Here is a 56408-nt window from a genome sequence, read left to right as displayed (position 1 = left end):
TAACGCCATTTCTGGAGACGGCGGCAAGCGAGAGCTTCAAGGGCGTGAACGATCTCATCTTCGCGCCGTCGGGTAATCTTTACTTCACCGATCAGGGCCAGACCGGGATGCACGATCCCACGGGCCGGGTCTGGAAGCTCGCGCCCGACGGCCGGCTCACCTGCCTGATCAACACGATCCCGAGTCCGAACGGCATCGTCGTCGACCACGAGGAGAGCTTTCTGCTGGTGGCTGTGACACGGGCCAACCAGGTCTGGCGCGTGCCACTGCCGGCCAGTGGCCTGACGACGAAGGTCGGCATATTCTCGCACCTGCACGGCGGTCCCGGCGGCCCCGACGGCTTGGCGCTGGACAGCGGCGGCAACCTGCTGGTCTGCCACACCGGCTTCGGCTCCGTGTGGCGGCTGTCCCCCCTGGCCGAGCCGCTTGACCGCATCGTTTCCTGCGCGGGCGTGGGCACGACTAATCTTGCGTTCGGCGGACCGGAACGAAAGAGCCTTTTCATTACCGAGAGCCGCACGGGAACACTGCTCCGCGCCGAACTCGAAACGCCGGGCATGCCGCTGTTCTCGCACGCCGACTAGGTCAGCGCCCGGCTCGCGATCAGTTCGGTATGCATCGGAGCAGGTGGCCGCATATCGCAAACGCGCGGCAGCCTGTCTCTCTCCAGGCCTCCCGGACACCGTAACCGGCGGCCAGCACTCCACTTTTCCAGGGGAGCGCCTCCGATCGGCGACGCAAGCGCTTCGCTGTAACTTCTATAAAATGAAACGGCGTTTCATTATAAATTGCAACGTCGTTCTATTTTTGCTATGGCGCGTCATGGCCGGGAAACATCGGCCGGTCTCGGAGGGAACAATGGCAAGTGTCTCTGCCGCGTCGGTCGGCGCCGGCTTCACACCCGAGCAGGAGAAAATCCTCTCGAAGTTGCTGTGGCGGATCGTGCCGTTCCTGCTGCTCTGCTACATCGTCGCTTATCTCGATCGGGTGAACGTCGGCATCGCCAGCCTGACGATGAACCGCGATCTCGGCATCTCGCCTTATGAATTCGGCTGGAGCGCGGGGCTGTTCTTCTTCGGCTATTTCCTCGCAGAAGTGCCGAGCAACCTTGCCTTGCAGGCGATCGGCGCCCGTAAGTGGATCGCGCGCATCCTGATCACCTGGGGCCTGATCTCGGCCGCAACGGCATTCGTGGTCGGTCCCGTCAGCTTCGGCGTCATGCGCTTCCTGCTCGGCCTCGGCGAAGCCGGCTTCACGCCGGGCGTATTCCTCTATTTTACATACTGGTTTCCGGCGCGCGTCCGGGGTACGGCGACCGCGGCGTTCCTGCTCGGCATTCCGATCGCGAACATCGTGGGCGCCCCGATCTCGAGTTCGCTGCTGACGCTCGACGGCTTGGCCGGCTTGCATGGTTGGCAGTGGCTTCTGATCCTGGAAGGCCTGCCGGCGACGCTCCTTGGCTTCGTGTGCTTCTTCACGCTCACCGACAAGCCCGAGCAGGCCAAGTGGCTGAGCCCCGAGGAGCGGAGCTGGCTCGCGGAGGTGCTGGCGGCGGAGCGTCAGGCCATCGCCGCCAAGCACTTATCGCGGCTCAAGGACGCCTTCGTCAATTGGCGGGTCCTTGTCTGCGCCGCCGTCAACTTCTGCGCCATCATCGGCTCCGTCGGGCTTGGCCTGTGGATGCCGCAAATCATCAAGGGCCTCGGCTTCAGTGTCGTTGCCGTCGGCTTTATCGCGGCAATTCCCTACATCTGCGGCGCCGTCACGATGATGCTGTGGGCTCGCCTGTCGGACAGGGGCGGAGAACGAAGCTGGTTCGTGGCATCCGCGCTGCTCGTGGGCGCAGCGTCACTGATTGTCTGCGGCTATGCGACATCGTCCGCGCTGATCTCGATCGTCGCGCTCTGCGGCGCCGTGATCGGGATCATGTGTTACCAGTCCACTTTCTGGCCGATCCCGTCGAGCTTCCTCACCGGCAGCGCTGCCGCCGGCGGCCTCGCGATGATCGTCTCAATCGGCAATCTCGGCGGCTTCGTTGGTCCCTATCTCATCGGCATGATCCGGCAGTCGACCGACAGCTTCTCATGGGCCCTGATCTCGGTGGCCGCATTTCTCACCTTGGCCGCCATCCTGATCCGCGTGGTTGGTGCCAGTCTCCAGCGACCGGGTGGGGCGACTGACCGCCACACCGGCCCGATCGCAAGCCTCTCGAAAGGAATCTGAAGATGAGCGAAAAGCAGCAATTCCGCCTCGGTCTGGTCGGCTATGGCGAGATCGGCAGCACGTTGGGAAAAGGGCTGCGCGAGGCGGGACTGCAGCAGATCTTCTGCTACGACAAATACGCCTTCGACGGTCCATACGCCGACTTGATCCAGAGCCGCGCCAAGGCGGCAGGCGTCACGCTGGTCAAGTCCAACAAGGAATTGGCCGATACCGCGGAGCTGATCTTCAGCGTCACGCCGGGCTCGGCGTCGCTCGAGAGCGCGGATGCGTTTGCACCCGTGCTCGATGGCCGCCACACCTTCCTCGACTTCGCCTCCGCCACTCCGAAGGTGAAGTACGGCGTGGCCGAGCGGCTTGCCAGGACGGGCGCCACGCTCGGTGACGGCTCCATCATGGGGACGCCCAAGCACGGCTATTCGATGCACATGATGTCGAGTGGTCCCGCCGGGCAGCGCGTCGTCGATCTGCTCGTGCCCTGGGGCATGAGCATCGCATTCGCGGGCGAGAAGCTCGGCACGGCTTCGGGCATCAAGATCCTTCGCTCCGTCCTGATCAAGGGCATCGAGGCGCTGATCGACGAGACGCTGTTGGCGGCCCGGTCCTACGGTCTGGACGAAACCGTATTGGCCTCGGCGTCGAAGACGCTCACGCGTCCGTTCATGGACACCGTCGAGAGCCTGACGCCCTCCGGCGTCATCCATGCCAAGCGGCGCACCGAAGAGGTCGAGATGGCCGCCGAGGCGGTCGCGGATGCCGGGATCGAGCCGCTGATGGCGCGCGCCACGGCGGCGCGGCTTCGCTGGAAGGACAGCCTGGGTCTGAAGGAGCATTTCAAGGGCGTCGTTCCCGAAAACTACAAGATCGCCATCGACGCGATCGTGGCCAAGACGCAGGCCGGGGCGAAGGCGGCCGAATAAGGCCAAGCCCGCCGAAGACAACAGGGAGAGAAACGTGACGGCCGCCCGAACGGAAATCGACCAGATCGAAAAGGTGACGATGCGCAGGGTTATCCTGCGCCTCGTGCCGTTCCTGATGATCTGCTACTTCTTCGCGTTGCTCGACCGCGTCAACGTCGGCTTCGCAGCGCTACAGATGAACAAGGATCTGGGGCTGACGCCGGCGATGTTCGGCTTCGCCGCCAGCCTGTTCTTCGTCTCCTACTTCCTGGTCGAGGTGCCCAGTAACCTCGCTCTGCAAAAGGTCGGCGCCCGGCGCTGGATCGCGCGCATCATGATCACCTGGGGATTGGTGACCGCGTGCATGGCGTTCGTCGTCGGGCCGTACTCGCTCTATGCGATGCGCTTCATTCTCGGCGCGGCCGAGGCCGGCTTCTTTCCCGGCGCCATCCTCTATCTGACCTATTGGCTGCCGTCGCAGTATCGGGCACGCATCCTGGCGACGTTCACGGTTTCGATTCCGCTCGCCACGTTCCTGGGCTCGCCGCTTTCGGTCGGCCTGCTTGAACTCGACGGCGCGCTCGGTCTGCGCGGCTGGCAGTGGCTGTTCATCCTGGAAGGGCTGCCGACGGTTCTGCTGGGTCTTGCGTGCCTGTTCGTCCTGACCGACAAGCCCGCGCAGGCGTCCTGGCTGACCCTGGAACAGCGGGAATGGCTGACCCGGCGCATGGAGGCGGAGGCCGCCGCGCGCAAGCCGGTCGGGCATCTCACGCTGTGGCAGCTCGCCACCAACAAGCATTTTCTTGTCATGGCCCTGGTCTGCTCCGGCGCCTCCGCCACGGGCAGCGTGCTGTCGGTCTGGCAACCGCAGTTGCTGAAGTCGTTCGGCCTCTCCAACCTGCAGACCGGCTTTGTCAATGCGATCCCGTACGGCATCGCGACCGTGCTCATGGTGCTGTGGGGCCGCCATTCGGACAGGACGGGCGAGCGCCGCTGGCACACGGCGATCCCGCTCTTGTTCGCAGCAGGTGGTTTTGCGGCACTGGGCATGACCGGGACCGCGGTTGCACCGACCATCGTCATGGTGACGTTCTGCCTGGTCGGCGCATATGCCTTCAAGGGACCGTTCTGGGCACTTTCGGCAAGCTGGCTTTCGGCGAGCACGCTCGCGGCGGGGCTCGCCGGGATCAACGCGATTTCCAACCTGATCGGCGGCGGCCTGATGGTGAACGTCGTCGGAGTTGTCAAGGAGCGGACAGGCAGCTTCGTGCTCGGGATGTTGCCGCTTGCGCTGCTGTGTGCCGTGGCCGCAGCCTGCGTCCTTGTGCTTGGACGCAACGTCGCGCGCGCGGCGGAAATGGCGGCGGTGAAGCCATGAGCGCACGCAGCAAAGGACCGCAGCGCTTCATCACGCGACGCGGCGTTGTCATGGGCATGCTGGCTTGCAGCACAGGCGCTTTGGCTGTCGGCGCGTTGGCTGCCGGGGTGGAGCAGGCGGTGCCCAACAGCACCGGGTCGGCGGCGCCACGCCTGGATGCGCCGGCGGGCGCGTGTGACTGTCATCATCATATCTATGACGGGCGTTTTCCCGTCTCGCCGCATTGGCGCCAGGGCTTTCCGCCGGGCGCGACGGTCGCCGACTATCGGCTGCTGCAGCGGCGGCTCGGCACCACGAGGAGCGTGGTGGTCCAGCCGTCGACATATGGGATCGACAACCGGTGTCTTGTGGACGCGCTGGGCCAGCTGGGCGCCTCGTCGCGAGGGGTTGCCGTCGTTGACACGGATGTCAAGGATGCGGAGCTGCAGGCGCTTGCCGATGCCGGCGTCCGTGCCATCCGCGTCAATTTCGTTTCTCCGCAGACCTGGGGCACGACGACACCGCAGATGCTGACCACGCTCGCAGCGCGGGTGAGTCCGCTCGGCTGGCACGTGCAGATCCTGATGACGGGCGATCAGATCGCCACCCATGAGAGCGTGATCCGGTCGCTTCCCACCAGGGTGGTCATCGACCACCTCGGCCGTATCCCTCAGCCGGAGGGCGTCAAGCATTCGGCATTCGCCGCGATACGCCGCATGCTGGATGGCGGCCGCACCTGGGTGAAGGTGACCGAGCCCTATGAGGACAGCAAGCTCGGGCCGCCCTATGCCGACTCCGGCGAGGTTGCGCGTGCCTACGTGCACGCAGCGCCGGAGCGCATCCTGTGGGGCACGGACTGGCCGCATCCCACCCAGCGCGGGACCAAGCCGGATGATGCCCTGCTGGTCGATCTCCTCGCGGACTGGGCGCCGGACGAACGTACGCGCCGGCGCATCCTGGTCGAAAATCCTGCCGAGCTGTTCGGCTTTTAGCCATTAGACGATAGGCGTCTCAGTCGATGCCTTCGCACTTCAACTGGCGCAATTGCCTGTCCACCCAGGAGGCATCGTGCGTGCCGGCCTCGATGTTGGCGATCTGCTTCTGCTCAGCCTCGAACTTCGCCGTCGCGGCCTTGAACACCGCGCCGGTCTGATCGAACGGCACGCAGAGCAGGCCGTCGTCGTCGCCAATGATGAGGTCACCCGGCTCGATCACCATCCCGTCGATCGCGATCGGCACATTGATCTCACCAGGCCCGTTCTTGTAGGGGCCGCGGTGCGTGACTCCGGCCGCGAAAACCGGGAGCTTTTGGCCGCGAATATGACCGGCGTCGCGGATCGCGCCGTTGATGACCACGCCGGCCACCCCTCGCTTGGCCATTTGCATCAGCATCATCTCGCCGATGATTGCGTTGGTCAGATCGCCGCCGGCATCGACCACGATGATGTCGCCGGGCTCGGCGAGCGCGATCGCCTTGTGCACCATCAGATTGTCACCGGGAGGTGCCTTCACTGTCAACGCGGGGCCTGCGAGCCCGCCACCCTGGTGCATGGGACGAAGCCGGGCGCCGGCTGCCGTCAGGCGGGACATGCTGTCGCTCACATTCGCGACGGGCAGGCGGGCAAAGCCTGCGACGACGTCTTCGCCGACCTTTCGTTTCCGCGGCAAAACTCGAAATCCGGCAGACATCGGTGTTCCTCCACTCGAAGGCGACTATATTTTAGAACGACGTTTCATTATCAGAAAGACGGGCGTTGACGCAAGGCGATCCACCTCGCGTCAGACCCCCTATGCTCGCGGTCGAACATGGCGCGGGACGCCTCTGCGGCGCCGCGGCAGGTTGCCGACAGAGCGGCAGCGAAACGAAAGTCCGATAATCCGTTGACGTATTGGTGGGCTGCTAGCGGCTCTTACCTTGGTATTGGAGAGGTCATCAGCTCAACATCACCGCACGCCCGTGCCCTTGCAACGCTGGCACTTCACCACCTTGTCGCCCTTCTTGAGCAAACCTTTGCCTTCACAGTTTTTGCATTTCTGCTTCTTCTTGATGTTCGGGCCTTTTTCACTGGTCATGAAATTCTCCTGCCGCGAGAGAGCGGTCTTGTCCGGTAGCTCAGCGGAACAGCCGAGCGTCGCCGGGTCAACCCCGAACGGTCATCTATGCCGGCTTCGGCACCACCAGCACCGGAATGCTTCCGTCCACCAGGACCTCGGATGTCTGGCTGCCCAAAAACAGCTTTCTGAGGCCGCGTCGTCCATGAGAGGCCATGACGATCAGATCGCAGCCCCTGGACTTCGCCGTTTCAATGATAGCAGTCGCCGGGTGCGCATTCGGAACGTGCAAAAATTCTGCAGGCGCACCGATCTGCTCCGACATGGCGCGGGCGTCATCAAGCACTTTGCCCGCACGGGCCTTGCAGGCCGCGTTAAAGCTGTCAATCTCGTCCCGCGTCGGAATCCATCCCGAGTCGTGTCCGCCCCCATAGTCAACCGGCATCGCTTCCGTCACGGTGATGATTGTCAACCTGGCGTTCAAGGCCTTCGCCAAGGCAATGCCATGCTCAACGCCTCTTCTCGCGACGTCCGATCCATCCGTGCTCAAGAGAATGTTGGCGTACATTCAGTGGCTCCCTTGCTCGTCGAACAAAGTGATGCCCGGCTAATATGGTCCGATACGCGCCGCGGGTCCATTGCCGCGGTGACAACCAATACGGGTCGTGCGTTAGATTCATGAGCCTTCGAACCCGCGAAGCGGCGGGAGCCCACGGTTTGCCTCTCGTTCTCCGCGCGGCTGCGCCACGCGTAGCCCGCAGGGTTCAGATACCCGCCTTCGCCCTTTGGGCTTCGGCGCGGCAGCCTCACTCGATTCGCCTTGGATGTGTGGCGCTGGCTCGCCGAGCCGAAGCTCGCGAAGCGAGCGAAGGCTGGTGGGCCCGGCAGGACTCGAACCTGCAACCAGACCGTTATGAGCGGCGGGATATGGTGCAGCTTCATTGATCTTGCTGTGCCGTTGTTCGGGTTGGATCGCGTTCGTTGCATTTTGGCGCGGTCGTTTCTGGTGCGAAACTGGTGCGGTGCGCGTGGTGGTTGGTGGGAACGGCGATTGCGTCGATCTCCGTAAGCGAGCAGCAAGACCTGCGTCGCGGTACGGAGCGCTGTCGACCTCGCCTTGCGGACAAGGGAAAGCGACCCCGCATCAACCATCTGCAACGCCGGCTCACGGCCGTTCTTGTGGCAGAGGTGGTTAGCTACCTGTCGGCGCAGCCCCAGATCACGCGTCCCGCCTCAATTCAATGTCGGCGCCACTGCTCGCCATTTTTTGTGATGCGACAGGTAGGCTTGGGTGCTAAATTGTTCTTCAGGCGTCTATTTGGAAGTCTCGGCAAGCGGTACTCACAGTCCGGCTCGAGGCGGTGCGATGCCCAAGATCCTGCTGGTCGAAGACAACGAGATGAACCGCGATATGCTCTCGCGACGCCTCGTGCGCGGTGGGTACGAGGTCATCATTGCCGAGGACGGAGCGCGCGGCGTCGCGATCGCGACGAGCGACAGGCCAGATCTCATTTTGATGGACATGAGCCTACCGGTGATCGACGGTTGGGAGGCGACGCGCCAGATCAAGGCGACGCCCGAACTGCGCAAGATCCCTATCATCGCGCTCACGGCGCACGCCATGGCGACCGACCGGGACAAGGCCCTCAAGGCCGGCTGTGACGACTACGACACAAAACCGATCGAGCTGCAGAGGCTGTTGGGCAAGATCGAGACGCTGCTCGCAGCTACGGGACAATGGAGGAGCTAGAAATTCCGGACAGATGACGAGCTAGCTTCACGGCTTCAGGAGGTTGTCGTCGCCATATTGCGGCCGGCGTAAGAACACACAAAATGGCCGCTCGCCGCGCTCCAGATGGGATGGACTCTGGCCAGGCGGTGGGTGCAGTCCTGCGAATTTCATCGCCGGCACCGGCGATCAGCTACCCTGCTCAGGCGGACGTCCTGACTGGGGCAGAGGCCCGATCGGGGCGGAGAGTTTGTCTTTGTGATGGAGACGACTCATGAAAACAGCGCAGTACGAGTGGTCCAAAAGTGACGGGTGGCGGCCGAATTTGCCAACTGGCGAAGTCGGACGTCAGAGTGTCGTGTTCGTTTTCGGTGCCAGGTCGTTGGTGCAGGCAGGCAGCCTCGTGGGCGAGTTGCGCGACCACTTCAAAGGGGCCGCCATGCTTGGTTGCTCGACTTCCGGCGAGATTCTCGGCGACGTGGTCGTCGACGACTCTGTGAGTGCCACCCTTGTCGACTTCGAACATACGCGACTGCGGTTCGCCTCCGCTACGATTGGTGACGCAAAGGCAAGCTACAACGTCGGAAAGGAGCTCGCGCAGCAGTTGAACGACGCCTCGTTGCGCCACGTGTTCGTGCTTTCGGACGGCTTGCACGTCAATGGCTCCGACCTGGCGCGCGGTCTCGCGAGCGGCGTCTCGGAAGGCGTGTCGATCACTGGCGGCCTTTCCGGAGATGGAACCAACTTCGCCGAGACTTGGGTCATTGCCGACGGTGGCGCTGGCCCTCAGCGCGTGGCGGCGGTCGGTCTGTATGGCGACGATTTGCGCATTGGCTACGGATCGATGGGCGGCTGGCAGGCATTTGGGCCCCTGCGCACCATCACACGGGCCGAAGGCAACATCCTCTATGAGCTGGATGAGCGTTCGGCGCTCGATCTCTATAAATCGTACCTGGGCCCCCACGCCGACCAGTTGCCAAGCTCTGCCTTGCTTTTTCCCATCCTGGTTACCGAGGCAAAGGGCGGCCAGGGCGTCGTCCGAACCGTCCTGTCTGTGGACGAGCAGAAAAAGTCAATGACGTTCGCGGGCGACATCCCACAGGGCGGAACGGCGCAGTTGATGAAGACCAATGTCGACGATCTGGTCGACGGCGCGACCGCTGCCGCCAACGCCAGTCTCAGCGGGCTCGGCGGCAGGCGACCGGACCTTGCAATTCTGGTGAGCTGCGTCGGTCGTAAGCTCGTGATGAAGCAGCGCACCGAGGAAGAAATCGAAGCAATTCGAAATGTCTTCGGGGCGGATGCGAAGATTTCCGGGTTCTACTCGTACGGCGAGCTTTGCCCCTTCATGCATGGCGGCGACTGCCGCCTTCACAATCAAACCATGACAATTACAACTTTCGCCGAGGACTGAACGGTCACAGGGCACAGATGCACAGGCTGCTACGACGCCAGCTCAGAAAGCACCTCGGTATGGAGGGCGAAGTACCGGCTGCGTTGCAGTCTTTCGTGGCGGCCGTCGATTCCGCATACACCGATTTCGATAGCGATCGGGCGATGGTCGAGCGCTCGCAAGAGCTGAGCTCGAAGGAGCTGTCGGAGGCACGCGACAAGGCAACAGAGGCGCAGCGCCGGTTGGTCGACGCGATCGAGAGCATCTCCGAGGGTTTCTCGCTCTACGATGCCGACGACAAGCTGGTTATATACAACCGGCGGTACCGGGACATGCACGGCACCGCCAGCATCAATGTCGTGAATCAGGGCGTATCGTTCGAGACAATCCTCCGCAACGCGACCGCGAGCGGCGAGATCCGCGACGCGGAGGGGCGCGTCGAAGCCTGGATCGAGCAACGCCTCGCTCAGCATCGCGATCCCAAGGGCACGCATGTGCAACGCCGCTCCGACGGGCGCTGGATCCAGATCAACGAGCGCAAAACCGACGACGGCGGCACCGTGGCGACCTACACCGACATCACCGACGTGAAGAAGGCGGAGCAGGCGATCCAAGAGAGCGAACAGCGGCTGCGCGTCATCGCCGAGGCCGCGCCTATGGCGGTGGCGATCGTAACCTTTGATGACGGAATCATCCGGTATGCCAATCGGCGCTTCAGCGAGATGTTCGAGCTCGAAGGTTCGTCTGCCCTGGGCCTGCAAGCGAAAACCCTCTACGCAGACCCGCAACATCGCGAGCGCTTCATCGGCGCGCTCACCGAGCACGGCCATGTGGAGGGCATGGAGATGCTGCTCAAGCGGGTTGGAGGCGAGGAGTTCTGGGCGCTCATAGCTTCTCAGCGCGTCGAGTTCGAAGGGCGCCCGGCGATGATCAACGGCCTCGCCGACATCAGCGACCGCAAGCGCATGGAAGGCGAGCTGCACAAGGCGATCTGGGCGAGCGAGCAGGCGACACGCGCGAAGTCGGACTTCGTAGCCAACATGAGTCATGAACTGCGCACACCCTTGAACGCGATCATCGGTTACAGTGAGATCCTGTTCGAGGACGCCCAGAGCGCCGGCCGCGAATCGGAGATGGCGGACCTGCGCAAGATTCAGGATGCCGGCAAGCATCTGCTCGGCCTGATCGACAACATCCTCGATCTTTCCAAGATCGAGGCTGGCAAGATGACGCTCTATCTCGAGACCTTCGAGCTCCGCCCCATGATCGATAGCGTCGCGGCGACCGTCACCCCGCTGGCCAAGAAGACCGGCAACGCTCTGGTGGCGAACTGTGCTGACGAGATCGGCACGATCCACAGCGATCTGACCAAGGTGCGGCAGACCCTGTTCAACCTTCTCAGCAATGCCTGCAAGTTCACGCGAAACGGGACGATAACGCTGACCGCGCTGCGTGACACGAATGCGGCTGGCGAATGGATCGAGTTCCAGGTGCGCGATACCGGCATCGGCATGACGCCAGATCAGCAGGCCAAGGTGTTCGAGGCCTTTACTCAGGCGGACGACTCGACGACCCGCGTCTATGGTGGTACGGGGCTGGGCCTCGCCATCACCAAGAGCTTCTGCCGGCTGATGGGTGGCGACGTGACGCTGACGAGCGAAGCCGGCAAGGGGACGGCGTTTGTAGTTCGTCTGCCGGCGGTAACACGCGCTGCATCGGACACTACAGTCTCGGCGGCAGACAAGCGTTCCGAGGGGCCGCAGGCTGCCGAGCCCGAGCATGCGCCGATCGTTCTCGTGGTCGACGATGATCCCAATGCGCGTGAGCTGCTACGCCGACACCTGCAGCGCGGCGGTTACGCCGTTCGCCTGGCTGCCAATGGCGAGGAGGCGATGCAACTCGCCCGCACGCTGCACCCCGATGTCGTCACGCTCGACGCTCTGATGCCGCAGATGGATGGCTGGGCCGTGCTCAGCGCCATGAAAGAAGATGCGGTACTCGCGGAAATTCCTGTGATCATGGTCACGATCGTCGACAACCAGGGCATTGGCTTCTCGCTCGGTGCCGCCGATTACCTGGTCAAGCCGATTGATCGCGACAGACTGGTCAGCGCGGTGGAAAAGTGCTGCCCAAGGGGCGCGCCGCGACACGTGCTGATAGTCGAGGATGACGCGTCGGCCAGCGAGCTGATGGGGCGCGCCTTGCGGCAGATCGATTGCATGGTGACGCAAGCAGAGAATGGTCGGATTGGTCTTGAGCGTTTGAATGAGGCTTCACCCGATGCAATTCTGCTCGATCTGATGATGCCGGAGATGGACGGGTTCGAGTTCATCGCACGGGTGCGAGCCGAGTCCCGCTGGCGGAGCATCCCGGTCATCGTCGTCACCGCAAAGACGCTGACCGTTGAGGATCGCTCGCGCCTCAACGGCCAGGTACAGCATTTGGTGCACAAGGGCGAATACAGCGGCAAGGCCGTGCTGGCGGCGCTTGACGAGCTGCTACCCCTGCACGCCCGGCGCGCGCGCGCGGATCGGCCATGAGTATCATTGACACCGACAGCGCGCGCGCTTGGCGCATTCAGCTTGCCCATCTTCGCCAGGAACTGCAGTCCCCGGTCAACGCCTTGCTCGGCTACGCAGAGATCCTGCACGAAGAGGCGTCCCGGAACGGGCGCTTGGACATCCTCCCCGATATGAACCGTATCCTCGGCGCAGCCCGGGATCTCGCCGGCAAGGTCGACCGGCTGATGGACGGCGATCGCGCCAAGAGCCCGCCCGGCTCAGCGGCCACCACGCAAGAACAGGATCTTCGTCACGAGCTGCGCACGCCGCTCAACGCGATCAAGGGCTATGGTGAGATGCTGCGCGAGGATGCAGCCAGTTTCTCAAGCGACTCCCTGAGGGCGGATTTCGATCGCCTGCTGGCTGCGGCCACCGACCTGTTGCTGCGCCTCGATCGCATCGTGCGATTCTCGGTTGATGTCGAGGAGACGAGCTTGGCTCCCGATCAGACCGGCGCGGTCATGGTTAGCGACCTGATGCGCAGCCTCGGGCCGGTCCGGCAGTATGCTGCCACCGAAACCGGTTCTATTCTCGTCGTGGACGATATCGAGGCCAATCGCGACCTCCTGTCGCGCCGACTGACCCGCGACGGCCATCGCGTCTCTTCGGTGGCCGGCGGCCAGCAGGCGCTGCAGGCGCTCGCCAACGATGAGTTCGACCTCGTCCTGCTCGATTTGATGATGCCCGATATCAACGGGCTTGATGTGCTGGTGCGCATGAAGGCGGATGAGCGGCTGCGCCGCATTCCGGTGATCATGATCACGGCCTTGGCGGAGACCGAGAGCGCCGTCCGCTGCATCGAGGCCGGGGCCGAGGACTATCTGCCGAAGCCGTTTGATCCGATCCTGCTGCGCGCGCGGATCAATGCTTGCTTGCACAAGAAGCGCTGGCGCGACCGCGAGCAGAAGTATCTTCGCCGCATCGAGGAGGAGACCGCCAAGTTTGAGCGGCTGCTGCTGACAATCCTGCCAAGACAGGTGATTGGCCGTCTGAACCACGGCGAAGCCATGATTGCCGACCGCTTCGAGGGTGTGAGCGTTCTGTTCGCCGATCTGGTGGGCTTCACCGAGCATTCGTCACGGGTCACGCCTGCAGCGATGGTCGAGTACTTGAACCGGTTGTTCTCGGAATTCGACGCGCTTGCCCGTGAGCTCGGTGTCGAGAAGATCAAGACCATCGGCGACGCCTACATGGCCGTCGCCGGTTTGCCTGATCCGAACCCCGATGCGATCGCAGCGATCGCGAAAATGGCACTTGGCATGATCGATCGGCTGGGACGCGTCAACAGCCATTTCGGCTGGCCGTTGCAAATCCGGATCGGCATACATTCGGGCCCCGTGGTTGCCGGCATCATCGGCGCACACCGCTTCATCTACGACGTGTGGGGCGATACCGTAAATGTCGCCAGCCGGCTCGAGGCCTACTCTCTGCCCAATCGAATCCATGTGTCCCGGGATATCGCCCGCCACCTCGTCGGTCGCTTCGCGCTGGAGCCACGCGGCAGCATTGACGTGAAGGGCAAGGGCAAATTGGAGACTTTTTTCTTGAGCCGGATTTAGGCTCGGCGTGGCTGCGCCACGCGTAGTCCGACGAAGGGCGAAGCGTGGTGGGCCCGGCAGGACTCGAACCTGCAACCAGACCGTTATGAGCGGCCGGCTCTAACCATTGAGCTACAGGCCCCGCCGCGAGACGGCCGCGGGAACGCGCGGCCGGCAACGGTGCGCGGTTCGTTTACAAGGCTGGAGGCGAGGGTGCAATGCCGGCCCTGGCCGATGGAAACGCCGGCGCAGCAATGCCTGCGAGTTCTAAAATACCGAAATTGGCGATGATGCCCTTATAATCCTGTTTTGCCCGACGGGTCAAACCAGCCCCGCCTAGGCTCGTTTTCCTGGATTTTGTAACCCTTTGTGATCGCTTGATCTTTCTACTGTGCATGGGGTTGTTTTCGATGTTTCGATGGGAGGGGCTTTCCTGGGGCCCCTCCAATGTCTTGCCGGCGAGCTGCAAGCTCGCCGCAGATCGCCGTCTAATCCACCGAAACCCCGGCGAACTCCACCACCTTGCGCCACTTCTCGGTCTCGTCCGCGACCAGCTTGCCGAACTCGGCGGGTGTCATCGGCTTGGGGATGCCGCCGGTCTCGGCGAGGCGGGCGACCAGCTTGGGGTCCTTCAGCGCTTCGCCGACGGCCTTGTTGATGATCTCGACCACGTCGGGCGGCGTGCCCTTCGGCGCGGAGATGCCGTAGAAGCCGACCGATTCGAATCCCGGCACGGTCTCGGCGATCGCGGGCACGTCGGGCACGATCGGCCAACGCTGCGGCGAGGTCACGCCGAGCGCGCGGACATTGCCGCCCTTGGCCTGCTCCAGCGCGGACGGCAGATTGTCGAAGATCAGCTGCACCTTGTTGGAGATGATGTCTGGGAAGGCGATCGCCGAGCCGCGATAGGGCACGTGCACCATGTCGCACTTGGTCATCACCTTGAACAGCTCGGCCGACATGTGCACCGAGGTGCCGTTGCCGGACGAGGCAAACGAGATCTTGCCGGGATTGGCCTTGCAGTAGTCGATGAACTCCTGAACCGTCTTCACCGGCATCGCGTTGGAGACCACCAGCATGTTGGTGAGCTGCATGATGCTCGCGACCGGCACGGTGTCGCGCAGGAAGTCGTAAGGCAGCTTCTTGTAGAGCGAGGTCGAGATCGCGTTGTTGGGCGCGACGAACAGCAGCGTGTAGCCGTCGGGGGCTGCGTTGATCGCGGCGGCGGCGGCGATGTTGCCGCCGGAGCCGGCGCGGTTCTCGACGATGAATTGCTGGCCGAGATGGTCCGACAGCCACTGCGCCATGATCCGCGCCACGATGTCGACCGGGCCGCCGGCGGCGAAGCCGATCATCCAGTGCACGGGGCGGTCGGGATATGCGGCGGAGGCAGGAGGTGCGGCGCTGAAAAGACTTAAGAGAAAAACTAGCCCGAAAACATAGTTACGCAAAATTCGCAACATGACGCCTCCCATTGCATTATTGTCGTTGGGCTGCATGCTTTCACAAAATCGGGCCGCTGCCTACATCGTCGCAAGTCGGTGTTGACGCAGGTCCGCCGGGAACGACCATGAGATTCGCGATCATCCTTCTCGCCGCGGCGCTGCTCTTAAGCCCCGCTGCTGCTCAAACCGGAGGCACGGCCATTCCGACCACGACACTCAGCCTCGGCACCGCAACGCCCGGCGGCGGCTTCCCGCTCTACGGCAACGCCTTCGCGGAGGTGATGAACGCGGCCGATCCGCAAATCACCATCGCACCCCGCAACACCAAGGGCAGCAACGAGAACATTCCGCTGTTGGAGAAGGGCGAGCTCGATCTCGCCTTGGTCGCGGGCGAGCCGGCCTACGAGGCCTTCGCCGGCATCGGCCGTGCGAAGGTGCGGCTGAAGATTCTCACCGCGATCTATTCCAACCCCGGCATGTTCGTGGTGCGGGCCGACAGCCCCTACAAGACCATTCGCGATCTCGTTGGCCAGCCTGTTGCGTTCGGCGCCAAGGGCTCGGGCCTGCCGATCCTCGCGCGCTACGTGCTCGATGGCCTCGGGCTGAGGCAGGACGAGGATTTTAAGGCCGTCTATCTCGACCGCGCCGGCGACGGCCCTGCGATGGTCGAGGACGGACGCGTCGCAGCGCTCTGGGGCGCCGGCATCGGCTGGCCCGGCTTTGCCGCGGTGGCATCGAGCGCATCAGGCGCGCGCTTCATCGCGCCCAGCGAGGAAGAGGTCACGCGCATCCGCGCCAGGCATTCGTTCCTGAAGCCGATGATCGTGCCGGCCGGCAGCTACCCGAAGCAGGCCGAGCCGATCGCCTCGCTCGGTTCGTGGAGTTTTGTCCTCACGCGCGAGGATTTGCCCGACGATGTCGCCTACCGGCTGGCGAAGACGCTGCATGGCGTGGAGGCGACGTTCTGCAAGAAGCTCGCGCAGGCCTGCGAGACGACCGCGGCGAACACCGTCGCGGCCGCGCCGAAGCCGGAGCTGATTCATCCGGGCGTGATGAAGTACTTCCGTGAGATCGGCGTGGTGAAATGACGGTCGCTCCCTAAGCGGCCGTCATTCCGGGGCGCGCAAAGCGCGAACCCGGAATCTCGAGATTCCCAGGTGCGCAATTGCGCACCGTAGTTCGGTGCTTTGCACCGCCCCGGAATGACGATCGCTTTAAGCGATCGTCACTTCTTCACCATCGCACACGCCGGGTCCGGCGGCCCGAACGCCTTGTCGCCCGAGATGGTCGTGAGGATCTTGTAATAGTCCCACGGGTATTTGCTCTCTTCCGGCGTCTTCACCTGCACCAGCCAGAGATCGTGCACCATCAGATTATCCTCGCGCAGTTTGCCGTTGCGGGCGAAGAAATCCTCGATCGGCTTTTCCCGCATCTTCGCGGCGACCTTGAGCGGATCGTCGGTGCCGGTCTCCTTGATGGCGTTGAGATAGTGCATCACGCTCGAATAGACGCCGGCCTGCCACATCGACGGCATCTTGTTCATCTTGGCGAAATAGCGCTTCGACCATTCGCGCGTCTTGTCGTCCATGTCCCAGTAGAACGAGGTGGTCAGCAACAGGCCTTGCGCCGCCTGCAGGCCGAGGCCGTGGATGTCGGTGATCAGCGCCAGCAGCGCCGCCATCTGCTGGCCGCCCTTGAACACGCCGAACTCCGAGCCGGTCTTGATCTCGTTCATGTTGTTGGGGGGACCGGCCGCAATGCCGATGATCTTGGCCTTGGAGGCCTGCGCCTGCAGCACGAACGAGGAGAGATCGGGCGTTGCCAGCGGCGGCTTCACCGAGCCCAGCACCTTGCCGCCATTGGCGGTGACGACGCTGGAGGCGTCGCGCTCCAGCGAATGGCCGAAGGCGTAGTCGTCGGTGATGAAGAACCAGCTGTCGCCGCCGCGCTTGACCACCGCATCCGCGGTGCCGACCGCGAGCGCGCGGGTGTCGAACACCCACTGGATCGCGTAAGGAGAGCAGAACTTGCCGTGGAAATCGGCGGTGCCGGTGGAGTGGGTGATGAACAGCCGCTTCTTCTCGTTGGCGATGTTCTGCACCGCAAGCCCGACCGCCGAGACCGGCACGTCGACGATCAGGTCGACCTGGTCGACGTCGTACCAGCGCCGCGCGATGGCGCCGCCGATATCGGCCTTGAGCTGGTGGTCGCCGATCACGATGCTGATCGGCTTGCCGAGCACGGTGCCGCCGAAATCGTCGATCGCCATCTGCGCCGCCGTCACCGAGCCCTGGCCGGTCGGCGCGGAAGCGGGACCGTTCATGTCGGTCAGCACGCCGATCTTGACGACGTTGTCGGAAACCTGCGCCATTGCGGCGCCCGGCAGCAGGGCTGCCGCCAAGAACGTCGCTGCAAAGCCGGCCGCGACCGGCAGTCCAAATCTTGCTGGATTCACGCTTGTCCTCCCCTGATCCGGCTCGTTGGCCGGTGTTGCCCGGGTATGCCCGGCTGAATTGGTTTCTTTTGCAACTATTTGGGGGCGGGCGTCAATGTCAGGCCGCGAAGCGGATCTGCCCCGCTGGCGAGGGGTCGTAGCCGGTCAGCTCCTCGGCGCGCTGGCGCAGCCGTCTTTCGCTCAGGAACCGGATCAGGGCCTGCATGGTGGGGCGGAAATAGCTGCGCTGTCGCATCGCCAGATCGAGATTTTCCCAGACCAGCGGCACGAAATCGAGGCCGGCCGAGCGCGCCGCCGCGCGTGTCGCCACCCCGCAATCGGCCTGGCCGGCGCGGACCATTTCGGCAAGATCCGGCCCGGTGAGGGCCGGCGTCTCCACCCGGCGCAAATCGCGGGTGGTGGCGTCGGCGCGCTTCAGGAGCACGTCGAGCAGCATCTGCGCGCCTGTGCCCTGTTGTCGCATCGCCATCCTGGCGCCGAGCGCGAGCACGTCGGCGAGACCGCGCAATCGCTTCGGATTGCCCGGCGGCAGCACGAGACCCTGCTCGCGGCGCGCGAATGCGACCAGCAGCGCGTCATGCAGGTCCGGAGCGTCTCGCAGCGCCGTCACATTGGCGTCGGAGGCAAGATTGCCGGAGGCATCCAGGCTGTGGAAGTGCACTGCGACAGCCGTCACCTCGTCGCGCTGCAGGCGCTCGAGCCCGCGCGCGCTTCCCTCGCTCATCGATCCCAGGCCGGAGCCGGATTCGCGCAGGCTCCAGTCCAGGAGCTCGTCCTGGCTCCCGCCCACGACGGGTGGCGGCTCCGTGGCCAGCATGCCCGCAGGGCGCGCCAGTCCGGACAGCACCCAGAGATCGAGTTCGTGCCGCGGGAAGAGCCACTTCCCGGTCACCTTGCTACAGGGGATCGCGCCGGTGGTGACGAGTTCGTAGAGCTTGCGTTCGCCAAGTCGGAGATAGTCAGCGGCTTCACTGGTCGTCAGGAATTCCATCCTGCATTCCTATGCAAATTCTTGCTTCTTTTTGGACTTTCGTCGCAGGTGGAATTCTGCAGTTCATTTTCGGTCCGCGGGAACCATGCCCGATCATCTCGTTGCTTTGCAACACATCCGCGGTCGCCTCTTCCGCTTTGGTGAACGATCCTGAAGCGCTCACATGGTGCGGGCCTTGCTGTCGCGCGCGCGATTGCAATCGGCTGCAATTGCCGGAATTTCCCGAACGGTAGCGCGCGAGGGGCAAATGCGTCACGAGTGCGGCGCAATCGATCCTCATGATCGTGGCCGTATCCAATGGGAACCAGCTCATGGCCTTTCGCCGCCTGTCCGTTGCACTCGCGCTTCTCTGCGGCCTGACCGCGGACATCGCAGCGTCGTTCGCGGAGGACCGCGCCATCGTCCTGGCCTCCACCACAGCGACGCAGGATTCGGGCCTGCTCGATCATCTGCTGCCGATTTTCCGTGACAAGACCGGCATCGACGTGAGGGTGATCGCGCAGCGCGCCGACGAGGTGCTCAACGAGGCGCGCAAGGGCGATGCGGACGTCGTGCTGATGCATGCGCGGCCACAGGAGGAAAAGTTCGTCGCCGACGGCTTTGCCGTGAAGCGCTTCGACGTGATGTACAACGACTACGTGCTGATCGGGCCGAAGAGCGATCCTGCCGGCGTGAAGGGCAAGGACATCGCGACCGCACTCAAGGCGATCGAGGCCAAGGGCGCGCCGTTCGTGACGCGCGGCGATCGCTCCGGCACCCACGCCGCGGAGCTCGCGCTCTGGATCGTCGCCGGCATCGACATCGCCGCTGCCAAAGGCGCCTGGTACCGCGAGGCCAGGGAGGGCATGGGCGCGGCGCTCGAAGCTGCGCGTGCCGCAAATGCCTATGTGCTGTCGGACCGCGGCAGCTGGATCGCCTTCAGGGAGCGCGGCGATCTCGACATCATCGTCGAAGGCGACAAGCGGCTGCTCAACCAATACGGCGTGATGCTGGTCAACCCCGAGAAGTTTCCGAGCGTGAAGAAGGAGCTGGGGCAGACCTTCATCGACTGGCTGATCTCGCCGGACGGGCAGGCGGCGATCGCCGGCTACAGGGTCGACGGGCAGCAGCTGTTCTTTCCGAATGCGGACAAGTCGGCCGGCTGACATCTGCATCTCCGGCGGTTGCCAAACGCAGCGTTGCATGGTCCATCATGGCGCATGACCCAGCGCCTGCCGCCATCGCTGACGCCGCTCGACACCGCGCTTGCCGCGTTGCTGCGAGACGTTGAACCGATCACACCTGTTGCGTTGCCGCTGACTGAAGCGATCGGCTGTATCGCGGCGGACGCTCCGCTGCTTGCGGCCTATCCGCCGCACGACATTGCCGGCATGGACGGGTGGGCGTTGCACGCCAATGATCTCGTCGGTGCGTCCGCCTATTCGCCGTCGCATCTGGCGACGGCGCCGGCCTGGGTCGATGCCGGCGACGCGATGCCGGCGGGATGCGACTGTGTGCTCGATGCCGACGCCGTCGAAATATCTGGACCGCTTGCGCAGGTGCTGGCGGAGGGCGTGCCGGGGCAGGGCGTCCGCCGCGCCGGAAGCGACATCGCCGTTCGCACGCTTGCCGGCACAGAAGGATATCCGGTCGGTCCGGCCGCGCTGATGCTCGCCGGCGTCGCGGCGGTGGACAGGCTGAGCGTGCGGCGACCGCGGCTGCGCATCGTCAATGTGCCTGATACGACGACGACGGCGCATATGATTGCCGGGATCGCGCGCGCCGCGGGACTGGATGTGCAGGCGTTCGAGGCCGCCGCGCGCGATGACGCATCGATTGCGGATGCGCTCGATGCTTCCTCTTGCGACCTGCTGCTGATTGTCGGCGGCAGCGGCGTCGGCCGCCGGGATGCCGCTGTCGCGGCGCTGGCCCGGCGCGGTGACGTGATCGCCCATGGCATTGCGCTTCAGCCCGGCCGCACCGCCGCGGTCGGGCGGCTCGAAAAAGTTCCCGTCGTTGCCTTGCCCGGCTCGCCGGATCATGCGCTCGCAGCCTGGCTCGCGCTGGTGCTTCCGCTCGTCGATCGTTTGTCGGCACGGCAGCAGCGCCGGCAGGTGACACGGCCGCTCGCGCGCAAGATCGCATCCAGTGTCGGCATTGCCGAAATCGCACTGCTGGCCGAGGACCATCATGCCTGGATGCCGCTTGCGGTGGGGGAGTGGCCGTTCCAGGCCATTGCCCGTGCGGATGCATGGATGATCATTCCAGCCAGCCACGAGGGATTTGCAGCGGGCGCATCCGTCGATGCCTATCTGATGCGGGAGTGATATGGGTTCCGGCATGACGATGATCCCGCAATCGCAAGACCGCAGCGCGCTCGAACAGGAGCAGTTCCTCAAGATCCTCTCGCGTGAGGAGGCGATGGCTCGTTTCGAGGCGGCGCTGTTTCCCCGCGCGATTCCGAGCGAAACGCGCAAGCTTGCCGATACGCTCGGCACGGCGCTCGCCGAAGACGTCACCGCCCCGATCGACGTCCCGCCGTTCGACCGTTCCAATGTCGACGGCTTTGCCGTCCGCTCCGCGGACCTCGCCGCGGCCGGCGAAGGTGCGCCTGTTCGCCTTGCGTTGAACGGCGAGACCATCCACTGCGGCACCGCGCCGAGGATGCAAGTTGCCACGGGCACCGCAACGCCGATCGCCACCGGCGGCCCGCTGCCGCGCGGCGCCGACGCTGTCGTCATGGTCGAGCACACCCAGCCGGCCGGCCCGGATGCGATCGATATCCGCCGAGCCGCGTCTCCCGGGCAGTTCGTCTCCTATGCGGGCTCCGACATTGCGCGCGGCGAAGCCCTGCTGCGCGCCGGCACGCTCGTCGGCTCACGCGAGATCGGCATGCTGGCGGCCTGCGGCATCGCCGAGGTGGCCGTCGCGCGCAAGCCGCGGGTCGCCGTGATCTCGACCGGCGACGAACTGGTTCAGCCCGGCGAGGTGCTCGCGCCCGCGGAGATCTACGACACCAACGGCGCGATCGTCGCGGCCGCGATCGACGAGAATGGCGGCGAGGCAATCTTCCTTGGCGCCATTCCCGACGACGAAGCGAAGCTCGAATCCGCCATGCGCCGCGCGCTGGCGGACGCCGACATGCTGGTGCTCTCCGGCGGCACGTCGAAAGGCGCGGGCGACCTGTCCCACCGCATCATCAGCCGGCTCGGCCAGCCCGGCGTCGTCGCGCATGGCGTGGCGCTCAAGCCCGGCAAGCCGCTGTGCCTCGCGGTCTGCGACGGCAAGCCGGTCGTGATCCTGCCGGGCTTTCCGACCTCGGCGATGTTCACCTTCCACGACATGATCGTGCCGGTGCTGCGCAGGATGGCCGGCCTGCCGCCGCGCTCCGATGCCAAGGTCAGCGCGACCGTGCCGGTGCGCATTGCCTCCGAGCTCGGCCGCACCGAATTCGTCATGGTCTCGCTGGTCGAGGGCAGGGGCGGCTTGATCGCCTATCCCTCCGGCAAGGGCTCCGGTGCGATCACCTCCTTCGCGCAGGCCGACGGCTTCCTGCGCATCGATGCGCTCGCCGATCAGATGCCCGCGGGGACCGAGGCCGAGGTGACGCTGTTCACGCCGCATGTGCGCGTGCCGGATCTCGTCATCGTCGGCAGCCATTGCACCGGCCTCGACCTCGTCACCGCACAGCTCGCGCATGCGGGCCTCACAGTGCGCTCGATCGCGGTCGGCAGCCTCGGCGGGCTTGCGGCAGCCAAAAGGGGCGAGTGCGATCTCGCGCCGATCCATCTGTTCGACGACAGAAGCGAGACCTACAACACGCCTTATTTGGTCGAAGGGCTCGAGCTCGTGCCGGGCTGGCGGCGGATGCAGGGCATCGTGTTCCGCAAGGGCGACAAGCGCTTCGAGGGCCTCAGCGCAAAGGACGCCGTTGCCGCCGCGCTCACGGATCCCGCCTGCATCATGGTCAACCGCAACCAGGGCGCCGGCACGCGTATCCTGATCGACCGGCTGCTCGGCGGTGCGCGCCCCGAAGGCTATTGGAACCAGCCGCGCTCGCACAACGCCGTTGCCGCCGCCGTCGCGCAGCAACGCGCCGACTGGGGCATGACCATTGCGCCGGTCGCCCATGCGGTCGGTCTCGGTTTCATTCCGCTCGCGGAAGAGCATTATGACTTTGCGTTGGTGACGGCGCGCAAGCAGCGTCCGGCGGTACAGGCCTTTCTCGACGCACTCGGCTCGGGCGAGGCACGTACGGCACTGGAGCGAGCGGGCTTCCGGCCGGCGTAGACGATAGACGACGACGGGGCGTTCAAGCCGTGCGACAGGTTGGGGGACGCGATGGCAAGGCCGCTTTCGGTTGCGATCGTCGGTGCCGGCATGGGCGGGCTTGCGACCGCCGCGGCGCTCCGGCGCGTCGGCATCAATGTGATGGTCTACGAGCAGGCCTCCCAATTCGCCCGCATTGGCGCCGGCATCCAGATCGGCTGCAATGCCATGAAGGTGTTGCGCGCGCTGGGGCCGGAGGCGCGGATGCGCGAGGCTAAGCCGCGTCATCCAGCGCCGCGAGCCGCTCGGCCTCGGCGATGTCCTCGACCGTATTGGCGTTGAAGAACGGATCGAGCGGCTCGGCCGGCCACGTCACCGTCGCGAGCGGATAGCGCGCGGTCCAGCGGTCGATCTTGCGCAGGTCCTCGACGACGAGGGCGTGGCGCAATTCGTCGCGCAAGGCCACGCGCCACAGCCCGATCACCGGATGCGTCTGGTCGCCCGATGCGGCGACCGCGAGCTGCGCGCTCTCCCGCTCACGGGCTTCATGCAGGCGCGCGACGAGATCGCGCGGCAGGAACGGGCAGTCGCCGGCGGCACTGAGCACCCATTCGATCTCCGGCCGATTCGCCGCGGTCCAGTCGAGCGCGGCGAGGATGCCGGCGAGCGGGCCGGGAAAGCCGGGCACGTCGTCGGCGATCACCTGCAAACCGAACGCGGCGAAGCGGGCGGGATCGCCGTTCGCATTGAGGATCAGCCCGCTGCACTGGGGCGAAAGGCGTGCGATCACGCGCTCCAGGATGGTGCGTCCGCCGATGGTGCGCATCGGCTTGTCGCCGCCGCCCATGCGTCGCGCGAGACCGCCGGCGAGCAGCACGCCTTGCGTCGGAATTCTAGTCGTCACCACCTTCACCCTTGCGCTTGTGCTTGGCCGACTCCTCCTCGACATAAGCAAGGTTCTGGTCGTAGACGATCCGTTCCTCGCCCGCGAGCGCGATGAAACGCTTGCCGCGGGTGCGGCCGATCAGCGTCAGGCCCACCTGTCTTGCGAGATCGACGCCCCACGCGGTGAAGCCGGAGCGCGACACCAGGATCGGAATGCCCATGCGTACCGTCTTGATCACCATCTCCGAGGTGAGACGTCCCGTGGTGTAGAGGATCTTGTCGCCGGCATCGACGCCGTGGCGGTACATCCAGCCCGCGATCTTGTCCACGGCGTTGTGGCGGCCGACGTCCTCGGTGTAGCAGAGCGGCTCGCCCTCCTTGCACAGTACGCAGCCATGGATCGCACCGGCCTCCAGATACAGCGAGGGCATGGTGTTGATGGTCTGCGTCATCTGGTAGAGCCATGAGGTGCGCAGCTCCGCCTTTGGCAGCGCGACGCTCTCGACCGCTTCCAGCAGATCGCCGAAGGCGGTGCCCTGCGCGCAGCCCGAGGTTTGCGTGCGCTTCTTCAGCTTGGCCTCGAAATTGGTGTGATGCGAGGTGCGCACGACCACGACCTGGAGGTCGTCGTCGTATTCGACCTCGGTCACCGCGTCATTATATTTCAGCATGTTCTGGTTGAGCAGATAGCCCAGCGCCAGATATTCCGGATAGTCGCCGATCGTCATCATGGTGACGATCTCCTGGGAATTCAGGTAGAGCGTCAGCGGCCGCTCCATCGGCACCTTGATCTCGACTCTGGCGCCGGTCTGGTCGGTCCCGGTCACGCTCTGGGTCAGGCGCGGGTCATCCGGGTTGGGGACGATCAGGGGCACCGGGGCTTTGTCGATCTTCATCATGGCCACGACGTTAGCATGACATTCGGGTCAAGCCGATATAAGCATGCTGGCGGAAAGCGAAAATGCTGCCTCGCCGTCATTGCGCGCGGCGAAGCAATCCAGAACTATACCGCGGTGGCAGTCTGGATTGCTTCGCTACGCTCGCAATGACGGGGAGAGGCCGGCGGTTCCATCGGCAGGCGTGTCGTTGGCGGAGACGGATCGGTTATGAAAGTCATCGGCCTTGCAGGCTGGAGCGGTGCGGGCAAGACCACGCTGTTGACGCGGCTGATCCCGTATTTCAGCGCGCAAGGCCTGCGCGTCTCCGTCATCAAGCATGCGCATCACCAGTTCGACGTCGACGTGCCCGGCAAGGATTCCTGGCGCCATCGCGAGGCGGGCGCGGCCGAGGTGCTGGTTGCCTCGTCAAATCGCTGGGCTCTGATGCACGAGTTGCGCGGCGCGGCGGAACCGCGGCTGCCGGAACTCCTGAGCAAGCTTTCCGCGGTCGATCTCGTCGTGGTCGAGGGTTTCAAGCGCGAGCCGCACCGCAAGATCGAAGTCCATCGTGCCGGCAACGGCAAACCGTTGCTGTTTCCCGACGATCCCGGAATTGCCGGGATCGCGACCGACGCCCCGATTGACACCCGGCTGCCGACCGTCCATCTCGACGATATCCCGGCCGCGGCGTCGCTGCTGTTGCGTGTGGCGATGCCGGTCGAGGAAGCGGTCGCGAAAAGCGCTGCTATGCGCTGACGAGGCACCATGGCGCAACTGTCTGACGATTGCTTTGCCTTTGGCGGACCGATGATGTCGGTCGACGAGGCCGTTGGCCTGATCACGACGCGCGTCAACGCGATTGCCGATCTCGAGACCGTGGCGCTGGTCGATGCGGATGGTCGCGTGCTGGCCCGAGACATCGCCGCGCCCCTGCCGCTGCCACCCTTCACCAACTCCGCCGTCGACGGCTATGCCGTGCGCGACGCCGATCTTCCGGACAGCGCGGAACGGGCGTTTCCGCTCGATGGCCGCATCCAGGCCGGCGGCCTTGCTCACGCGCCGATCAGGCCCGGCCACACCGCGCGCATCTTCACGGGTGCGCCGATGCCGCCGGATGCCGGGACCGTCTTCATGCAGGAGGATGTCCGCATCGATGACGCCGCCAGGATCGTGCTGCCGCCAGGGCTGAAGCCGGGCGCCAATGTCCGCCCTGCCGGCGAGGACATTCCCCAGGGGCACGTCGCGCTGCGCGCCGGCCAGCGGCTGCGGCCACAGCATGTCGCGCTCGCCGCGGCGTTCGGCCTGACGAGGGTCGACGTCGTCAGGCGCATCCGCGTTGCGGTGTTCTCGACCGGCGACGAGCTGGCGTCGCCGGGCGAGCCGCGCGCCGCCTCGCAGTTGTTCGACTCCAACCGCTTCATGCTGATGGCGATGCTGCGCCGGCTCGGCTGCGAGGTCAGCGATCTCGGCATCCTGCGTGACGAGCGGACTTCCCTCGCGAATGGCTTGAAGCAGGTTGCAGGCAGCCACGACCTGATTCTCACCACCGGCGGCGTCTCGACCGGCGAGGAGGATCACGTCAAGGCGGCGGTCGAGAGCATCGGCTCGCTGGTGCTGTGGCGGATGGCGATCAAGCCCGGCCGGCCCGTGGCAATGGGCATCATCGGCGGCACGCCGCTGATCGGCCTGCCCGGCAATCCCGTCGCGAGTTTCGTCACCTTCGTCCATGTGGTGCGGCCGACGGTGCTGGCGCTGATGGGTGGTTTGCCGGAGCCGCTGTTGCCGATCCCGGTGCGTGCGGCGTTCACCTACAAGAAGAAGATCGGCCGCCGCGAATATGTTCGTGTCTCGTTGCGGAGGGGACAGGATGGCGCGCTGGAGGCAATCAAGTTCCCGCGCGAAGGCGCCGGGCTGTTGTCGTCGCTGGTCGAGACCGACGGCCTCGTCGAGCTCGGCGAGGACATCACGCGTGTCGAGCCAGGGCAGGGCGTGGGGTTCCTGTCCTATGCCGATCTGCTCTGACCGGTTGCGTTGACGCCATTGATCGGTCCCGCCATGTTGCGCCCATGACCAGAACCACGCTCGATCTCACCGGGCTGAAATGCCCGCTGCCCGCCCTGAAGACACGCAAGGCGCTCAAACCGTTGCAGCCGGGCGATCAGCTCGAGGTGTACTGCACCGATCCGCTGTCGGTGATCGACATTCCGAATCTGATTCGCGAGACCGGCGACACGGTGGAGATCACCGAGCGCAACGACGCGCGCATCGTGTTCTTGATAGAAAAGGCAAATGGTCCGATAGGCAACACCAATGGTGCGCTGCGTTCCTGACGCGTTACCGCGTTGATACCGACCTTTTGTCTATCGACATCGATCATGGCTTCTGCCCAAATTGACTTTCTCCGTGCGGGCGCGGAGGTTGAGTGTTGTCTGCGATACGCGGATCAACGGGCCAAACACGAAGCCTGCACGTGGTATCGGGCATAGAGCCCCGCTCGAGGGGTTAACTTTTCGGAGGTGCGTGACCGATCCTGGCGCGCGCCGGATGATGATGCGGGGCAGCGGGGACAGCTGGCTGCACCGTGAATGGCTGAGGATCAGGATCTTAGCGGCAGGCTGCTCAGAAGGGCGGCTTAGGGGAGGACTGTATGTCTACTATTGAGAGCGCTGGAACGATATCGGGCGCTGGCTCTGGCTTTCTTGATCGTGAGCGGACGATTGCGACCGCCGGCTTCAATCGCTGGCTGGTGCCGCCTGCGGCGCTGTGCATCCATTTGTGCATCGGCATGGCCTACGGCTTCTCGGTGTTCTGGCTGCCACTGTCGCGCGCGATCGGGTTGAACGCGCCGAAGGCGTGCCCCGACATCTCGCTGTTCCAGGAGTTGTTCTCCACCACCTGCGACTGGAAAGTCGCGAGCCTGGGCTGGATGTACACGCTGTTCTTCGTGCTGCTCGGCGTTTCGGCCGCGATCTGGGGCGGCTGGCTCGAGCGGGTCGGTCCGCGCAAGGCCGGCTTCGTTGCCGCGTTGTGCTGGTGCGGCGGCCTGTTTCTCGGCGCGATCGGCATCTACACCCACCAACTCTGGTTGATGTGGCTGGGCTCGGGCGTGATCGGCGGCATCGGTCTCGGCCTTGGCTATATCTCACCGGTGTCGACGCTGGTGAAGTGGTTCCCCGACCGCCGCGGCATGGCGACCGGCATGGCCATCATGGGCTTCGGCGGCGGCGCCATGATCGGCGCGCCGCTGGCGAACCTCTTGATGAACTACTTCAAGACCCCGACTTCGGTCGGCGTCTGGGAGACCTTCGTCGCGATGGGCGTCATCTACTTCGTGTTCATGATGATCGGCGCGTTCCGTTATCGCTTGCCGCCGCCCGGCTGGCAGCCCGAAGGCTGGACCCCGCCGTCCAAGGCCAACGCGATGATCTCGAAGAACAACGTTCATCTCAATGACGCACACAAGACGCCGCAGTTCTGGCTGATCTGGTGGGTGCTCTGCCTGAACGTGTCGGCGGGTATCGGCGTGATCGGCATGGCCTCGCCCATGCTGCAGGAGATCTTCGCCGGCAAGCTGATCGGCCTGCCGGACGTCGGCTTCAACGCGCTCGATGCCGGGCAGAAGGCGCAGATCGCCGCGATCGCCGCGGGCTTCGCCGGATTGCTGTCGCTGTTCAACATCGGCGGCCGCTTCTTCTGGGCATCGCTGTCGGACAAGATCGGACGCAAGAACACCTACTACACCTTCTTCATCCTCGGCATCGTGCTCTATGCACTGGCGCCGACCTTTGCGGCGATGGGCTCGAAGCTGCTCTTCGTGCTCGGCTTCGGCATCATCCTGTCGATGTATGGCGGGGGCTTTGCGACCGTGCCGGCCTATCTCGCCGACATGTTCGGCACGCAGTTCGTGGGCGCCATCCACGGCCGGCTGCTGACGGCATGGTCCACCGCGGGCATCATCGGCCCCGTCGTGGTCAACTACATCCGCGAGTTCCAGCTCGCGGCGGGCGTGCCGCGCGATCAGCTCTACAACACCACCATGTACATCCTGTGCGCGATGCTGATCGCGGGCCTGATCTGCAACTACCTGATCAAGCCGGTCGATCCGAAGTGGCACATGAAGGAGGCCGATGTCGCCAAGTTGCAGGCGGCGAGCGCCAGCGCCGCCGCAGCCGGACCGCACGGCTCTTACGGCATCGGGTTTGGCGGGCTTGACGCCAAGGCGGCGCTGTTCTGGGCCTTCGTCGGCATTCCCCTGCTCTGGGGTGTGTGGAAGACGCTGGAGAGCGCGGTCAAGATATTCTGATCGCCATCAAGACAGCCGCGGGATGCTCATCATCGGTGTCCCGCGGCGTTCGCCTTTCAGACATCATCAAGACTGGTACTTAGGGGATTTAAATGCTTCGCACCCGAATTTGCCTTGCGGCCGTGTTGCTGGTCGCTGGCCTTCATGCCGCGTCCGCGCAAACCGCGGCGGCGCCTGCCACCACGGCACCGGCCGCGACGACGGAGGCCAAGCCGGGCAAGATCAAGCTCACCATGCAGAAGCTGAAGGACATGAAGGCGAAGTGGTCCGCCAACAAGCCGAAGCTCAAGGCCTGCCGCGCCGACGTGAAGTCCAAGGGCCTCGCCGGCGACGATCGCTGGTTCTACATCGAGGAGTGCATGAACAAGACCTGAGGTCGGGTTCCACCAACAGTTCGAGGCAAGGGGCGTGGGGCTTGTTGGCCCCGTGCCCTTAAATGCTTATCGGAATGGATGAATTCTCTTGGCATCTGGTATGCCAACGGCTAGACTTGGACGTGTTTTAAAGAAGGTTTACGAGACTCATCGATGAGCCATGACGTGCACGAGGTCCGCTCGTTCGAACATCCGGGCGAGGGGCGGAAGCGAGCCAAGGCCACGCCCAAGGGGCGGCAGGTCGATCCCACCGCCGCACACGAGATCGAGCAGCTGCTCGGCGATCGCCCGCGGCGGCGCGACCTCCTGATCGAATATCTCCACCTGATCCAGGACAAATATCACCAGATCTCGGCGGCGCATCTTGCGGCCCTCGCCGACGAGATGAAGCTCGCCTTCGCCGAGGTGTTCGAGACCGCGACCTTCTACGCGCATTTCGACATCGTGAAGGAAGGTGAGCCTGATATCGCGCCGCTGACGATCCGCGTCTGCGATTCGTTGACCTGTGAGATGCTCGGCGGTGGGCAGCTGTTGCAGGATCTCCAGCGCAGCGCCGGTCCCGGCATCCGCGTCGTACGCGCGCCCTGTGTCGGATTGTGCGACGCGGCCCCGGTCGCGGAAGTCGGCCATCATTTCGTGCATCAGGCTACGGCCGCCGAGGTGCTGGCCACGGCAGCGCGCGGCGACGTTCACGCGCACATTCCTGCTTATGTCGACTACGACGCCTATGTGCAGGACGGCGGATACAAGCTGCTGGAGCGGCTGCGCTCCGGGGCGGTCAGCAAGGACGATATCCTCAGGCTTCTCGAGGATTCCAGCCTGCGTGGTCTCGGCGGCGCGGGCTTCCCGACGGGACGCAAATGGCGCGCGGTGCTTGGCGAGGCCGGCCCGCGGCTGATGGCGGTCAACGGCGACGAGGGCGAGCCGGGCACCTTCAAGGACCGCGTCTACCTCAACAACGACCCGCACCGCTTCCTCGAGGGCACCCTGATCGGTGCGCATATCGTTGAGGCGTCCGACGTCTACATCTACATCCGCGACGAATATCCGGCCGCACGCGAGATCCTGGAGCGCGAGATCGCAAAGCTGCCGCCGGGCGGCCCGACGCTGCATATGCGCCGCGGCGCCGGCGCCTATATCTGCGGCGAGGAATCTTCGCTGCTCGAGAGCATCGAGGGCAAGCGCGGCCTGCCCCGGCACAAGCCGCCTTATCCGTTCCAGGTCGGCCTGTTCGGACTGCCGACGCTGATCAACAACGTCGAGACGCTGTGGTGGGTGCGCGACATCGTCGAGAAGGGCGCCGACTGGTGGAAGGGCCACGGCCGCCACGAACGTCATGGCCTGCGCAGCTTCTCGGTCTCCGGCCGCGTGAAAAATCCCGGCATGAAGCTCGCGCCATCAGGCATCACCGTGCGCGAGTTGATCGACGAATATTGCGGCGGCATGGCCGACGGCCACACCTTCTACGCCTACCTGCCGGGCGGCGCCTCGGGCGGCATCCTGCCGGCGTCGATGGACGACATCCCGCTCGATTTCGGCACGCTGGAGAAATACGGCTGCTTCATCGGCTCGGCCGCGATCGTGATCCTGTCGCAGAAGGACAGCGTGCGAGCAGCGGCCCTGAACCTGATGAAATTCTTCGAGGACGAGAGCTGCGGCCAGTGCACGCCGTGCCGCGTTGGAACCCAGAAGGCGGCGCTGCTGATGCAGAAGCCGGTCTGGAACCGCGCGTTGCTGGAAGAATTGAGCCAGGCGATGCGCGATGCCTCGATCTGCGGGCTCGGACAGGCGGCATCGAATCCGCTTACCACCGTGATCAAGTATTTCCCTGACGAGTTCAAGGAAGCGGCCGAATGACGAAGATTACGTTCGAGCTCGACGGCAAGCAGGTCGAGGCCAGTCCCGGCGAGACTATCTGGCAAGTCGCAAAACGCCAGGGCCGCGAGATCCCGCATCTCTGCTACTCGCCGGCGCCCGACTATCGTCCCGACGGCAATTGCCGCGCCTGCATGGTCGAGATCGAGGGCGAGCGCGTTCTGGCGGCGTCCTGCAAGCGCACGCCGTCGGTCGGCATGAAGGTGAAGACCGAGTCCGCGCGTGCGGTTTCCGCGCAGAAGATGGTGATGGAGCTGCTCGTCGCCGACCAGCCGGCGCGCGAAACCTCGCACGATCCGGACTCGAAGTTCTGGCACTGGGCCGAGACCACCGGCGTCACCGAGAGCCGCTTTCCCGCCGCCGAGCGCTGGGCGACCGACGCGAGCCATCCGGCGATGCGCGTCAATCTCGATGCCTGTATCCAGTGCGGCCTGTGCGTGCGCGCCTGCCGCGAGGTCCAGGTCAACGACGTCATCGGCATGGCCTACCGCAGCCATGGCTCGAAGATCGTGTTCGACTTCGACGATCCCATGGGCGAGTCCACCTGCGTCGCCTGCGGCGAATGCGTGCAGGCCTGCCCGACCGGCGCGTTGATGCCGGCCGTGATGCTCGACGAGAACCAGACCCGCGTGACTTACGCAGACAAGAAGGTCGATTCGCTCTGCCCGTTCTGCGGCGTCGGCTGCCAGGTGACCTACGAGGTCAAGGACGAGAAGGTGATCTATGCCGAGGGCCGTGATGGCCCTGCCAATCACAACCGCCTCTGTGTGAAGGGCCGCTTCGGCTTCGACTACATCCACCATCCGCACCGCCTGACCAAGCCGCTGGTGCGGCTGCCCAATGCGAAGAAGGATGCCAACGACCAGGTCGATCCGGCCAATCCGTTCACGCATTTCCGCGAAGCGAGCTGGGAAGAGGCGCTCGACATCGCTGCCAAGGGTCTCGTCAAGATCCGCGACACGAACGGCGTGAAGGCGCTCGCCGGCTTCGGTTCGGCCAAGGGCTCGAACGAAGAGGCCTATCTGTTCCAGAAGCTGGTGCGCACCGGTTTCGGCTCCAACAATGTCGACCACTGCACCCGGCTGTGCCACGCCTCGTCGGTGGCGGCGCTGTTCGAAGGTCTCAGCTCGGGCGCCGTGTCGGCGCCGTTCTCCGCGGCGATGGACGCCGAGGTCATCATCGTGATCGGCGCCAACCCGACCGTGAACCATCCGGTCGCCGCGACCTTCATCAAGAACGCGGTCAAGCAGAACGGCGCCAAGCTGTTCGTGATGGACCCGCGCCGGCAGACGCTGTCGCGCCATGCGACCAAGCATCTGCAGTTCAAGCCCGGCTCCGACGTCGCCATGCTGAACGCGATGATCAACACGATCATCACTGAAGGCCTGACCGACGACCAGTACATCGCCGGCTACACCGAGGGTTTTGAGGACCTCAAGGAGAAGATCAAGGAATTCACGCCGGAGAAGATGGAGGCGATCTGCGGCGTCCCGGCGCAAACGCTGCGCGAGGTTGCACGCACCTATGCGCGGGCAAAATCGTCGATCATCTTCTGGGGCATGGGCATCAGCCAGCACGTCCACGGCACCGACAATGCGCGCTGCCTGATCGCGCTCGCGCTGATCACCGGCCAGGTCGGCCGCCCCGGCACCGGCCTGCATCCGCTGCGCGGCCAGAACAACGTGCAGGGCGCCTCCGATGCCGGCCTGATCCCGATGTTCCTGCCGGATTACCAGCCGGTCGGCCGCGACGACTTGCGCGGGGCCTTCGAGAAGCTGTGGCAGCAGGATCTCGATCCCGTGCGCGGCCTCACGGTGGTCGAGATCATGAACGCGATCCATGCCGGCGAGATCAAGGGCATGTATATCGAGGGCGAAAACCCCGCGATGTCGGACCCCGATCTCCAGCACGCGCGCCACGCGCTCGCCATGCTCGACCATCTCGTGGTGCAGGACCTCTTCGTGACCGAGACCGCGTTCCACGCCGACGTGATCCTGCCGGCCTCGGCCTTCGCCGAGAAGGAGGGCTCCTTCACCAACACCGATCGCCGCGTGCAGCTCGCGCGCCAGGTGATCAAGCCGCCGGGCGATGCGCGGCAGGATCTCTGGATCATCCAGGAGATCGGCAAGCGCATGGGCCTGCCGTGGAATTACGCCGGCGCCGGCGATGTCTACACCGAGATGGCAGAGCTCATGCCGTCGCTCAAGAACATCAGCTGGGAACGGCTGGTGCGCGAAGGTGCCGTCACCTATCCGGCGGACGATCCGAACAAGCCGGGCAACGAAATCATCTTCACCACGGGCTTCCCGACCGCGAGCGGCCGCGGCAAGATCGTGCCCGCGAAGGTCATCCCGCCGGATGAATTGCCCGACGCCGAATATCCGATGGTGCTCTCGACCGGCCGCGTGCTGGAGCATTGGCACACCGGCTCGATGACCCGCCGCGCCCAGGTGCTCGACCAGATCGAGCCGGAGGCGGTCGCCTTCATGGGCCCGAAGGACATGCACAAGAAGCAGCTCGCGCCTGGCGATTTCATTCGCCTGGAGACCCGCCGGGGCGCCGTCGAGGTCAAGGTCCGCTCCGACCGCGACGTTCCGGAGAACATGGTGTTCATGCCGTTCTGCTACGCGGAGGCAGCGGCGAACCTCCTGACCAACCCGGCGCTCGATCCGTTCGGCAAGATCCCGGAATTCAAGTTCTGCGCGGCCAGAGCCGAACGCGTGGAGATGCGGGACGCTGCGGAGTAAGGGCGGCGGCGTTCGTTGGGCGGCGCGATATCCACCCAACACTCCGATGTCGTCCTGGCGAAAGCCAGGACCCATACCGCGGAATCTATCGAGCGCGGACGGTGGCAATACCGAACGACAAGTCTTCGCCAAACCGCTCCCTGGGGTAATGAGTCCTGGCTTTCGCCAGGACGACCCGGGGAGAGTTTGCGCCGTACTCGTCGCTTCGCTCCCAGCAATGACGGTGGTAAATGTGACCCATGTCCAAAGTCACTCCCGCCACACGCGCGCTCGCGGCCGCCGATGTAGCCTTCACCGTCCACGCTTACGACTATGATCCCGATGCGGAGAGCATCGGGCTCCAGGCGGCGTCGGCCCTCGGTGAGAATCCGGCGCGCGTGTTGAAGACGCTGATGGCGCTCGTCGACGGCAAGCCGGTCTGCGTGATCGTGCCGTCCGACCAGGAGGTCTCGATGAAGAAGCTCGCCGCCGCCGTGAGCGGAAAGTCGGCGCAGATGATGAAGCCGCTGGAGGCGGAGCGCGTCACTGGCTTCAAGGTCGGCGGCATCAGCCCGTTCGGGCAGCGCAAGCCCGTGCGCACGGTGATCGAGCAGAGCGCGCTCGCGCATGACTACGTCTATCTCAATGGCGGCCAGCGCGGCTTGCAGGTGCGGCTCAAGCCCGCCGACGTCCGGGATGTCTCGAAGGCGGTCGCCGCGGATGTGCTGGCGTGAGCGCAGCGCTCTACTGCTTCTGCAACAATTTGAGCCGGCAGCGCAGCGCCTCGCGGATGTGTGCGCGCGCAAGCTGTTCGGCCCTGTCGCCGTCGCGTGCGGCGATGGCGTCGATGATGGCCTGGTGCTCGCCGTGGCTGGTCGTGGGGCGTCCCGTCACCGTGAAGGTGGTCGGGCCGAGCAGGGCGATCCAGTCCTGCAGTTCGCGGGAGGCGTTGTCGAGATAGCGGTTGCGCGCGGCGCGGCAGATCGCCTCGTGGAAGGCGCGGTTGAGCCGCGCCATCTCGATCGCGTCGGTCGCGGGCGCCTCGACGAAGGTCTGCTCGATGTCCCGGAGCGCGTCGATTTCGGTCGCCGAGGCGTGCTCGGCGGCGAGGCGCGCGGCGGCGCCTTCCATGATCTCGCGCATGGCGTAGAGCTCGAGCACCTCGGAGATATCGAGGTTGCGGACGATCAGGCCGCGGCCGCCGGCGGGCTCGACGAAGCCGCGCGCCGCGAGGCGGCCCAGCGCTTCGCGAACCGGCGTGCGACTGACCTTCAGCCGCTGCGCCACTTCCTCCTCGCGCAGGCGATCGCCCGCGCGGTAGCTGCCGGCCTGGAGCGCCTCGCAGAGTGAGCGGAACACCGCTTCGCCCAGCGCGACGCCCGCGCCGCGCGCGATCGATCCTGCCTTTGCCGGGCGTCTCGTCATGCATCCTCGAAGCGAAAAGCGCATCCTGCCCATGCAGAGATGCGGCTTGCGCAGCTTCTGTATATCTTTGTATACAAAAGTACGCAATGGCAGACCGGTTGACCGAGGCCGCCGGCGGGCAGAATGTCTCCAACTTCGTCGCATCGGGCAGACGGCATGAGCAGCAAATACGACGTGCTGGTGATCGGAGGCGGCAACGCGGCGCTGTGTGCGGCGATCGCGGCGCGTCGTGGCGGCGCCTCGGTGCTCGTGCTTGAAGGCGCGCCAAAATTCTATCGCGGCGGCAACACCCGCCACACCCGCAACATGCGCTGCGCCCATGACGCTGCCACCGAAATCCTCACCGGCCCCTACACCGAGGAGGAATTCTGGAAGGATCTGCTGCTGGTCACCGGCGGGCGGACCGACGAGGAACTTGCGCGCCACATGATCCGGGAGTCCAAGGACATCCTGAACTGGATCGTGGAGCAGGGCGTGCGCTGGCAGCCCTCGCTCGGCGGCACGCTGAGCCTCGGCCGCACCAACTCCTTCTTTCTCGGCGGCGGCCGCGCGATGCTGAATGCGCTCTACCTCACCGCCGAGCGGCTCGGCGTCGATGTCGAATACGATGCCGAGGTCACGGACCTCGTGATCGAGGACGGCATGTTCCTGGCCGCCCGCCTCAAGCGGCCGATCAAGGGCGAGACCGAGATCCGCGCGACGTCTCTGGTCGCCGCGGCCGGCGGGTTCGAGGCCAACATCGAATGGCTGAAGCAGTATTGGGGCGAGGCGGCTGACAACTTCCTGATCCGCGGCACGCCCTATAACCGCGGCTCGATCCTGAAAATGCTGCTCGACAAGGGCGTGCAGGAGGTCGGCGATCCCACCCAGTGCCACGCGGTGGCGATCGACGCCCGCGCGCCGAAATTCGACGGCGGCATCATCACGCGTCATGACTCGGTCGTGTTCGGCATCGTCGTCAACAAGCACGCCCAGCGCTTCTATGACGAGGGCGAGGACATCTGGCCGAAGCGCTATGCGATCTGGGGCCGGCTGGTCGCGGCGCAGCCCGATCAGATTGCCTATATCATCTTCGATTCCACCGTCGTTACCTCGTTCATGCCGACGCTGTTCCCGCCGATCGCCGGGCAGACCGTCGCGGAGCTTGCCAGCAAGCTCGAGCTCGATCCGGCCGCGCTGGAAAAGACCATCACCGAGTTCAACGCCGCGGTGAGGCCCGGCACGTTCGACCACACTATCCTGGACGACTGCCGCACGGAGGGCATCACGCCGCAGAAGACGCATTGGGCGCGGCGGATCGAGACGCCGCCCTATCTCGCCTATCCGGTGCGGCCCGGCATCACCTTCACCTATCTCGGCACGCGCGTGACCAAGGAAGCGCGGATGCTGATGGCTGACGGCAAGCCATCAGGCAACATGTTCGCGGCCGGCGAGATCATGGCCGGCAACGTGCTCGGCAAGGGCTATGCGGCGGGCATTGGCATGACCATCGGCAGCGTGTTCGGGCGGATCGCAGGGCGGGAAGCGGCACGTCATGCGAAGAACTAGGACCAAGAAGATAAGGTGATGGGAGAAACCATGTCGCGTATTGTCATTGCCTCGATCATGGCGCTGCTGATCGTCGGCCACGCCCGCGCCGCTGAGCCGATCACCCTGCGCGACATGGGGTCGTTCCATGTCGGCGGGCGTCTTGTCGAAATCTCCGGCAAGCCGGTGAAGGAGGTCGTGTTCGCGCCTGGCGGCGTGCCGGCCAAGGTCGATCCCAATGGCACGTATCAGGTCGAGCAGATGTACGTGCAGTATTTCCTGCCGGCCAACGAGGAGGGGGCTTATCCGCTGCTGATGTGGCACGGCGGCGGACTGACCGGCGTCACCTACGAAACCACGCCTGACGGACGCGAAGGCTGGCTGAATTATTTTCTGCGCAAGGGATGGGCGGTCTACAATTCCGACGCGGTGGAGCGCGGGCGCGCAGGCTGGGCGCAATATCCTGATATCTTCAAGAGCGAGCCTGTCTTCCTCACCACGGCCAATCCGTTCGAGCGTTTCCGTATCGGTGATGGGCCAAACTCCTACGATCCCGATCCCGCCAAGCGAAAGGTGCTGCCGGGCAACCAGTTTCCGGTCGAGGGCTACCAGAATTTCGTCAAGCAGAACGTACCGCGCTGGACCACGACCGATGATGCGACCATCGCCGCCTATATCGCCGAGCTCGATCGCGTCGGCCCCTCGGTGATCCTGTTCCACAGCCAAGCCGGCAGCTTCGGCTTCAAGGTGGCGCAAGCCCGGCCTGACAAGGTCAAGGCGCTGATTGCGATCGAGCCGGCCGGCATCGGTGATCCCGCGAGGGCGGATGTGCTGAAGAACATTCCGACCCTCATCATCTACGGCGACTATATCGAGCGCGATTCGCGCTGGCCCAAGATCCGCGCCAACGGCATCGCCTTTGCGGACGCCATCAAGGCGGCCGGGGGCAGCGTCGACATCGTCGACCTCCCACAGGCTGGCATCAAGGGCAATTCGCATATGGTGATGATGGACAAGAACAACCTCGAGGTCGCGGCCCTGATCCAGAAATGGCTCGAGGGCAAAGGCCTGACGAAGTAGAGCCATGCACGGAACCCAAATTCTGGACGAAGCCGACCGCCTGATGACGGTCTGCAATTCCTGCCGCTACTGCGAGGGTCTTTGCGCGGTATTTCCCGCCATGGAGATGCGCCGCGCCTTCTCCGACGGCGATCTCAACTATCTCGCCAACCTCTGCCATTCCTGCGGCGCCTGCTACGTCGATTGCCAGTTCTCGCCGCCGCACGAATTCGACGTCAACGTCCCGAAGACGCTCGCGGTCGCGCGCGCGGAGTCTTATGCGGCCTACGCCTGGCCGCAGGCGCTGTCCGGCGCCTTCGCGCGCAATGGTCTCTTGATCAGCATCGTCGCTGCGCTCAGCATGGGCGCCTTTATCTTCGGCTTTGCTGCGCTGAACGATCGCAGCGTGCTGTTCGGTGTCCATACCGGGCCGGGCGCGTTCTACAGACTGATGCCGCACAACGCGATGGCTGCGTTGTTCAGCGCGGCACTCCTCTATGCCATCCTTGCACTTGTCATGAGCGTGCGTGCCTTCTGGCGCGATATCGGCACGCCGATCGGCGGCAGAGCGGACGGCGGCTCGATTGTCCAGGCGATCCGCGATGCCGGCGAGCTGCGCTATCTCCATGGCGGCGGCGTCGGCTGCTACAACGAGGACGACAAGCCGACCGACCGGCGCAAGCTCTATCACCATCTGACATTCTACGGCTTCCTGCTGTGCTTTGCCGCGACGTCCGTCGCCACGCTGTATCACTATCTCCTCGGACGCGAGGCGCCGTATCCGTGGTGGGATCTGCCCGTCGTGCTCGGCGCGCTCGGCGGCATCGGCCTCATCGTCGGGCCGATCGGCCTGTACGTCGCGAAATTGCGCAGGGCGCCGGAACTGCTGGACGAGAACAGCTACGGCATGGATGTCGGCTTCATCGCCATGCTGTTCCTGACCGGTCTCACCGGCATGCTGCTTCTGCTCCTGCGCGAGACCGCGGCCATGGGGCCGCTATTGGCGCTGCATCTCGGCGCGGTGTTTGCGCTGTTCATCACCATGCCCTACGGCAAGTTCGTGCACGGCATCTATCGCTTCGCCGCGCTGGTTCGCTATGCACAGGAACGGCGGACAGCGCCGTGACCCGTTACCTCGGCCGAAAATGGCCGTTGCGCAGAAAAGCGATCGTCTGCGCGATCGCGACGGCGTGACGTGGCAGCCCGGTGTGGGACGCCTTCACGACGACATGGTCGGTCATGCCGGCCAGCATCGTGCTCTGCACCGACACCCGTCCGTCATTGGGCTTCGGCAGAACGAAGAGACCGGCGACAGGATCGATGAAGCGGTTTCCGGCGATCACACCGACCGGATAGTCGATGGCGGGGAAGGCATTCGGCGCGGTCGCGGGCGTGGTGGTGAGCTCGAGGCCGGCTGGCCCGTAGAATGCGCGGTAGGGCAGAAATCCCTGCAGGAGATCAGCGACCTCGCTGCCGCTGTTCGGCGTGCCCAGCATCACGACGCGGGCAAGCCGGGCGGGGCGGTGTCTTGCGATGTAGGCGCGCGCGACGAGGCCGCCCATCGAATGTGCGACGAAATGCAGCGGCGCCTCGACTTCGGCGAAACGGGCGATCGCCGGATGAATGTCGTCTACGATGGCCGCGATCGGCTTGCTGCGGCTGGAATAGTCGATGTTAAGCGTCGTGAACCCGCTCGCCCGGAGCGCCCGCTCCAGCCTAGTCAGGGATGCCGAGGTGCGCGCGATGCCATGAAGCAGAACCACTCCCGGACATCGCGCGTCGCCTGATTGAGGCGCCTCGTGCATCTGGATTACGCCACCTCGCGCTCCGGCGCGGATGCCTGCTCGCGGGCCATCGTCGTTGCCGTGACATAGTCGGTCTTGCCGGTGCCGAGCAGCGGTACCTTGTCGACCACCATGATCGCGGCGGGCACTGTCAGCTCGGACGCGCCGATCGCCTTGGCTTGGCTCTGCATCGCGCTGCGATCGGCGGTCTTCTCCGTCGTCAGCAGCACGATGCGCTCGCCCTTGCGCTGGTCGGGGATCGACACGGCGACCGAGCCGGCCTGCGGCCACAGCGTCGCCGCGATGCTTTCGACTGCCGACAGCGAGACCATCTCGCCTGCGATCTTGGCAAAGCGCTTGGCGCGGCCCTTGATGGTGATGAAGCCGGCCGGGTCGATGGCGACGATGTCGCCGGTGTCGTGCCAGCCTTCCGCGAGCACTTCGAGCACGCCGGGATTTTCGGCCCTGAGGTAACCGAGCATCACGTTCGGTCCGCGCACGGAGAGGCGGCCGCCGTTCTCGATGCCGGGGACCGGATCGAGGCGGCTTTCCATCAGCGGCGACAGGCGGCCGACGGTGCCGGGGCGGTTGGCCATCGGCGTGTTCATCGCCAGTACCGGCGCCGTCTCGGTGACGCCATAGCCCTCGAGGATGCGGATGCCGTAGCGCTCCATGAACACCTGCCGGGTGCGGTCCTTGACCGCCTCGGCGCCGGCGATCACGAGACGCAGGGTGCGGAAGTCGTAAGCATGCGCCGAGCGCGCGTAGCCGGTGAGGAACGTGTCGGTGCCGAACAGGATGGTGGCGCCGGTCTGGTAGATCAGCTCGGGCACGATCCTATAGTGCAGCGGGGACGGGTACATGTAGATCGGAATGCCCGCGAGCAGCGGCATCATCATCCCGCCTGTCAGCCCGAAGGAGTGGAACACCGGCAGCACGTTGAACACCTTGTCATTGGCGTTGGCATCGACCCGCGCCAGCGCCTGCGCCGCGTTGGCGAGGATGTTGCGGTGGGACAGCACCACGCCTTTGGGCGTGCCTTCCGAGCCCGACGTGAACAGAACGACGGCAGGATCGTTGGCCTGGCGGGTGACCCGCGGCGCTGTACCTGCGAGCAGGCCCTTGATCTTGTCGGCCACACCGATCGAGGCGCGGACATCTTCGAGATAGACAATTCGGGCCTCCGCGGAGATCGCGGCCATCAGCTTGTCGAGCTTGCCCTTCTCGATGAAGGCCTTCGAGGTCAACACGGTCTTGACCTGCGCGGCCTTCATGGCGGCGAGGACGTTGACCGGGCCGGCGGAGAAGTTGAGCATCGCCGGGACCCGGCCGATGTTTTGCAGCGCCATGAAGACGACGGCGACGCCCGCGGAGTTCGGCAGCAGCACGCCGACATTCTCGCCGACCGCCGTGCCGACCTCGAGCTTCCGGCTCAGGACCTGCGCGCCGAGGATCAGCTTGCGATAGGTCAGCTTGGTGCCGAGCGCGTCCTCGACGATGACCTTGCCGGTGTCGCGGTCGCGATAGGCGTGTCCGAGCGCTTCGAACAGCGAGTGATCGAGCATGGCGTTCTTGACCAGAGCGTCGATCATCACGTCCTGGAGCGCTGCACCCGCGGCGTTGCGGCGTGCCTTGCCCTTCAGCGCCGGATCGACCGGAAGCTTGACCGGCGGCAGGATCGTGACCGTCACCCGCGGAAACCACGAGCGCTTGATCTGGCTGCTGTTGAGGTAGCTGAGATGCGAGCGCTGCGCGCCTTCGATGCGGACGGGCACGACCACGGCGTCGGCCTTGTCCGCGATCATCGCGGTGCCGTCATAAACCTTCATCAGCGAGCCGGAGACGGTGATGCGTCCTTCCGGAAAGATGACCACCGGCTCGCCGGCGGCAACCAGCTTGATCAGGTCGCGCGCGGCCAGCGGCTTGGTCGGGTCCATGGTGTAATGCTTCACCACCCGCAGGAACGGCTTGGCCCACCAGGCCTTGGCGATGCCGGTATCGACCGCGAAACTCGCGTCGATCGGCAGCACGGCGTGCAGCAGCGGGCCGTCGATCAGGCTGACATGGTTCGGCGCGATCAGCATGCGCGTGCCGGATGGCGGCAGGTTCTCGAGGCCGCGGATCTCGGTGCGGAACAGTGCGCGGAACAGCAACCCGCCGAAATCGCGCACGCCTTCCTTGCCCCATTTCGTCAGCACGAACCACACCGCGCCGAAGCTGGCGACGCCAAGGCCGAAGAAGATCCAGCCGACATGGAGGCCTGCGGCCTGCAGCAGCGCGACGAACAGCGAGCCGACCACCATGAAGGCAGCCTGTAGCACATTGCCGGCCGCGATGATGCGGGCGCGCTCGGAGGGGACCGACCAGGCCTGGACTGCGGCGAAGGAGGGGACGACGAACAGGCCGCCGCCGAATGCGAAGGCGACGAAGTCGATCAGCATGCGCAGGCCCGCGAACGAGGTTGCGAAGTCGAGCGCGGTGATGTCGTGACCCTTGGTGGTCACGCCAATGGCCCAGGCGAGATCGAGGCCGGCAAACCCCATGATGATGGCGCCGATCGGCACCAGGGCGAGGTTCGGGCGAACGTGGCTCAGTTGTGCCGCGAACAGCGAGCCGATGGCGATGCCGATCGCGAAGATCGCAAGACACAGCGTCACCACGCCTTCGGTGCCGCCGACGACCTCCTTGACCAGCGCCGGCAGCAGCGACAGCACGATGGCGCCGACCAGCCAGAACCAGGAGACGATCACGGTCCCGTCCCACAGACGGTGGTCGGCGTGCAGCGTCTTCAGTAAGCCGAGCGTCGAGGTCCAGGGATTGGCATCGACGGGCAGATCGGGCGCGGAGGGCGTGGTCTGCGGAATGCGGGAAGCGAAAGCCCAGGACAGCAGAGCCAGCACCACCACGGCGGATGCGACCCAGCCCATATGGGCGGAGCCGGCCACGAACTGGCCGCCGGCGACGGTGCCGAGCAGGATGGCCATGAAGGTCGCGCCTTCGACCAGCGCATTGCCGGTCGCGAGCTCGCCGAGCTCGAGCTGGTCCGGCAGCATGGAATATTTCACGGGGCCGAACAGGGCGGCGATGATGCCGAACAGCGCGAGCGCTGCGAACAGCAGCGGCACCGAGTGCAGGAAGAAGCCGGCGGCGGCAAAGCCCGCGGCGAAGATCTCGGTGAATTTGAGTCGCCTTGCGACGACGGATTTGACGTATTTGTCGGCGAGCTGTCCGCCGAGCCCGGACAGGATGAAATAGGGGAAGATGAAGACGGCGCCTGCCACCGTCACCAGCGCGTCGCCGTGGCCGGTCGCGGCACTGTAAAGCAGGATGATGACGAGTGCGTTCTTGAGCACGTTGTCATTGAGCGCCGAGAAGAACTGCGCCCAGAACAGCGGCGCGAAGCGGCGTGACGACATCAATTCCCTGATCATGACTAGTCCTGTTTTGGAAAGGCAGCCTGAGGTTGCTTCGTGGGCGGTGAAAGCGTCACGACCGGAAGGGAATGGGACGAACGATTGCAGAGTGACGATGGTCGTCGGCCTGCTCTGTCCCCTCGATCCCTCCGATCCTGTTGGTCTCCAAATGGTCTCGTTAGGTTCGCAAATTTCCGGTTGCGGCCGCGTCGGCTTTGGGCGGAAGGGCCGCGCTGACCCGGATATGCGACGGGCCGTGAGCAAAAACTGAACCGCACCGGTAAGGCCCGCGACATCGGCCGCGAATGTCGGAAAATGGTAAGTCCTTCATTGCGGCCTTTTCTTGCATTCGAACCGCTTCGCGGCGGGTGCCTCAGGTGAGGTGAGCGAGGTGGCGAAAGGGGGAGAAGCGACCAAGCAGGCTGAACCTGCGGCCTTCGCGACGGGCGCGGCCACGGTTGGCGCGCCACATCCGGAAGGTCGCGCGACGCTCAGCGAGCACGCCGGCAATGTCGCAGGCATTGGCGATGCGATCGATCGGCGCCATCGCGTGCTTGAGGATGGCCCGGCCGAGGCCGGTCACGAGGGCTGCGGCGTCGTCGACGAAGGTGGTGGCAATATCAACAGCGAGGGTTTGCATTTTGCAGGTCTCCGGGTTAATTTGAACAATGTTCACATGAGTAGCTTGAAAATGAACAATGTTCAAGAAGAATCGCTGCGCGACCAAAAAAAAGTTCGGCGACGGCTCCTGATCCTGGAGATCGCCCGCACCATAATTTCTTCTAAGGGTTTGAGATCATTGAAGGTTCGTGACGTCGCCGAAGCCGCCGGCTGCTCGGTCGGCAGCGTCTATAACGAGTTCGGCGACTTCGACGGGGTGATCCTGACCGTCAATCGGGAGACCGTTCAGGCGCTCACATCGCGGCTTTCGGGGGTTCCGGCCGAGGATCCGGTCGGCCAGCTCTACGGGCTTGCCGAGGCCTATCTCGAATTCTTTGCGGAGCACGCCAATTTGCTGCGTTCGCTGTTCGAGCATCGGATGGAGGACGATCGCCCCTATCCGGACGACATCCTTCAGATGGTGATGGACGCCTTCGCGCTGATGCACCCGCCGCTGGTGCGGCTGCTGCCGGATGCGGATGACGTGAAGATCGCGCTGTTGTCGCGCACCCTGTTCTCCGCGGTGCACGGCATCATCTCGCTCGGTCTCGAGGAGCGCATGGTGGCCGTGCCGCCCCAGTTGCTGCGCCAGCAGGTGGAGCAGTTCCTCGACGCGCACCTTGCGGGCCTCGGGATTCTGCCTTTGCGCCGATAGGGCGGGCGGCCTCAGGCGCGGGCAGCTTCGCGTGGCCGTGCTGCAACGAGGACGACGTCGGGCCGCACACCGTCGACCTGAACCCGGTTGCGTCCCTTTTCCTTGGCGCGATAGCAGGCGGCATCCGCGCGCCGCATCGCGTCCTCGAGCGTGGTGTCGCGGTCGGTGATGCAGGTGATGCCGATGCTGGCAGTCACTGCAAAGCAGCGATCGTCCCAGGCGAAGCTGAACAGCTCGAGCGCTCGTCGCAGCCGTTCGGCGATGTCCGTTGCGTCGAACGGCGAGCACCGCGGCAGGATCAGGCCGAATTCGTCGCCGCCGAGCCGGGCCACCAGATCATGCGGGCGCCGGTCCTGTTGCAGGAGGCGCGAGACCTGGCAGAGCAGGCGGTCGCCCGCAAGATGGCCGCAGCTGTCGTTGACGTTCTTGAACTGGTCGAGGTCGAGCAGGATCAGGCCCAGCGAGCCTGCCGCGATATTGTCGAGCTCGCCTTGCAGGCGCGCCTCGAAGGCGCGGCGGTTGGCAAGGCCCGTCAGCCAGTCGTGCGACGCCTGCCAGGCCAGGCGCTCCTTCTCGGCATGCAGGGCATCCTCGAACGCCTTTCGTTGCAGCACCAATCGCCGCGTGTGCCAGATCAGCAGCAGGATCAGCGTCACGGCGGTGAGGATGTTGATGCTGGTCAGCGTCAATTTGATCGCGCGGGAGCCTTCGCCGAGGACGGTGGAGAAGCGGTTGGCATGCACCGTGAACTGGGTGTTGAGCTCAGAGAGCCGCGACGACAGGAATCGCAGGCGGCCGCTGTCCTGAACAGGGCCCTTCTCCAGCTCGGACCGGATGACCTCGCCGAACACGCTCAGCTCCAGCAGCATCGGATCGGTGGCCGCCCACTCGCGGATCGCTTCCTGGAGGAAGCTGACGCGGTTGAAATAGCGAAACAGCCAGATCAATCCCGGAACGTCATCGGGATGGTTGCCGCCTTGCAGGAAGCCGATGCGGGCGGCTTCGACGTCGACGGGATCTCGCTCGAGCGCCCAGCGTGCGAACTCGTCGCCGATCGGAACGGCGAGCGAGGCCTGGTATTGCGCGAACTGGCTCGGTTCGCCCGAATGCAAATAGCTATTGAGGAAATAGACGGCGTTCTTCTGCGAGCGCGACCACAGCGCTTCGCCCGCGACATAGGCGCGGACCGATGACATCACCTCGAGGCTGAATCCCGCAATCGCCGCCTGAAGCACGACGACCATCACGAAAGGCGAGACGAGCTTGATGACATGAAGGAAGCTGTGTCCCTTCGTCGACGCCGATGTCCTGCGAAACACCCTTAGTTCCCCAAATCGATCAACGACCCCAGCGGAGCGTTGCGCCTGCAACGTCAAGTAGAAGGGATGGTTGCTTAACTCGACCTGAAAGACGCGGGGGACTGCGCCGTAGGGTGAAGGCGTCGTGACGTGGATGCGCGCAGATCGCTTCAAATACTGAGGAAGCGGAACTGGCGCGGTATTGGCGAACCAATGCCGCGCATTCGTGGCGTGCGGTTTACCCGATCGAGAGAATTGCTAGACCAGCACCGGCTTGCGCACGCGGCCGACGTCGCCGAACACGCGCAGGTAACGCTCGATCTCCGAGGGGAGGCCGGTTGCCTTCTCCGGATTGTCGGAGAGCTTGACCGCCGGATGGCCGTCGACCGACGACACCTTGCAGACCAGCGAGATCGGATCGAGATTGAACGAGCCGTCCGGGGCGCAGCCGACGAAGTCGTTGGTGAGGTTGGTGCCCCAGCCGAAAGAGAGCCGCACGCGGCCGGTGAAGTGGTGATAGGTCTCCTCGATCGAGCCGACGTCCATCGCGTCGGAAAAGACGAGCAGCTTGTCCCTGGGGTTGCGGCCCTTCTTCTCCCACCAGGCGATGATCTCCTCGCCGGCCTGGATTGGCGGCGCGCTGTCGGGGCGGAAGCCGGTCCAGTCGGCGACCCATTCCGGCGCATCGCGCAGGAACGCTTTCGTACCGAAGGCGTCGGGCAGTGCGATCAGGAGGTTGCCGCCGTAGGTCTGACGCCACTGGTCGAGAATGCGATAGGGCGCCCAGCGCAACTCCTCGTCGTCCTTGGCGAGCCCGGCCGCGACCATCGGCAGCTCGTGCGCGTTGGTGCCGATGGCCTCGAGGTCGTTGTCCATCGCGAGCAGCACGTTGGAGGTGCCGATGAAGGAGGGGCCGAGGCCTTCCTTCACCGCCTCGACGCACCAGCGCTGCCAGAGAAAGCCGTGACGCCGGCGGGTGCCGAAGTCGGAGAGCCTCAGGTTCTCCAGCTTGCGCAGCCGCTCGACCTTGGTCCACAGCTTGGCCTTGGCGCGGGCGTAGAGCACGTCGAGCTCGAAGCGGCCGCGGCCCTTGATCGCCGCGCGCGAGCGTAGCTCGTTGAGAATCGCGAGCGCCGGAATCTCCCACATCGTGGTGTGGGTCCACGGCCCGTGGAAGTGCAATTCGTACTGCCCCTCGACCTTGCGCAGCTCGTATTCGGGCAGGCGGAATTCGGCCAGCCAGCGGATGAAATCCGCCGAGAACATATGGGTCTTGCCGTAGAAGGTGTTACCGGCGAGCCAGATCAGCTCCTTCTTGGTGAAGCGGATGGTGCGGGCGTGGTCGAGCTGGGCGCGCAGCTCGCCCTCGTCGATGATCTCGGCGAGCCGCACATGGCGCGAGCGGTTGATGACCGAGAAGGTCACCTGCTGATTCGGGTAGTCATCCCGAATCATCTGCAACATCAATAGCTTATAGAAGTCGGTATCGAGCAGGCTGCGGATGATGGGATCCAGCCGCCAGCTGTGATTGTAGGTCCGGCTCGCAATATCGGTCACTGTCATGGCCGAATTCTAGCGTGGCGGTCCGCGCGCAACCAGTGGGTTTGGCGAAGGGCGGCCTGAATTTGGGAAAGGCCTGTTGGAAGGCTGCCTCCCGTCCCCGCCGGCCCGTACCGGAAGATGGCTTCGGCCTGATCCGGCAACGACGCCGAACATCCTGATATCGAGGGCGGTGCGAAGACGCGCCTATCCGCGGCCGCTGCGCGCGCAGCTGATTGCCTCCGCGAGCACGTCGCGGTCGCCGATGTGATTGGCGAGCAGCAGGATCAGCCGAGCGTTCATGCGCAGCGCTTGCTCTTCGTTCAAATCCCGCTGGCTGCCGATCAGTTCGGCATAGAATCCGTCTGGATCGGCGATATTCGGTGAGCGGTTGAGCATCATGCCGCAATCTCCTTCTGCCGTACGGCGTCTTGAGCAGTAGCGCGCAACAGCGCCGCGGAGATCTTTCCTTCGTCGAAGCCAGCCCAGCGCGCGGCGACATATTGGTCGGGCCGGAAGAGGTATGTGGTGCCAGTCGACGTGCCGTAGCGACTCGCCAGAACACCCCTGGGATCATCAATGTCACGCCCGACACGGATGACCCGTGCCGCGATTGGCCCGACCTCGATCCGCTCGTTGTCCACCGCTTGGTCGAATGTCACGACGACGAAGCCCGCGCCAAGGCAGTTGAGAAACCAGTCGGGCTTGCCGCCAATCGTCACCGGAGCGTCCGCAGCGTTGGTGCCGGGCCGCATCTCGCCGTCGAGCAGGCTGTCGTCCAAGGTATTGAGGGGCGAGGTAACGTAAGGTGTCGGTGTCGACAGCCGGCCGCTGTTGACCAGTGGGCGCGCAAAGCCGTGATGCTGCGCGAGTTCGAGCACGGCGTCGCGGAAATGGCGGCTTACCTTGGTTTTTGGTGTGATGAAGTCGGTCGCTCGCGTCGAGTTCAGGATGTTGTCATCGGCGGCGTATGCGCGTTCGTCGTGATAGCTGTCGAGGAGCGCCTTCGGCGCCTCTCCACGCAATACCATAGCGAGCTTCCAGGCGAGATTGTCGATGTCCTGCACGCCGGTGTTGGCGCCGCGGGCACCGAACGGTGAGACCTGGTGTGCAGCATCGCCGGCAAACAGCACCCTGCCGTGGCGGAACTCGTCGATCCGCCGACAGGCGAACTGATAGATCGAGACCCATTCGAGCTCGAACTCCGTATCCTCGCCCAGCATCGCCTTGATGCGCGGGATGACCCGCTCCGGCCGCTTCTCCTCGTCGGGATCTGCGTCCCAGCCGAGCTGGAAGTCGATGCGCCATATGTCGTCGGCCTGCCGGTGCAGGAGCACGGACTGCGCGGGATGGAACGGCGGATCGAACCAGAACCAACGCTCGGTCGGGAAATCCGCCTTCATGGCGACGTCGGCGATCAGGAAGCGGTCCTCAAAGTACTGCCCCTTGAATTCGGCGCCTACCATCTTGCGCGTATCGGAATTGGCGCCGTCGCAGGCGATCACCCACTGCGCCTCCATAGTGAAGATGCCATCGGGCGTCTCCACCGCGAGCTCGGCATGATCGGCCGCCTGCTTGAGGCTGATCAGCCGGTGCTTCCAGCGTAGATCAATGAGTGGGCTGGCGCGGCACCTGGCGACCAGGATCTCCTCCAAATGATATTGCTGGAGGTTGATCATGGCGGGCCACTCGTGGTCGCTCTCGGGCAGGAGGTCGAACTGGTAGGAAAGCTCGTCGCGAAAGAATACCTTGCCGACGTTCCAGCTCACGCCGCGTTCGACCATGGGATCGGCGCAGTCGAGCCGGTTCCAGATCTCCAGCGGGCGCTTGGCATAGCAGACGGCGCGTGAGCCGATGCTGACGGTATCGTTGTCGTCGAGCAAAACAACCGGCTGGCCGCGCGCCGCGCAATCGAGGGCTGCGGTGAGCCCAACGGGACCTGCGCCGATGACGACGATCGGGTGCCGTTTGACGATGCCCTCGGCCTGTTCTTTCGAGCGCAAATAGCCGAACTTCGGATAGATGTAGTTCGTCATGTCCGGTTCCTCGCGAGTCGTGCCGAATTCAATGTGCGTCCTGAAACTCTTTCTCGTGCATCCAGGCGTTATGACGTGGCGGACGCCTGGTGCGTGACCATTCCTCGACCATCTCGTGCGCGACCGATTTCATGCGGTCGATCTGGTCCGGCGTGGCGGTCCAGGCCGCGATCTCGAGGCGGTGGCCGCTCGGATCGCGAAAGTAGATGGACTTGAAGATGGTGTGGTCGGTGACGCCGACGACGTCGAGGCCGGTAGCTTCCGCGCGCGCCCGGGCTTCCTCGAGCTCGGCGAGGTCCTTGACCTGAAAGGCGATGTGCTGGGTCCATTCCGGCGTGTTGGGATCGCGGCCCATGGGCGGCGAGTTCGGCAGCTCGAAGAAGGCGAGGATGTTGCCGTTCCCTGCATCGAGGAAAATGTGCATGTACGGATCGGGCGCCTTGGTGGAAGGCACGCGATCCTCGGCGATCGCGCCGAGAAGATCCATGTTCAAGACCTTCTTGTAGAACTCGACGGTTGCCTTGGCGTCGACGCAGCGATAGGCGACGTGATGGATCTTCTCGATTTTCATGGCGGCGTCACTCCCTTTGATGGTTGCGGAATTAGTATCAAATGTTACAATCTCCTGGGTTGATCTGGATCAATCTGCCCGGAAAACTTTTGCAGGAATGCAAGCCAGGGACTGAGCGGCATGGCGGGACGTTTGCGCGAAGCACGAAATAGGGCAGCGGGTCCGGCGCAGGATGCCGGCACCGAGCTCGATCTGCAGCAGTATTTTCCGTATCGGCTGGCGCGTCTGGCCGAACAGGTGTCGCTGGCCGTGGCCGAAGTCTATTCGGAACGCTTTGCGCTGACGCGTCAGGAATGGCGTGTGCTTGCCATTCTTGGCGCGCGGACCCAGATTGCGACCAAGGAAATCGGGCCGCTCACCACGCTCGACAAGATGCAGGTCAGCCGCGCCGTCCAGGGACTGGAGACGCGCGGCATCGTCAGCCGAAAACATGCTTCTGATGACCGTCGCGAGCTGATCGTTTCGCTGACGTCAGCAGGCCGCGCGCTTTTCCGCAAGATCGTGCCGTTCGCGCTGGAACGGGAGACGAGGCTGCTTGCCGTGCTGACTTCGGAGGAGGTCGAGGTTCTCGACCGCGCGATGCGCAAGCTGTCGGCGGAATTGACCTGAAGTTCGGACGTTCCCGATTCTGCCGTTCATGCTCCTGCGGCGGTCTCTGCTACCGTCTCGAGCTGGTTCCTGATCCAGCGATGGGCCGGGTCTTTCTGGTAGCGCTGGTGCCAGACCATGAACATCGGCAGCTCGGCCAGGGTCCGAGTGCCCGAGGCCAGCGGAATTCGGGCATGTGCGAAGCCCTGCATGACACCGGACGCGAGCAGGCTCGGCATGCTCGCGAGCATCTGCGTGCCGCGCAGGAACGACGGCACGCCTGAAAAGCTCGGTACGGAGATGGCGATGTCGCGGTGGAAGCCGTTGGCCGCCAGCCGGCGGTCGAAGTCGAGCCGCTCATTGTCGGTGTAGACCACGGTGATGTGGCGCGCTGCGAGATAGGCGCTGCGACCGGCGGGCGCGGTACGTGCCTTCGGGTCAAAGTAACAGACGTAGTGGTCGCTCAGCACGCGCTTCTGCACGATGTCGACGCCGGACGGCGGCAGCGGCGTGATCATGAGATCGCACCGGTTCTCGCGCAGCATCGCGGGGGAGGGGGACTGCGAGGGGATTACCCGCAGGTGCAGGCTCTTCACCTGTTCGCTGACATGGCCGAAGAAGCGCGGCAGCAACAGGTCGCGCTGGAAATCGTTGGCGGCGATCGTCAGCGAGAGCTGGGCCTGCGCCGGCTCGAAGCTGACGCCGCCGGCAAAGCTGCGCATCTCGTCGATCAGCGCACGCGCCTTCGCCGCGAGGGCCTGGGCGTGCGCGGTGGCGACGATGCCGCGGCCGGACTTGGCGAACAGCGGATCTCCAGCGATCCGCCGCAGCTTATTCAGGCTGTGGCTGACGGCGGATTGCGTCAGGCCGAGCCGCGTTGCCGCCGCCGTCACCGAGCCTTCTTCCAGCACGGCGAGGAACAATTCGAGGGCATGGCCGTCGAGGGCCAAATGATCGATTTTTTTCATGGAATTCATTATAATCGATCTATTTATCTTGAGAATAGGTGGCGGCATTATCGTTCAATAAGCCGCGCACTCGGACCCCGGGATGCCCTAGGGAGAGACAACGCCGATGAATGCCCAGGCGACAGCCTTGCAGGATCCCCGCCTCAACCGCCCCGAGCCGTTCACGCCGCCGCTCGGCGACGGCGGCTTCTTCCAGCGCGACCGTTCCATCCATCCGCCCGCGTATGCCCCCGGCTACAAATCCTCGGTGCTGCGCTCGCCGCGCCAGGCGCTGCTGTCACTGGAGAATTCGGTCTCGGAAATCACGGGACCGGTGTTCGGCCACAACGATCTCGGCCCGCTCGACAACGACCTGATCCGCAACTACGCCAAGGACGGCGATCCTGTCGGCGAGCGCATCATCGTCCACGGTCGCGTGCTGGACGAGACCGGCCGCGGCGTTCCGAACACGCTGGTCGAATTCTGGCAGGCCAATGCCGGCGGCCGCTACCGGCACAAGAAGGACACGTATCTGGCGCCGATCGATCCGAATTTCGGCGGCTGCGGCCGCGCGCTGACTGACGACACCGGCTATTATTATTTCCGCACCGTGAAGCCGGGTCCTTATCCCTGGCGCAACTTCGTCAACAGCTGGCGTCCCGCCCACATCCACTTCTCGGTGTTCGGCTCAGGCTTTGCGCAGCGGCTGATCACGCAGATGTATTTCGAGGGCGATCCCCTGATCCCGGTCTGCCCGATCCTGACGACGATTCCGGACAAGGATGCGCTCGATCGCCTGGTCGCGCCGCTCGACCTCAACGCCTCGACACCGTTCGACTCGCTCGCGTACCGCTTCGACATCGTCCTGCGCGGTCAGCGTTCCACCTATTTCGAAAATCGCACCGCGGGGAACTGAGCAAATGCCGCAGCCGCTCAACTATCTCAAGGAAACCGCCTCGCAGACCGCCGGCCCCTACGTCCACATCGGCCTGATCCCGGCCATGGCCGGCTTCGATATCTTCGAGAAGAACTTTTCCAACGTGCTGGTGACGCCGAACACCCGGGGCGAACGCATCACGCTGGAAGGCAAGGTGCTTGACGGCACCGGTACGCCGCTGCGCGACGTGCTGCTGGAAATCTGGCAGGCCAATGCGGCCGGCCGCTACAACCATCCGGCCGACCGCTCGGCCGGCGCGCTGGAGCAGGAGTTTCGCGGCTGGGGCCGCGCCGGCTCCGACTTCGACAGCGGGCTCGTGACCTTCGAGACCATCAAGCCCGGCGCCATCACCGACAAGGCAGGGCGCAAATGCGCGCCGCACGTCAATGTCTGGATCGTCGCGCGCGGCATCAATATCGGTCTCAACACGCGGCTCTATTTCTCGGATGAAGAGGCTGCCAACGCCGGAGACCCCGTGCTCAACCTGATCGAACAGCCGGCCCGGCGCAAGACGTTGATCGCAACGCGAAGCGAGCGCGCCGGCAAGGTCGTGTATTCCTTCACGATCAATTTGCAGGGGCCCGAGGAGACCGTGTTCTTCGACGTCTGAGAGTCGTGCGGCCTCCCGCAGGATCACTCCACCTGGTCGCCGCGATCGATCGCTACGCGCGCGAGGAATTGCGGTAACTGGCGCATCTCGCGCGATCCCGGCCGATTGGCCGGATCGCGCCCCACTTTTGGTTTCAGTTCTGCCAAATCAATGAATACGTCCGCCTGTCGGCGCAGGTCGTCGGCGACCATGGCTGGCTGAGTGGAGAGTGTGGAGACGACCGTTACGCGGACACCGCGGCGCTGCAGCGCTTCCACCAGCGAACGAAAATTGCCATCGCCCGAGAACAACACGATCTGATCGACGTGCTCGGCGAGCTCCATCGCATTTACGGCGAGGTCGACATCCATGCTGCCCTTCACCTTGCGGCGGCCGGTGATGGCGTCGACGAATTCCTTCGTGAACTTGGTGACGACGGTGTATCCGTTATAGTCGAGCCAATCGATCAAGGGGCGGATCGACGAATACTCCTGATCCTCGATGAGGGTCGTGTAGTAGAAGGCCCGCAACAGCGCACCTCGGCTTTGGAATTCGCCGAGCAGACGCCTGTAGTCGATGTCGAAGCCGAGCGCCTTGGAGGTGGCATGGAGATTGGAGCCATCGATAAAGAGTGCGATCTTCTCAATCGAAGACATTCTGCGTAAATCTCCAGTTGCACGCGAAAGGCGGCCGATCCCACCGCCAGGGCGCGGTGTGTCGGCCGGAAGAACAATGAAGGCACCGATGGCTTGCCGAAAAAGCAGCGCAGACGACCGGACAGGGGCGGCCGTCTTGCGCCCAGGTTAGGGAGGATCCAATGCCACTAGCGCCAGGGCGCCGAATGCAGCCAGGCTAAGGCGCGCGCGTTCCCTACTCAATTGTACTGAGGTAAAGGGCCTCTATCCAAAGGATAGGGCCCGATATACGAAGGTAAGTGGCAGCGCGGGCAACAAAGGCCATTGCGGTTCCCAGCGTGGCCTTCGACCATGGGCGCGGCTGTTCGATCGGCTGATGTGTCAGCCTTCATCACCATGCAGCCGGGTGCGAAAGGCGCGCGGCGATAGCCCCGTGGCGGCGGCATAAACGCGGCTGAAATAGGCGGGGTCCTCGAAGCCGAGCGCGTAAGCGATCGTCGAGACCGGCAGGTTGGTGTAGACGAGGTTGCGCCGCGCCTCGCGGATCAGGCGGTTGAGGATCAGGTGCGAGGCGGTGTCGCCGGTCGCCGCCCGCGTCACCCGGTTGAGATGGGTCGGCGTGATCGACAGCGCGCCTGCGTAGTCCGCGACGCTCCAGCGTTCCAGATGATGCTGCTCGAGCAGCGCCTCGAAGCGGCGGAACAGGCCGGATTCGGCAGTGCCATTGCCACCGGTCTCGCTCGTGAGCGCGCGGGCCACCAGCCCGATCATGGCTGCCGACAAAGCGCGCAGCACATGTGCGCGGCCGAAATCGCGGGCGGCGTGTTCGGCGAATATCTGCTTCATGGTGGGGCGGATCTGCGGGGTGCCGCGCACCACGCCTGATTGTAACAGGGCCCCGCGCAGGCCTTCGGCGGCGAGCAGCGCCTCGTCCAGAATCTCCGCCGCGATGGTCAGCACCCAGCCTTGGGTCTCAGGCACGAAGCGGAAGCCGTGGACGTGTCCGACGGGTACGTTGACGATCTGCATCGGCTTCAACGGCACCACGCGTCCGTCGAGCGTCGCCTCGCCGCCGCCGCGCTCGATCAGCAGGACCTGGTGCAGCCGGGCATGGCGGTGCACGGCCAGGGTCCAGTCGTGAAGTACGGAGCGGGACGCGATCGTCTCACAATGCACGACGTCGGGCAGGTCGCCGGACTCGCCGAACAGATTGTAGACCCGGATCGCGGGGGCAGGGGCGGCGCTTTTCATGTTCGAATAGTACAAGACAAAGACGAAACCCTCCATCGGTTTGCGCGGCTGAATCTGCAAAAAAGTGCCGACGGGAGGACGCGAAAATGAAAGTTCAGGTCTGTATTATCGGTGGCGGGCCGTCCGGGCTGCTCTTGTCCCAGCTCCTGCATCTGAAGGGCATCGACACGGTCGTGCTGGAGAAATACAGCCGCGACCACGTGCTGGCCCGGATCCGCGCCGGCGTGCTCGAGCACGGTTTTGCGAAACTGATGCGCGAGGCGCAATGCGGCGAGCGGATGGACCGCGAAGGCGAGATCCACCGGGGGTTCGAGATCGCCCATGACGGGGTGCTCTCCCACATCGATCTGCACAAGCACTCCGGCGGCAATTCGGTGCTGGTCTACGGCCAGACCGAGCTGACGCGCGACCTCTACGAGGCGCGCGACCGCCTTGGCGGCAAGGTCGTGCACAATGCCGAGGACGTGACGCCGCATGATCTCGCGTCGGACCGCCCCTACGTGACGTACCGCTCGAACGACGAGATCGTTCGCGTCGATTGCGACTACATCGTCGGCGCCGACGGCTTCCACGGCGTCAGCCGCAGGTCGATCCCAAAGGACGTGCTGCGCGAATACGAGAAGGTCTATCCGTTTGGCTGGCTCGGGGTGCTGTCGCGCACCAAGCCGGTCTCGTCCGAGCTGATCTATGTGAAGCACGAGCGCGGCTTTGCGCTGTGTTCCCTGCGTTCACAGGTGCTGAGCCGCTACTACATCCAGGTGCCGCTCACCGACAAGGTCGAGGACTGGTCGGACGACGCGTTCTGGGCCGAGCTGAAGCGCCGCCTGCCGGAAGAGGTCGCCGGCCGCTTGATCACGGGGCCCGCGATCGAAAAGAGCATCGCGCCATTGCGCAGCTTCGTCGCCGAACCGATGAGCTATGGCCGCCTGTTCCTCGCCGGCGATGCAGCCCACATCGTGCCGCCCACCGGCGCGCGCGGGCTGAACAGCGCCGCCTCCGACATCTACTATCTCTATCATGCCATGCTCGCACATTATCAGAGCGGCGATGATTCCGGCCTCGAAGGCTATTCCGCCAAGGCGCTGGCGCGGATCTGGAAGGCGCAGCGCTTCTCCTGGTGGATGACGATGCTGCTGCATCGCTTCCCCGATCGTCTTGACTATGAGGATCGTCTTCAGCAGACGGAGCTGGAATATCTGTTCTCGTCCGAAACGGCGCAGCGCCTGCTCGCGGAGAACTATGTGGGCCTGCCGTTTTGAGCGAGATGATCGCGCAACACGCGATGCTGCCCTCCCTTCTCCCCTTGTGGGAGAAGGTGGCGCGAAGCGCCGGATGAGGGGTATGTCTCCGCGAATTCAAGTGAGAGTTGGATGCGCCGAGAGAAACCCCTCACCCGTCTCGCCGCCTTGCGGCGAGCCACCCTCTCCCGCAAGGGGAGAGGGGAAGCTAGCGCTCTCGGCTGACGCGGCTACTTCCCTTCGAGCGTGTTGACTGGTGTCCATTCCAGCGACGGTGGATTTGCGACAAGCGCTCTGGCGCGCTTTGCAAACATTGACGATGGCGGA

General features: G+C 64.6%; 52 protein-coding genes and 1 tRNA gene (2 of these 53 cut by a window edge). 30 read left to right on the top strand and 23 right to left on the bottom strand.

Going from position 1 to position 56408, the window contains the following annotated elements; all coding sequences use genetic code 11:
- The 5 genes from WN73_RS26460 to WN73_RS26440 all read left to right on the top strand — a co-directional run.
- A protein-coding gene (locus tag WN73_RS26460; protein ID WP_271555350.1) for an SMP-30/gluconolactonase/LRE family protein crosses the window boundary here: on the top strand, positions 1–584 show its 3' portion. 340 nt of this gene lie to the left of the window's left edge; 584 of the gene's 924 nt are visible here — the last part of the coding sequence; its start codon lies off the left edge, out of view; the stop codon is at positions 582–584.
- Between the two features lie 274 nt (positions 585–858).
- Positions 859–2223, top strand: a complete 1365-nt coding sequence (locus WN73_RS26455; RefSeq protein ID WP_039183926.1) for an MFS transporter — start codon at positions 859–861, stop codon at positions 2221–2223.
- 2 nt (positions 2224–2225) lie between these two features.
- Positions 2226–3140, top strand: coding sequence for an NAD(P)-dependent oxidoreductase (locus WN73_RS26450; protein ID WP_028174250.1), 915 nt, complete (start codon positions 2226–2228; stop codon positions 3138–3140).
- 34 nt (positions 3141–3174) lie between these two features.
- Positions 3175–4497, top strand: a complete 1323-nt coding sequence (locus WN73_RS26445; RefSeq protein WP_011085068.1) for an MFS transporter — start codon at positions 3175–3177, stop codon at positions 4495–4497.
- Positions 4494–5468, top strand: coding sequence for an amidohydrolase family protein (locus WN73_RS26440; protein WP_333923664.1), 975 nt, complete (start codon positions 4494–4496; stop codon positions 5466–5468). Before WN73_RS26445 ends, WN73_RS26440 begins: the two co-directional genes overlap by 4 nt.
- Before the next feature lie 19 nt (positions 5469–5487).
- Here WN73_RS26440 and WN73_RS26435 read toward each other — a convergent pair whose 3' ends face one another.
- The 3 genes from WN73_RS26435 to WN73_RS26425 form a co-directional block, all read right to left on the bottom strand.
- On the bottom strand, positions 5488–6165 hold the full coding sequence (locus tag WN73_RS26435; protein ID WP_271555348.1) for an RraA family protein: 678 nt from the start codon (positions 6163–6165) through the stop codon (positions 5488–5490).
- A 255-nt stretch (positions 6166–6420) separates the two neighbouring features.
- Positions 6421–6549 (bottom strand): hypothetical protein, encoded by a 129-nt coding sequence (locus WN73_RS26430; RefSeq protein ID WP_007600646.1) that lies wholly within the window; start codon positions 6547–6549, stop codon positions 6421–6423.
- 85 nt (positions 6550–6634) lie between these two features.
- Positions 6635–7096 (bottom strand): universal stress protein, encoded by a 462-nt coding sequence (locus WN73_RS26425; protein WP_011085072.1) that lies wholly within the window; start codon positions 7094–7096, stop codon positions 6635–6637.
- 798 nt (positions 7097–7894) lie between these two features.
- On the opposite strand from WN73_RS26425, the gene WN73_RS26420 reads away from it, so the two are divergent.
- The 4 genes from WN73_RS26420 to WN73_RS26405 all read left to right on the top strand — a co-directional run bounded on the left by WN73_RS26420 (position 7895) and on the right by WN73_RS26405 (position 13770).
- A complete protein-coding gene (locus tag WN73_RS26420; protein ID WP_011085073.1) occupies positions 7895–8278 on the top strand; it encodes a response regulator in 384 nt (127 codons plus the stop codon).
- A gap of 253 nt (positions 8279–8531) precedes the next feature.
- Positions 8532–9671 (top strand): FIST signal transduction protein, encoded by a 1140-nt coding sequence (locus WN73_RS26415; protein ID WP_271555347.1) that lies wholly within the window; start codon positions 8532–8534, stop codon positions 9669–9671.
- A gap of 95 nt (positions 9672–9766) precedes the next feature.
- Positions 9767–12190, top strand: a complete 2424-nt coding sequence (locus WN73_RS26410) for a response regulator (protein WP_271555346.1) — start codon at positions 9767–9769, stop codon at positions 12188–12190.
- Complete coding sequence (locus tag WN73_RS26405) at positions 12187–13770, top strand: adenylate/guanylate cyclase domain-containing protein (RefSeq protein ID WP_011085076.1); 1584 nt, start codon at positions 12187–12189, stop codon at positions 13768–13770. The genes WN73_RS26410 and WN73_RS26405 overlap by 4 nt, the downstream gene beginning before the upstream one ends.
- Positions 13771–13815: 45 nt before the next feature.
- On the opposite strand, the gene WN73_RS26400 is transcribed toward WN73_RS26405, so the two are convergent.
- Together WN73_RS26400 and WN73_RS26395 are read right to left on the bottom strand one after the other, a co-directional pair.
- Positions 13816–13891, bottom strand: a tRNA-Ile gene (locus WN73_RS26400).
- Positions 13892–14237: 346 nt separating this feature from the next.
- A complete protein-coding gene (locus WN73_RS26395; protein ID WP_271555345.1) occupies positions 14238–15212 on the bottom strand; it encodes a Bug family tripartite tricarboxylate transporter substrate binding protein in 975 nt (324 codons plus the stop codon).
- Positions 15213–15319: 107 nt separating this feature from the next.
- Between WN73_RS26395 and WN73_RS26390 the strand changes: the two genes are divergently transcribed.
- Positions 15320–16282 carry a TAXI family TRAP transporter solute-binding subunit gene (locus WN73_RS26390; RefSeq protein ID WP_271555344.1) on the top strand — a complete coding sequence of 321 codons (963 nt, stop codon included), beginning with the start codon at positions 15320–15322 and terminating at the stop codon, positions 16280–16282.
- Between the two features lie 137 nt (positions 16283–16419).
- Here WN73_RS26390 and WN73_RS26385 read toward each other — a convergent pair whose 3' ends face one another.
- From WN73_RS26385 to WN73_RS26375, 3 genes are all read right to left on the bottom strand, one after another.
- A complete protein-coding gene (locus WN73_RS26385; protein ID WP_028174258.1) occupies positions 16420–17649 on the bottom strand; it encodes an ABC transporter substrate-binding protein in 1230 nt (409 codons plus the stop codon).
- A 97-nt stretch (positions 17650–17746) separates the two neighbouring features.
- Entirely contained in the window at positions 17747–18640 is an 894-nt protein-coding gene (locus tag WN73_RS26380; protein WP_028174259.1) for a helix-turn-helix transcriptional regulator, read from the bottom strand.
- Complete coding sequence (locus tag WN73_RS26375; protein WP_271555343.1) at positions 18618–18953, bottom strand: hypothetical protein; 336 nt, start codon at positions 18951–18953, stop codon at positions 18618–18620. Before WN73_RS26375 ends, WN73_RS26380 begins: the two co-directional genes overlap by 23 nt.
- On the opposite strand from WN73_RS26375, the gene WN73_RS26370 reads away from it, so the two are divergent.
- Genes WN73_RS26370 through WN73_RS26355 form a run of 4 tightly spaced genes read left to right on the top strand, consistent with a single transcriptional unit; the run spans position 18952 to position 23230 of the window.
- Positions 18952–19785 (top strand): substrate-binding domain-containing protein, encoded by an 834-nt coding sequence (locus WN73_RS26370; RefSeq protein WP_271555342.1) that lies wholly within the window; start codon positions 18952–18954, stop codon positions 19783–19785. The genes WN73_RS26375 and WN73_RS26370 overlap by 2 nt on opposite strands.
- 54 nt (positions 19786–19839) lie before the next feature.
- The gene (locus WN73_RS26365) at positions 19840–20946 is read left to right on the top strand and encodes a molybdopterin-binding protein (RefSeq protein ID WP_271555341.1); all 1107 of its coding nucleotides are present in this window, start codon (positions 19840–19842) and stop codon (positions 20944–20946) included.
- Positions 20947–20959: 13 nt separating this feature from the next.
- On the top strand, positions 20960–22909 hold the full coding sequence (locus WN73_RS26360) for a molybdopterin biosynthesis protein (RefSeq protein ID WP_271555340.1): 1950 nt from the start codon (positions 20960–20962) through the stop codon (positions 22907–22909).
- A gap of 51 nt (positions 22910–22960) precedes the next feature.
- Positions 22961–23230: an FAD-dependent monooxygenase gene (locus WN73_RS26355; protein WP_271555339.1), complete on the top strand. Its 270-nt coding sequence runs from the start codon at positions 22961–22963 to the stop codon at positions 23228–23230.
- On the opposite strand, the gene mobA is transcribed toward WN73_RS26355, so the two are convergent.
- Both mobA and fdhD read right to left on the bottom strand, forming a co-directional pair.
- The gene (gene mobA, locus WN73_RS26350) at positions 23163–23837 is read right to left on the bottom strand and encodes a molybdenum cofactor guanylyltransferase MobA (RefSeq protein WP_371740309.1); all 675 of its coding nucleotides are present in this window, start codon (positions 23835–23837) and stop codon (positions 23163–23165) included. The two genes, WN73_RS26355 and mobA, sit on opposite strands and share 68 nt — an antisense overlap.
- Positions 23782–24672: a formate dehydrogenase accessory sulfurtransferase FdhD gene (gene fdhD / locus WN73_RS26345; RefSeq protein WP_028174264.1), complete on the bottom strand. Its 891-nt coding sequence runs from the start codon at positions 24670–24672 to the stop codon at positions 23782–23784. The genes mobA and fdhD overlap by 56 nt, the downstream gene beginning before the upstream one ends.
- A 207-nt stretch (positions 24673–24879) precedes the next feature.
- On the opposite strand from fdhD, the gene mobB reads away from it, so the two are divergent.
- The 8 genes from mobB to ybaK all read left to right on the top strand — a co-directional run bounded on the left by mobB (position 24880) and on the right by ybaK (position 34663).
- Entirely contained in the window at positions 24880–25407 is a 528-nt protein-coding gene (mobB, locus tag WN73_RS26340; RefSeq protein ID WP_011085099.1) for a molybdopterin-guanine dinucleotide biosynthesis protein B, read from the top strand.
- Between the two features lie 9 nt (positions 25408–25416).
- The gene (locus WN73_RS26335; RefSeq protein WP_271555338.1) at positions 25417–26673 is read left to right on the top strand and encodes a molybdopterin molybdotransferase MoeA; all 1257 of its coding nucleotides are present in this window, start codon (positions 25417–25419) and stop codon (positions 26671–26673) included.
- A 44-nt stretch (positions 26674–26717) separates the two neighbouring features.
- Positions 26718–26981 carry a sulfurtransferase TusA family protein gene (locus tag WN73_RS26330; RefSeq protein ID WP_028174267.1) on the top strand — a complete coding sequence of 88 codons (264 nt, stop codon included), beginning with the start codon at positions 26718–26720 and terminating at the stop codon, positions 26979–26981.
- Between the two features lie 317 nt (positions 26982–27298).
- Complete coding sequence (locus WN73_RS26325) at positions 27299–28954, top strand: OFA family MFS transporter (protein WP_161536175.1); 1656 nt, start codon at positions 27299–27301, stop codon at positions 28952–28954.
- Positions 28955–29046: 92 nt separating this feature from the next.
- On the top strand, positions 29047–29328 hold the full coding sequence (locus tag WN73_RS26320; protein ID WP_011085103.1) for a hypothetical protein: 282 nt from the start codon (positions 29047–29049) through the stop codon (positions 29326–29328).
- Positions 29329–29481: 153 nt separating this feature from the next.
- Positions 29482–31185, top strand: coding sequence for an NADH-ubiquinone oxidoreductase-F iron-sulfur binding region domain-containing protein (locus WN73_RS26315; RefSeq protein WP_271555337.1), 1704 nt, complete (start codon positions 29482–29484; stop codon positions 31183–31185).
- Positions 31182–33950, top strand: a complete 2769-nt coding sequence (gene fdhF / locus WN73_RS26310; RefSeq protein ID WP_271555336.1) for a formate dehydrogenase subunit alpha — start codon at positions 31182–31184, stop codon at positions 33948–33950. The genes WN73_RS26315 and fdhF overlap by 4 nt, the downstream gene beginning before the upstream one ends.
- Positions 33951–34189: 239 nt before the next feature.
- On the top strand, positions 34190–34663 hold the full coding sequence (gene ybaK / locus WN73_RS26305) for a Cys-tRNA(Pro) deacylase (RefSeq protein WP_011085106.1): 474 nt from the start codon (positions 34190–34192) through the stop codon (positions 34661–34663).
- Positions 34664–34673: 10 nt separating this feature from the next.
- Here the strand turns inward: ybaK and WN73_RS26300 are convergent, their stop codons facing one another.
- Positions 34674–35354, bottom strand: coding sequence for a GntR family transcriptional regulator (locus tag WN73_RS26300; RefSeq protein ID WP_028174272.1), 681 nt, complete (start codon positions 35352–35354; stop codon positions 34674–34676).
- Between the two features lie 156 nt (positions 35355–35510).
- On the opposite strand from WN73_RS26300, the gene tcuA reads away from it, so the two are divergent.
- Genes tcuA through tcuB form a run of 3 tightly spaced genes read left to right on the top strand, consistent with a single transcriptional unit; the run spans position 35511 to position 39066 of the window.
- On the top strand, positions 35511–36902 hold the full coding sequence (gene tcuA / locus WN73_RS26295; RefSeq protein ID WP_271555335.1) for an FAD-dependent tricarballylate dehydrogenase TcuA: 1392 nt from the start codon (positions 35511–35513) through the stop codon (positions 36900–36902).
- A 30-nt stretch (positions 36903–36932) separates the two neighbouring features.
- Complete coding sequence (locus tag WN73_RS26290) at positions 36933–37961, top strand: esterase (RefSeq protein WP_271555334.1); 1029 nt, start codon at positions 36933–36935, stop codon at positions 37959–37961.
- Positions 37962–37965: 4 nt separating this feature from the next.
- Positions 37966–39066, top strand: coding sequence for a tricarballylate utilization 4Fe-4S protein TcuB (tcuB, locus tag WN73_RS26285; RefSeq protein WP_271555333.1), 1101 nt, complete (start codon positions 37966–37968; stop codon positions 39064–39066).
- 4 nt (positions 39067–39070) lie between these two features.
- Here tcuB and WN73_RS26280 read toward each other — a convergent pair whose 3' ends face one another.
- From WN73_RS26280 to WN73_RS44430, 3 genes are all read right to left on the bottom strand, one after another.
- The gene (locus WN73_RS26280) at positions 39071–39745 is read right to left on the bottom strand and encodes an esterase/lipase family protein (RefSeq protein WP_271555332.1); all 675 of its coding nucleotides are present in this window, start codon (positions 39743–39745) and stop codon (positions 39071–39073) included.
- 5 nt (positions 39746–39750) lie between these two features.
- Positions 39751–43155 (bottom strand): acyl-[ACP]--phospholipid O-acyltransferase, encoded by a 3405-nt coding sequence (locus WN73_RS26275; RefSeq protein ID WP_271555331.1) that lies wholly within the window; start codon positions 43153–43155, stop codon positions 39751–39753.
- Positions 43156–43510: 355 nt separating this feature from the next.
- Complete coding sequence (locus WN73_RS44430) at positions 43511–43777, bottom strand: hypothetical protein (protein ID WP_333923708.1); 267 nt, start codon at positions 43775–43777, stop codon at positions 43511–43513.
- Positions 43778–43828: 51 nt separating this feature from the next.
- On the opposite strand from WN73_RS44430, the gene WN73_RS26270 reads away from it, so the two are divergent.
- Positions 43829–44452 carry a TetR/AcrR family transcriptional regulator gene (locus WN73_RS26270; RefSeq protein WP_028174279.1) on the top strand — a complete coding sequence of 208 codons (624 nt, stop codon included), beginning with the start codon at positions 43829–43831 and terminating at the stop codon, positions 44450–44452.
- An 11-nt stretch (positions 44453–44463) separates the two neighbouring features.
- Here WN73_RS26270 and WN73_RS26265 read toward each other — a convergent pair whose 3' ends face one another.
- The 5 genes from WN73_RS26265 to WN73_RS26245 form a co-directional block, all read right to left on the bottom strand.
- A complete protein-coding gene (locus tag WN73_RS26265) occupies positions 44464–45771 on the bottom strand; it encodes a GGDEF domain-containing protein (protein ID WP_028174280.1) in 1308 nt (435 codons plus the stop codon).
- 237 nt (positions 45772–46008) lie between these two features.
- Positions 46009–47313 (bottom strand): nicotinate phosphoribosyltransferase, encoded by a 1305-nt coding sequence (gene pncB, locus WN73_RS26260; RefSeq protein WP_028174281.1) that lies wholly within the window; start codon positions 47311–47313, stop codon positions 46009–46011.
- Between the two features lie 183 nt (positions 47314–47496).
- A complete protein-coding gene (locus tag WN73_RS26255; RefSeq protein WP_011085116.1) occupies positions 47497–47691 on the bottom strand; it encodes a DUF2783 domain-containing protein in 195 nt (64 codons plus the stop codon).
- On the bottom strand, positions 47688–49325 hold the full coding sequence (locus WN73_RS26250) for an FAD-dependent oxidoreductase (protein WP_028174282.1): 1638 nt from the start codon (positions 49323–49325) through the stop codon (positions 47688–47690). The genes WN73_RS26255 and WN73_RS26250 overlap by 4 nt, the downstream gene beginning before the upstream one ends.
- A 28-nt stretch (positions 49326–49353) precedes the next feature.
- A complete protein-coding gene (locus tag WN73_RS26245; protein WP_028174283.1) occupies positions 49354–49896 on the bottom strand; it encodes a VOC family protein in 543 nt (180 codons plus the stop codon).
- A gap of 120 nt (positions 49897–50016) precedes the next feature.
- On the opposite strand from WN73_RS26245, the gene WN73_RS26240 reads away from it, so the two are divergent.
- On the top strand, positions 50017–50505 hold the full coding sequence (locus WN73_RS26240) for a MarR family winged helix-turn-helix transcriptional regulator (RefSeq protein WP_011085119.1): 489 nt from the start codon (positions 50017–50019) through the stop codon (positions 50503–50505).
- Positions 50506–50531: 26 nt separating this feature from the next.
- Here the strand turns inward: WN73_RS26240 and WN73_RS26235 are convergent, their stop codons facing one another.
- Positions 50532–51461: a LysR family transcriptional regulator gene (locus WN73_RS26235; RefSeq protein ID WP_028174284.1), complete on the bottom strand. Its 930-nt coding sequence runs from the start codon at positions 51459–51461 to the stop codon at positions 50532–50534.
- A gap of 97 nt (positions 51462–51558) precedes the next feature.
- Here WN73_RS26235 and pcaH point away from each other — a divergent pair, with 97 nt between their 5' ends.
- Complete coding sequence (gene pcaH / locus WN73_RS26230; RefSeq protein WP_028174285.1) at positions 51559–52347, top strand: protocatechuate 3,4-dioxygenase subunit beta; 789 nt, start codon at positions 51559–51561, stop codon at positions 52345–52347.
- A gap of 4 nt (positions 52348–52351) precedes the next feature.
- A complete protein-coding gene (pcaG, locus tag WN73_RS26225) occupies positions 52352–52978 on the top strand; it encodes a protocatechuate 3,4-dioxygenase subunit alpha (RefSeq protein WP_028174286.1) in 627 nt (208 codons plus the stop codon).
- A gap of 23 nt (positions 52979–53001) precedes the next feature.
- Here the strand turns inward: pcaG and WN73_RS26220 are convergent, their stop codons facing one another.
- Together WN73_RS26220 and WN73_RS26215 are read right to left on the bottom strand one after the other, a co-directional pair.
- The gene (locus WN73_RS26220; protein ID WP_161536163.1) at positions 53002–53613 is read right to left on the bottom strand and encodes a LabA-like NYN domain-containing protein; all 612 of its coding nucleotides are present in this window, start codon (positions 53611–53613) and stop codon (positions 53002–53004) included.
- Positions 53614–53973: 360 nt separating this feature from the next.
- Positions 53974–54879, bottom strand: coding sequence for a helix-turn-helix domain-containing protein (locus WN73_RS26215; protein ID WP_271555330.1), 906 nt, complete (start codon positions 54877–54879; stop codon positions 53974–53976).
- 50 nt (positions 54880–54929) lie between these two features.
- On the opposite strand from WN73_RS26215, the gene pobA reads away from it, so the two are divergent.
- Entirely contained in the window at positions 54930–56102 is a 1173-nt protein-coding gene (pobA, locus tag WN73_RS26210; protein WP_028174289.1) for a 4-hydroxybenzoate 3-monooxygenase, read from the top strand.
- 209 nt (positions 56103–56311) lie between these two features.
- On the opposite strand, the gene WN73_RS26205 is transcribed toward pobA, so the two are convergent.
- Positions 56312–56408, bottom strand: partial view of a CHASE2 domain-containing protein gene (locus WN73_RS26205; protein ID WP_028174290.1) — the 3' portion only. The gene runs 2054 nt beyond the window's last position; 97 of the gene's 2151 nt are visible here — the last part of the coding sequence; the start codon falls outside the window, past its right edge; it ends in the stop codon at positions 56312–56314.

This window comes from Bradyrhizobium sp. CCBAU 45394 (genome assembly GCF_028128655.1).
Lineage (GTDB): Bacteria > Pseudomonadota > Alphaproteobacteria > Rhizobiales > Xanthobacteraceae > Bradyrhizobium > Bradyrhizobium diazoefficiens.
This window is presented reverse-complemented; position numbering and strand designations above follow the sequence as displayed.

What these genes read in the sequence shown, in the direction of transcription:
- pobA (WP_028174289.1), top strand. Translation starts at nt 54,930, where the DNA reads ATGAAAGTTCAGGTCTGTATTATCGGTGGCGGGCCGTCCGGGCTGCTC.
- ybaK (WP_011085106.1), top strand. Translation starts at nt 34,190, where the DNA reads ATGTCCAAAGTCACTCCCGCCACACGCGCGCTCGCGGCCGCCGATGTA.
- WN73_RS26430 (WP_007600646.1), bottom strand. Translation starts at nt 6,549, where the DNA reads ATGACCAGTGAAAAAGGCCCGAACATCAAGAAGAAGCAGAAATGCAAA.
- WN73_RS26280 (WP_271555332.1), bottom strand. Translation starts at nt 39,745, where the DNA reads ATGCACGAGGCGCCTCAATCAGGCGACGCGCGATGTCCGGGAGTGGTT.
- WN73_RS26390 (WP_271555344.1), top strand. Translation starts at nt 15,320, where the DNA reads ATGAGATTCGCGATCATCCTTCTCGCCGCGGCGCTGCTCTTAAGCCCC.
- WN73_RS26355 (WP_271555339.1), top strand. Translation starts at nt 22,961, where the DNA reads ATGGCAAGGCCGCTTTCGGTTGCGATCGTCGGTGCCGGCATGGGCGGG.
- pcaG (WP_028174286.1), top strand. Translation starts at nt 52,352, where the DNA reads ATGCCGCAGCCGCTCAACTATCTCAAGGAAACCGCCTCGCAGACCGCC.
- WN73_RS26220 (WP_161536163.1), bottom strand. Translation starts at nt 53,613, where the DNA reads ATGTCTTCGATTGAGAAGATCGCACTCTTTATCGATGGCTCCAATCTC.
- WN73_RS26455 (WP_039183926.1), top strand. Translation starts at nt 859, where the DNA reads ATGGCAAGTGTCTCTGCCGCGTCGGTCGGCGCCGGCTTCACACCCGAG.
- WN73_RS44430 (WP_333923708.1), bottom strand. Translation starts at nt 43,777, where the DNA reads ATGCAAACCCTCGCTGTTGATATTGCCACCACCTTCGTCGACGACGCC.
- WN73_RS26420 (WP_011085073.1), top strand. Translation starts at nt 7,895, where the DNA reads ATGCCCAAGATCCTGCTGGTCGAAGACAACGAGATGAACCGCGATATG.
- WN73_RS26425 (WP_011085072.1), bottom strand. Translation starts at nt 7,096, where the DNA reads ATGTACGCCAACATTCTCTTGAGCACGGATGGATCGGACGTCGCGAGA.
- mobB (WP_011085099.1), top strand. Translation starts at nt 24,880, where the DNA reads ATGAAAGTCATCGGCCTTGCAGGCTGGAGCGGTGCGGGCAAGACCACG.
- WN73_RS26290 (WP_271555334.1), top strand. Translation starts at nt 36,933, where the DNA reads ATGTCGCGTATTGTCATTGCCTCGATCATGGCGCTGCTGATCGTCGGC.
- WN73_RS26300 (WP_028174272.1), bottom strand. Translation starts at nt 35,354, where the DNA reads ATGACGAGACGCCCGGCAAAGGCAGGATCGATCGCGCGCGGCGCGGGC.
- WN73_RS26365 (WP_271555341.1), top strand. Translation starts at nt 19,840, where the DNA reads ATGACCCAGCGCCTGCCGCCATCGCTGACGCCGCTCGACACCGCGCTT.
- WN73_RS26255 (WP_011085116.1), bottom strand. Translation starts at nt 47,691, where the DNA reads ATGATGCTCAACCGCTCACCGAATATCGCCGATCCAGACGGATTCTAT.
- WN73_RS26245 (WP_028174283.1), bottom strand. Translation starts at nt 49,896, where the DNA reads ATGAAAATCGAGAAGATCCATCACGTCGCCTATCGCTGCGTCGACGCC.
- WN73_RS26375 (WP_271555343.1), bottom strand. Translation starts at nt 18,953, where the DNA reads ATGAGCTGGTTCCCATTGGATACGGCCACGATCATGAGGATCGATTGC.
- WN73_RS26330 (WP_028174267.1), top strand. Translation starts at nt 26,718, where the DNA reads ATGACCAGAACCACGCTCGATCTCACCGGGCTGAAATGCCCGCTGCCC.
- fdhF (WP_271555336.1), top strand. Translation starts at nt 31,182, where the DNA reads ATGACGAAGATTACGTTCGAGCTCGACGGCAAGCAGGTCGAGGCCAGT.
- pncB (WP_028174281.1), bottom strand. Translation starts at nt 47,313, where the DNA reads ATGACAGTGACCGATATTGCGAGCCGGACCTACAATCACAGCTGGCGG.
- WN73_RS26395 (WP_271555345.1), bottom strand. Translation starts at nt 15,212, where the DNA reads ATGTTGCGAATTTTGCGTAACTATGTTTTCGGGCTAGTTTTTCTCTTA.
- fdhD (WP_028174264.1), bottom strand. Translation starts at nt 24,672, where the DNA reads ATGATGAAGATCGACAAAGCCCCGGTGCCCCTGATCGTCCCCAACCCG.
- WN73_RS26450 (WP_028174250.1), top strand. Translation starts at nt 2,226, where the DNA reads ATGAGCGAAAAGCAGCAATTCCGCCTCGGTCTGGTCGGCTATGGCGAG.
- tcuB (WP_271555333.1), top strand. Translation starts at nt 37,966, where the DNA reads ATGCACGGAACCCAAATTCTGGACGAAGCCGACCGCCTGATGACGGTC.
- WN73_RS26335 (WP_271555338.1), top strand. Translation starts at nt 25,417, where the DNA reads ATGGCGCAACTGTCTGACGATTGCTTTGCCTTTGGCGGACCGATGATG.
- WN73_RS26240 (WP_011085119.1), top strand. Translation starts at nt 50,017, where the DNA reads ATGGCGGGACGTTTGCGCGAAGCACGAAATAGGGCAGCGGGTCCGGCG.
- WN73_RS26440 (WP_333923664.1), top strand. Translation starts at nt 4,494, where the DNA reads ATGAGCGCACGCAGCAAAGGACCGCAGCGCTTCATCACGCGACGCGGC.
- pcaH (WP_028174285.1), top strand. Translation starts at nt 51,559, where the DNA reads ATGAATGCCCAGGCGACAGCCTTGCAGGATCCCCGCCTCAACCGCCCC.
- WN73_RS26275 (WP_271555331.1), bottom strand. Translation starts at nt 43,155, where the DNA reads ATGATCAGGGAATTGATGTCGTCACGCCGCTTCGCGCCGCTGTTCTGG.
- WN73_RS26250 (WP_028174282.1), bottom strand. Translation starts at nt 49,325, where the DNA reads ATGACGAACTACATCTATCCGAAGTTCGGCTATTTGCGCTCGAAAGAA.
- WN73_RS26370 (WP_271555342.1), top strand. Translation starts at nt 18,952, where the DNA reads ATGGCCTTTCGCCGCCTGTCCGTTGCACTCGCGCTTCTCTGCGGCCTG.
- WN73_RS26215 (WP_271555330.1), bottom strand. Translation starts at nt 54,879, where the DNA reads ATGGAGGGTTTCGTCTTTGTCTTGTACTATTCGAACATGAAAAGCGCC.
- WN73_RS26415 (WP_271555347.1), top strand. Translation starts at nt 8,532, where the DNA reads ATGAAAACAGCGCAGTACGAGTGGTCCAAAAGTGACGGGTGGCGGCCG.
- WN73_RS26270 (WP_028174279.1), top strand. Translation starts at nt 43,829, where the DNA reads ATGAACAATGTTCAAGAAGAATCGCTGCGCGACCAAAAAAAAGTTCGG.
- WN73_RS26325 (WP_161536175.1), top strand. Translation starts at nt 27,299, where the DNA reads ATGTCTACTATTGAGAGCGCTGGAACGATATCGGGCGCTGGCTCTGGC.
- WN73_RS26405 (WP_011085076.1), top strand. Translation starts at nt 12,187, where the DNA reads ATGAGTATCATTGACACCGACAGCGCGCGCGCTTGGCGCATTCAGCTT.
- mobA (WP_371740309.1), bottom strand. Translation starts at nt 23,837, where the DNA reads ATGTCGAGGAGGAGTCGGCCAAGCACAAGCGCAAGGGTGAAGGTGGTG.
- WN73_RS26360 (WP_271555340.1), top strand. Translation starts at nt 20,960, where the DNA reads ATGACGATGATCCCGCAATCGCAAGACCGCAGCGCGCTCGAACAGGAG.
- WN73_RS26435 (WP_271555348.1), bottom strand. Translation starts at nt 6,165, where the DNA reads ATGTCTGCCGGATTTCGAGTTTTGCCGCGGAAACGAAAGGTCGGCGAA.
- WN73_RS26320 (WP_011085103.1), top strand. Translation starts at nt 29,047, where the DNA reads ATGCTTCGCACCCGAATTTGCCTTGCGGCCGTGTTGCTGGTCGCTGGC.
- WN73_RS26235 (WP_028174284.1), bottom strand. Translation starts at nt 51,461, where the DNA reads ATGAATTCCATGAAAAAAATCGATCATTTGGCCCTCGACGGCCATGCC.
- WN73_RS26315 (WP_271555337.1), top strand. Translation starts at nt 29,482, where the DNA reads ATGAGCCATGACGTGCACGAGGTCCGCTCGTTCGAACATCCGGGCGAG.
- WN73_RS26380 (WP_028174259.1), bottom strand. Translation starts at nt 18,640, where the DNA reads ATGGAATTCCTGACGACCAGTGAAGCCGCTGACTATCTCCGACTTGGC.
- tcuA (WP_271555335.1), top strand. Translation starts at nt 35,511, where the DNA reads ATGAGCAGCAAATACGACGTGCTGGTGATCGGAGGCGGCAACGCGGCG.